The following is a 57,197-nucleotide window of genomic DNA, read 5'->3' on the forward strand; positions in this document are numbered from 1 at the left end:
TAGCGCACGCGTTCCACCCTGTAAGAGCGCCAAGCTATACGACGCGACAACCTACACACAGTTTGCCACCTGGGCGGCGGTGGAATAGCTGGCGTGGCATACAGTACTGCGGGAGCTTGAAGCGGGTGAGGCGCCAATTAAGAGCGCTGGCAACGAGCATGAGTCATGTGGTTGCCGTGTGAAGCGTAAGAACCGTCGGGGGCCCTCAGGCAAGAAGAAGAATTGGCGGTGTTAGCCGCTTTCTTTTGCCTACTTTTCTTTGCGGCGGCAAAGAAAAGTAGGTGCCGCCCCGCACAGGGGCGACGCTTGAAGCAAGCTAACAAACCGCGGATGCCAGCGAAAGAGCAAATCGCGGATGCCAGCGAAAAGCAAACCGGCCATACCAACTCCAGACATCAACCAGGTCGCTTACGCCGACTCCCGCTCCACCAAGCTAAACCCAACATCAACGAACGCGCGTTCCTGCACGCCATCCAGCCGATCGAGCAACGCGCGCGCCGCGCTCACACCGATACGCGTGCCATCGACACGCACCGTCGTCAGTTGCGGCGTCGTTTCCGTCGCGAACTCGAGGTCGCCGAAACCGCAAATCGCGAGACGCCCGGGCACATCAAGGCCCATACCCTTCGCCGCACCGAGCGCACCGATGGCCAGCAGGTCCGAGCCGCAAAACACGGCATCGACATTCGGCGCCTCCTGCAGCAATCGAGGCAACGCGGCCTTCCCTGTGGCAACAGAACTAGGCGGCGCGACGATCACTTCCGCGACATCGATCATGCCCGCTTGAAAAAGCCGCTCGCGAAACCCCGCCCGGCGCGCGAGCGCACGCACATCACTCGCGGAGATCAATGCGGGCCGCTTCACTCCGCGCGACAAGAACCGCTCCGCCACCGCGACGCCGATCTTGTAGTGCGAGAAGCCGACCAGCATGTCAATCGGCGTTTCCGTCATATCCCACGTTTCGACCACAGGAATGCCGACATTGCGCAGACGCTCGCGCAACGAATCGGTGTGCGCGACGCCCGTAAGCAACACGCCTTCAGGACGGCGGCTCAATACCGTGTCGAGCAGGCTTTCCTCATTCGTGTCGCTGTAGCCGCTCAGCGCGAGCAGCACTTCATAGCCCGCGCGCGACATCGTTTCGCTGAAAACCTGAATGGTCTCGGAGAACAGCGAGTGCGCGACAGTCGGCACGATGGCCGCGATCAGCCGCGAGCGCGCCGACGACAAACCGCCCGCGAGACGGTTCGGCACATAGCCGAGCTTCTGTACGACCTGGCGCACGCGTTCGAGCGTTTCCGGCGCGACGGACGCCGGGTTGTTGAACACGCGCGATACGGTGATGGGCGACACGCCCGCCTGTGCCGCGACATCCGTGATGCGCAAGCCCTTCGGGCCGCCGCGCGTGCGACGCGCGGGCGTGGCCTTGAGATCGATCGATGCGTCGGTTGGCTTGGCGGTCGTCATGAGTGAATGAACGGAGACGTTGCGCGGCTATTGTAGCCAATGGCCTATTCAGTGACAGGGGCGCCGTTGACGCTATGCGCTACCCGCCCACTGCGCCGCAGAACGAACATCGTCACGCACGCGAAGATCAGCATGCAGGCGGCGGGAATCAGCATCGGCGCCTGTGTGCTGCCCGTGGTCTGCTTGACGAACGGCACGAGGTTCTGCGCGATAAAGCCGCCGATATTCCCGAGCGAGTTGATCGCCGCGATGCCCGCCGCGGCGCGCGCGCCGAACAGGAACTTCGGCGGCAGCGTCCAGAAACACGGAATCAGCAGATACATGCACGGCGCGCCGAAGCACAGCGCGACGAAGCGCAGCGTGTTGGTCGGCAGGAACACCGACGACAGGAAGAACACCATGCCGAGCAGCGCCGAAGCGAGCATCGCGATGATCGCGCGATTGCCCGCGCGCAGTTTCGACGGCAGCCACGCGAGCACGATCGTCGCCATCAGCCACGGAATGATGTTGAGAAAACCGTTCGTCGTATTGCTGACACCGAAGCCCTTCACGAGCGTCGGCAGCCAGTAGCTGACGCCGTAGACGGAGATCGACAGCATCATGTAGTAGAGCGCCATGCCGATCACGCGCGGCTCAGTGAGCACGCTCAGGAGTGTGCCGTGACGTGCGGCGCTCTTGCGTGCCTGCGTGCTTTCGCTCTCCAGCGTGCGCGCGAGCCAGTTCTTCTCCTCGTCGTTGAGGAACTTCGCTTCTCGCGGCGAGGCGGGCAGGCAGAACAGCACGACCAGCGTCAGCAGCACGGAAGGAATGCCCGTCACGATGAACACGAGTTGCCAGCCTTGCAGTCCGAGCAAACCGCCCTTGTCGAGCAGCCAGCCGCAGATCGGCGCGCCGACCATATTGCCGAGACTGCTGCCCACCGTGAAGTAACCGAGCATCCGCACGCGATGCCGCTGCGGAAACCACAAGGTCAGGTAGTAGATCACGCCGGGATAAAGCCCCGCTTCGGATGCGCCCAGCAGAAAGCGCAGCACATAGAACATCGTCGCGTTCTGCGTGAACGCGAGCAGGATCGTCACGACGCCCCACGTGAACATGATGCGCGCCATCCACTTCGGCGCGCCGTACTTGTGCAGCAGCACGTTGCTCGGCACCTCGAAGATCAGGTAGCCGATGAAGAACAGCGACGCGCCCAACCCATACGCCACTTCCGACAACCCGAGGCTCCCAAGCATCTGCAGCTTCGCGAAGCTGATGTTCGAGCGGTCGATATACGCGACCAGATACAGCAGGCCGAGCAACGGCATGAGCCGCAAGCCGAGGCGATTGATGAGGCGCGATTCGTCGATCGCGGAAGTGACGGTGTTCACGGTGTCTCCCGGGCCCGGCTGCGTGCGCGCGGGCCTCGTTGTGCAGGTTGTCGTCGTGACGTTCGGGGTGACGCTAAAAGCGTTACTGCTTCTGCGCTTCGCGCCACGCCTTATAGGCGGCCAGCGTTTCTTCATTCGGCGGATACGTGCCGCGCAGCGGACTGCCTTCGGCGACGCGCTGCTGGATGAACACTTCGAGCTGCTCCTGCTCGGTCGCATCGCGCGCGACTTCTTCGGCCATTTCGCGCGGCACGATGACCACGCCGTCCACATCCGCGACGACGATATCGCCCGGATACACGGCTACGCCGCCGCAAGCGATCGGCACGTTCATGTCGACGGCGTGATGCTTCGCGAGATTGAGCGGCGCGCTCGCGCCCGCGCACCAGATCGGCAGCCCGAGTTCGGAGATCGTGCCGCTGTCGCGCACGGCGCCGTCGGACACCATGCCCGCGACGCCGCGTTTGGCGAGGCGCAACGTGAGGATCGAGCCCGTCGAAGCCACCGTGCGGTCGCCGCGACAGTCCTGCACCAGAACGCTGCCGGGCGGAGCCGTTTCCACCGCCTTGCGCTGCGGATGGTCGGGGTCCTGAAACACGCCGACATGATCGATGTCCTCGCGCGCGGGGATATTGCGCAGCGTGAACGCGGGACCGACCAGGTTCGGCGCGCCCGGCGCGGGCTTCACGAGCGGCGCGACGCCTTGCAGGAACACGTTGCGCAGGCCGCGCTTGAAGAGTTGGGTGGTGAGCGTCGCGGTGCTCACGTGGCGAAGTAGTTCGAGCGCCTCGGCGCTCACGGTCGTTTCGGATGCGGTCATTTTGTGTCGGCTATGACGATGTTCGTGTTAATGGATTTCCGGCTCATTGCTGTTCGCTTCATGGGCTTCGGGCGAAGGCGTAGTCAGTTTCTCTTCGAGGAAGTCGAAGTCGCAACCCTTGTTTGCCTGGGTCACGTGCAATTGATGCATCACGCCGAAGCCGCGTTCGAACGGACGCTTCGGCGGTTTCCATGCTTCCTTGCGCGTCGCGAGTTCCGCGTCGCTGACCTCGAGATGCAGGCGGCGCGCTGCCACGTCGAGTTCGATCATGTCGCCGTCCTTCACGAGCGCAAGCGGCCCGCCGACGAACGACTCGGGCGCCACGTGCAGCACACACGCGCCGTAGCTGGTGCCGCTCATGCGTGCATCGGAGATCCGCAGCATGTCGCGCACGCCCTGCTTCAGCAGCTTCTGCGGGATCGGCAATTGGCCCCATTCGGGCATGCCCGGCGCGCCGACGGGGCCGGCGTGTTGCAGCACGATCACCGAATCGGCCGTCACGTCGAGGTCTTCGCTGTCGATACGCGCGGCCATGTCGCCGTAGTCCTTGAACACGACGGCCGGTCCACGGTGCTTCTGTAGATGCGATTCCATCGCGGCGGGTTTGATCACCGCGCCATCGGGCGCGAGGTTGCCCGTCAGCACGGCGAGGCCGTCGCGTTCAACAACGGGATTGCCGCGTTTGCGGATCACGTCGTCGTTGAAGATCTCCGCGCCCGCGATGTTCTCGCCGAGCGTCTGACCGTTCACTGTCATCTGCGTGCCGTCGATCAGCTCGCCGAGTTCCGCCAGCAGCGCGCGCAACCCGCCCGCGTAATAGAAGTCTTCCATCAGATACTGGCCCGCCGGACGGATATTGCCGAGCACGGGCGTCACGCGCGCGAGTTCATCGAAGCGTGCCGTGGTCAGATCGATGCCCGCGCGGCGCGCGACGGCCACAAGATGCACGATCGCGTTCGTCGAACCGGACATCGCGAGCACGGTGGTGACGGCGTTATCGAAGGATTTCGCGGTCAGAAGATCCGACGGCTTCTGGTCGGTCCACACCATCTCGACGATGCGCTGGCCCGTCAGCGACGCGAACTGCGCGTGACGCGAATCGGCGGCGGGGATCGACGAGAAGCCCGGCAGCGTGAGGCCGAGCGCTTCCGTCGCGCTCGTCATCGTGGAGGCCGTGCCCATCGTCATGCAGTGGCCCGGCGAGCGCGCGATACCGCTTTCGATGCCCTTCCACTCGTCTTCCGTGATCTTGCCTGCGCGCAGTTCCGCCCAGTATTTCCACGTATCCGAGCCGCTGCCCAGCGTGCGGCCGTTCCAGTTGCCGCGCAGCATCGGGCCGGCGGGCAGATAGATTGCTGGCAAGTCCATGCTGATCGCGCCCATCAGCAAACCGGGCGTGGTCTTGTCGCAGCCGCCCATCAGCACGCAGCCGTCGAACGGATACGACTTCAGCAACTCTTCCGTCTCCATCGCGAGGAAGTTGCGGTAGAGCATCGTGGTCGGCTTCTGGAACGGCTCGGCGAGCGTCATCACGGGCATTTCGACGGGAAAGCCGCCCGCCTGCCAGATGCCGCGCTTCACTTCCTCGACGCGCTGCTTGAAGTGCGTGTGGCACGAGTTGATCTCGCTCCATGTATTGACGACGGCGATCACCGGCTTGCCCATGTAGTCCGACGAGTGATAGCCCATCTGCGCGGTGCGCGAGCGGTGGCCGAACGAACGGAGATCGTTGACGCCATACCAGCGGTAGCTGCGCAACTCTTCAGGCTTCTTGCGATTCGAGGACAAATCAGTCTCCTTGGTAACGCTATCATTCCGGCCGCAAGCGCGCGCGGCGGGACATGAGGGATAGTCTTTCGCCGCGGCGAAACGATGATGGGATGACGGATGGTAGCGTTATCATTACGCTCCGTCCGCCAGGGATAGTACGGAGAAGCGAAGGAAAATCAGACCGGAAAGGACCCGCGCAGGGAACGCCCCTGCCCGCGTCAGACGTCTTTCGAGTCGAACACGAGCAGTTCGACACCCGTCTGCGCGAAGTTCTGCAGATCAGCGGTCGTGGCGGCGGCTTCGGGCGTGCCCAGCGCCTGCTGCAGCGAGTCGAAGCTGTCGAAGCTGAGGATGGCCGCCAGCGCATAAGGCGATTCGCCCTTCGCGACGGCCACCGGCCCGACGCTCACTTCGTAGCGGCGCAGGCCGGGAATCGACTTCGCGAGCGGCACATGTTTGTCGAAGTAATGGGCGTCGAATGCGTTGCGGTCGGCGGGGGTCTTGTAGAGCGCGATGAGCTTTGCCATGTGAGGCCTCCTGAAACGGACGTTCAGTGCAATCCTGCTTGATGCCACATGCTGCCAGTTCAACGGTCCGTGGATTTTACGCTCGACATTTGTAGTTCCCGTGTCGAAGGGACGCGTTTCAAACGCGGCACCCTCGTCACCCCGCCCCTCATCGCCCCATCACGCCGACGGACGCCGGCGCAACGCCCACCACCCCGCCAGCACGGTAAAGCTCACGACCAGCAGCACCATCACCCAGAAACCGTGCTTGTTTTCCGCGAGGGGTACGCCGCCCACGTTCATCCCGAACAGACCCGCGATGATGTTGATAGGCAACGCGAGCACCGTCACGATGGTCAGCGTGAACAGCGTGCGGTTGGTCTGCTCGTTCAGGCGCGCGGCGATCTCTTCCTGCAGCAGCTTGATGCGCTCCGCGAGGCCAGACAGGTCGCCGAGCACCAGCGAGAACTCTTCCGTCGAATCGCGCAGGCTTTGCACATCGGCAGGCGACAGCCACGCGGGCGGCCGCACCAGCAGACGGAAGATCGAGCCCGGCTCCGGCGCGAGCACGCGTTGCAGCCGCACGAGCACGCGCCGCATCGCGCCGAGGTCGCGCCGGCTTTGCCAGGCGCGCTGCGACAGAAAATGATCTTCGATGCGGTCGACTTCGATGCTGGTTCTGCGCACGATTTCCACCAGCAGATCGGCCTGGTCGCGCAGCAGATGGATCAGCAGTTCGGCCGCCGTATCGAAGCTCTCGCCGTTGCGCACCGACGCACGCAACCGGTCGACCGAGCGCAGCTGCTTCAGGCGCGCCGTCACCATGATCCGCTTGTGCGTGTAGACCCACAGCGTCGCGATTTCGGAAGGCGTCTGCTCGAAGTCGTACATCACGTCGTTGACGACGGCGAGCAACGCGCCGTGCTGGTGCTCGATACGCGTCGAATGCGAGCCTTCGCGCAGGGCTTCGAAGAAGGTGTCGGGCAGATCGAGATGCGTGCGCATCCAGCGCTCGCTGGATACGTGCGCGAGATTGAAATGCAGCCAGAGAAACTCGCCCGGATGGGCGCCCGACGCTTTCACGTCGTGTTGACATTCGGCAAGCCATTCGGCCGCCGTGTCGGTATCGACGGCGATGCCGGATTTGTCAGGTGCAAAACGGAATCCGCAAACGAGGCCGGAGCGGTCGGCCCCATAGGTGGCGGGCGCCAGGTTCAAAGTCATGTGCGTTTCGAGGTGGGTTCCGCGAAAGCGCCATTCTGACATGAGCAAACGGCAGAAACGTTACGTGACAGCTGCTTGACGTTTATTTGTCGAAGCTTTGACAGCTTTTTGACAGGTTCTCGCAATGCCCGGCCTGCAAGCATCGCGATGAACCTGTCGGTAAAGCGAGACCTTAAGCGCTGAAGCCGCCATCGATCATCAGGTTCGCGCCCGTCACGAAGCCTGCTTCCGGGCTGGCGACATACGCGACCATGCCGGCAATTTCGTCGGCCTTCCCGTGACGCGGGATCGCCATCAGGCCATGCAGCGACGCCGCGAACTCGCCTTCCTCCGGGTTCATGTCGGTATTGACGGGACCGGGCTGCACGTTGTTGACGGTGATGCCCTTCGGACCCAGATCGCGCGCCAGACCTTGCACGAACCCTTGCAGTGCCGACTTGCTCATTGCATAGACGGCGCCGCCCGCGAACGGCATGCGATCAGCGTTCGTGCTGCCGATGTTGATGATCCGACCACCCTTGCCCATATGCGCGAGCACCGCCTTCGACGCCACGAACACAGCGCGCACGTTGACCTGCACGGTCGCATCGAAGTCTTCGAGCGAGAAGACGTCGAGCGTGCCCAGGCGCAGCACGCCGGCGTTGTTCACGAGAATGTCGATCTTGCCGAGCTGGCGCGCCGTCTCGTTGATCGCGTTGGTCAGCGCCGCCGGGTCGGCAACGTCCGCCTTGACGGCGACGGCACGGCCGCCCGCCTTCTCGACACTCGCCACCAGTTCGTTCGCGCCCGCAGCCGAGCTGTGATACGTGAAAGCGACCGTCGCGCCTTCGCTGGCGAGCCGGCGCACAACCGCCGCACCGATGCCGCGCGCGCCGCCCGTGACGAAAGCTACCTTGCCTTGCAGATTCGAGTTCATGTTGTGCTCCAGTGGGTTTGTTGATCAGGTGAGGCCAGTATGGCGAGCGGATTACATTGCCGGTAGTATCGAATCACGACTAACAGTTTCAACCACAGGTATAAGCTTCAGGAAACCACCAGGAGCACGACGAATACCATATGGAAGCGCTGAACCTCATCGAATCGTTCATACAGTCCGCCGAAACGGGCAGCTTTTCGGCGGCGGCGCGGCGCCTCGGCCTCACGCCTGCCGCCGTCAGCAAGAACGTCGCGCGGCTCGAAACGCATCTGGGCGTGCGGCTTTTTCACCGCAGCACGCGCAAGCTCACCATGACACCGGGCGGCGAGCAGCTCTGGGCTGATGCGGGCAGCCCGTTCGCGAGCTTGCAGGACGCGTTTGCGCGTGCCGCGCAGCATGACGGCAAACCGTCGGGCGTGCTGAAAGTCAGCATGGCCGTCGCGTTCGGGCGCGAGTATCTGGTGCCGTTGCTCGGCGACTTTCTCGAACGCTATCCCGACATCGTGCCCGACTGGCACTTCGACAACCGCGCCGTCGACCTGATCGCGGGCGGCTTCGATGCGGCGATCGGCGGCGGGATCGAGCTGACGCAAGGCGTGGTCGCGCGTGATCTGGCGAGGCCCTGCGTGATCGTCGCGGCGTCGCCCGCCTATATGGCGGGCCGGCCGCTACCCGCGCACCCATCCGATCTCGCGGAACTGGACGGCATCGCGCGCCGCTCCAGCAGCACGGGCCGTCTGCGCGCGTGGACGATGCGCAATCAGGTCGGCGAAGAAGCGCTCGCCGAATGCAAGACGCGGATGATCTTCGACGATCCCGAAGCGATGGCGCACGCGGCGCTGGCCGGTCTCGGCGTCGCGTTCCTGCCGACGCCGCACGCCGCGCCGTGGCTCGAAAACGGCCGGCTGATGCGGCTCTTGCCCGGCTGGTATGCGGAAGTCAGCCCGATCACGATTTACTACCCGAACCGCAAACTGCTGCCTGCGAAAACGCGCGTGTTCATCGACTTCGTCGTCGAAGCGTTCCGTGAGCGGCGGCTCGCCGCACGCTTCGACGCGCGCTGAGATTCGTCTCCGCACAATCCATGACAGGGTTTCCCTGTACGCAAGCCCACGCCACATTGGTCGATATATCAGATGGAGACATGCGTGCCGCATTGCAGCGCGGTGCGTCCACATTTCAATATATCGCCCACGTAGCGAGGCGTCCGGATGCTGAAGCTGAGTTTTACCCAGAAGCTGTGGTTGCCGCTCGTCATTAGCCTGATCGCGTTACTGCTGGTGTCGGTGTCGGCGGCGTATCTGTCGCGCGAAACCCGCATCGAGGAACGCAAGAACGACCTCGTGAACGTCGCCCATGTCGGGCTGTCGCTGGTCGAGGAATACGCGAAGCTCGCGCAGAGCGGCAAGCTGAGCGAAGCGGATGCGCGCACGGAAGCGCTCGCGCGGTTGCGCGAGATCCGCTACGGCGAGGACGGCTACTTCCTCGTGATCGATTCGACGCCGCGCATGATCATGCATCCGATCAAGCCCGCGACCAACGGCAAGGATCTCGCCGGCACCGCCGACGCGGACGGCCGCCATCACTATGTGGCCTTCGCCAAGGTCGCGCAGTCGCCCGATGGCGGCTTCGTCGACTACGTGTTTCCGCATTCGCGCCCGGCGTCGGCAGCGGGGCCGGCATCGGGGCCCGCTGAAGCCGTCGACAAGATCGGCTACGTGGTGCGCTACGCGCCGTGGGACTGGATCATCGCGACGGGCGCGTATGTCGACGATATCGACGCTGCGTTCATGCGCTCGCTGTATCTGATCGGCGGCGTGTTCGCGGGCATTGCGCTGCTGCTGGCCACGCTCGTCGCGCTGACCAACCGCAGCATCCAGCGCACGATCGGCGGCGACCCCGGCTACGCGGCGGATGTTGCGAACGCGATCGCCGTCGGCGATCTCACAGTGTCGATCGACACGCGCACCGACGACGATCACAGCCTGCTGCGCGAAATGCGCCGCATGCGAGACACGCTGACGGACACCATCCGCGCCATCAAACACGCCGCCGATCACGTCGCGACGGGTGCGGGAGAAATTGCGAGCGGCAATGCGGACCTGTCGTCGCGCACCGAGAATCAGGCTGCTTCGTTGCAGGAGACGGCGGCGAGCATGGAGCAGATGACGTCGATGGTGCGGCAGACGGCCGAGAACGCGCGCACCGCCAGCGAACTCGCCGAAAGCGCCGCGCAGATCGCGAACCAGGGCAGCGTGATGGTCGGCGAGGCGGTCACGACGATGCGTGATATCTCGACGGAATCGCAGAAGATGGTCGAGGTGATCGAGGTCATCGAGAGCATCGCTTTCCAGACCAATATCCTCGCGTTGAATGCCGCTGTCGAAGCGGCGCGCGCGGGCGAACAGGGACGTGGCTTCGCCGTCGTCGCGGGCGAGGTGCGTACGCTCGCGCATCGCAGCGCGGGCGCCGCCAAGGAAGTGCGGCAACTGATCAGCCGCGCCGTCGACAGGGTCGGCAACGGCGCGGGCCTCGTCGAACGCACGGGCACGACGATCCAGCAGGCACGAGATGCGATTGCGAGCGTCACGGGCGTGATGCAGGAAATCGCCGCGGCCGCGGCCGAACAGAGCGCGGGTATCGATCAGGTGAATCTCGCCGTCACGCAGATGGACAGCCTCACGCAGGAAAACGCGGCGCTCGTCGAGCAGGCTGCCGCCGCTGCGCATTCGCTGACGGAGCAGGCTGGGCGGCTGAAGACCTCGGTGGACGCTTTCCAGGTTGCCGACGCCGTGGCCTGATGTTTCGTCGCGTGGATCTGGTTGGACCACTTTGGGGCCGCTGACCGCGGCTCAACTAGCCCTGCCGTTCGCGGATGCTGCGCACGAAGTCGATATGCGTGTGCATCGCCGTGCGCGCCTCTTCCGGACGCCGCGAACAGATTGCGTCGGCCACCGCGCGATGCTGGATCAGCAGTTGCCCCGACTCCGCCGGACCTTGCAGGCGCACATCCGTGCCGCTGATCGTGATGTGCTCGCGCAGCATGCCGAGCACGCTCGTGTGCAGATGCAGGAACATCGTGTTGTGCGACGCGAGCGCGATGGCGTCGTGTAGCTGCGCGTCGGCGGTGGCCTCGCTGTCGTGGTCGTCGCAAGCGTGCGAGCGCTCCAGTTCCCGCATCAAAGAACGGATGCGCTTGATATCCGCGTGCGTCGCGCGCATCGCCGCGAAATAGGCCGTCGCGCCTTCCAGCACGCGGCGAAATTCGAGGATGTCGTCGCGTAATACAGGGTGATCCGCAACCAGTTGCCCCCAAGGCGACGCGATGCCCGCACGCAATTGATCCGTCGCGAACACGCCCGCGCCGCGCCGGCTCTGCAACAGCCCGCGCGCCGCCAGCCGCTGGATTGCCTCGCGCACCGTGTTGCGCGACACGTCGTACTGTTCGGCCAGCGCGCGCTCGGCAGGCAGACGCGAACCAGGCGGCCAGGTGCCATCCAGCAGCGACGTTTCCATCTGGCGCATCACGCCCTCTACCCTGCCGCGTTCTCTCGTTCCTGTTGCCATACGCTTCCCCTGCTGCGTCGATCGTGCTTCAGTGGTCCAACCAATTTGTATTGTCGCGCACATTTGGGAATCATGCGTCAACGATTCAAGCGATCCGCGCGAGCCGCATTCGATGCAGGCTGCACATGAAGCGGACGCATTCTGGAGCGAGATATGAAGGAAAGGCACTATCCGGCGGCCCCACGCGATGTCTATCTGTTCGCGACTTGCCTCGTCGATCTGTTCGTCCCCGAAGCCGGGCTCGACGCGGTGAAGCTGCTCGAACGCGAAGGGCTGGTCGTACACTTTCCTCAGGAGCAAAGCTGTTGCGGCCAGCCCGCCTATAGCAGCGGCAATCCCGAACAGGCGCGTGACGTTGCGCGCGCCCAACTCGATATCTTCTCGAAGCCGTGGCCTGTGATCGTGCCGTCCGGTTCGTGCGCGGGCATGATGCTCCACCACTGGCCGAAGCTGTTCGCTGACGATCCCGCGATGGCGCAAAAGGCGCAAGCGCTCAGCGAACGCGTATTCGAACTGAGCGAATTCCTGCTGCGCGTGCTGCACATCGAGTTGCCCGCTTCCATCGACGCACCGAACGAACGCGTCGTGCTGCACACGTCATGCGCCGCGCGGCGCGAAATGGGCACGCGCGTACATGGCGTCGAACTCGTCGATGCATTGCCGGGCGTCACGCGCATCGAGCACGAGCGCGAATCGGAATGCTGCGGTTTTGGTGGCACGTTTTCGCTGAAGCATCCCGACATCTCCGGCGCGATGGTGCGCGACAAGGTCGCATCCGCTTGCGCGACGGGCTGCGAGCGTATCGTTTCCGCCGACTGCGGTTGCCTGCTGAACATCGGACATGCGGCACGTCATCAAGGCGCGCCCGTCGAAGTCGAACATATCGCGAGTTTTCTGTGGCGGCGCACGCAACGCGCCGATGCGAAAAACAAGGGAAGCAAAGCATGAACGCGCGCGAACGCATGCTCGGACGGTTGCGCGCTGCTGCGCCCGCTCAGGTTTCAGGCGACGATCTGAAACGCCTCGACCAACAGATCGATCTGCATTACGACAGCCGCCGCGTCGCGCTGCCGACGCAAGCTTTGGTCGAATCGATGCAGGCGGCGCTCGCCGCCTCGCATGCCGAAGTATTTCGCGCGACGGAGCGCACGTGGCCCGCGTTGATCGCGCAACGTCTACTCGATGCAAACGTGAAGCGCCTGCTGCTCGATACGTCGCGCGCGGAAGGTGCTGCGTTGAAGCAGGCGTTGCCCTCCTCCGTGGCGACGCGCAACTACGATCAGCCGATCGAAAACTGGAAAGCCGAACTGTTCGACACCGTCGACGCCGGCTTCACGGTCGCGCGTTCGGGTCTCGCCTCGACGGGCACGCTGATCGTCGCGCCCGACGCCGGTTCGCCGCGCACGATGTCGCTCGTGCCGCCGCTGCATATCGCGCTCGTGTACGCGCATTCGCTGCACGCGGACCTGCACGCCGCGATGCGCGCGGAGCACTGGCAGGCGGGCATGCCGACCAATCTCGTGATGATCTCCGGCCCGTCGAAGACTTCCGATATCCAGCAGACGCTCGCCTATGGCGCGCATGGCCCGCGCGAACTGTGGGTCGTGATCGTCGAACATCAGACCGACGCAGCCGTCGCTACGGATGGAGACGCAGCATGAACGCCACCCCGATGCACTTCGTGCCGTCTCAGGACTTCAAGGCGCGCGCCCGCGCCGCGCTCGACGACCCGAAACTGCGCAGCAGCTTTCGCGGCGCGATGGACTTTCTGCAAACCAAGCGCCGCACCCAGTTTCCCGACGACGACGAGTTGCAGCATCTGCGCGATCTCGGCGAAGCGGTGCGGCGTCATGCGCTGTCGCGCCTGCCCGATCTGCTCGTACAACTCGAAGCCAATCTGAAGGCGCGCGGCGTCCACGTGCATTGGGCCGAAACGGCCGCCGAAGCGAACGAGATCATCCACGGCATCGTGCAATCGCATGACGCGAAGCGCGTGATCAAGGGCAAGTCGATGGCGAGCGAGGAAATCGAGCTCAACCATTACCTCGAAGCGCGCGGTATCGACTGCATCGAATCGGATATGGGCGAGTACATCGTGCAGCTTGCGCACGAAAAGCCGTCGCATATCGTGATGCCCGCGATCCACAAGACAAAGGCCGATATCGCCGAACTGTTCGAGCAGCACATTCCCGACACGCGCTATACGGAAGACGTCGACGAGTTGATCCAGACGGGACGCCGCGCGCTGCGCCGCGCCTTCGTCGATGCCGACATCGGCCTGTCGGGCGTCAACTTCGCGGCAGCCGATACGGGCACGCTCTGGCTCGTCGAGAACGAAGGCAACGGACGCCTGTCGACCACCGTGCCCGACGTGCATATCGCGATCATGGGCATGGAAAAAGTGGTCGAGAAGCTGTCGCATATCGTGCCGCTGTCGAGCCTCCTGACGCGCTCCGCCACGGGCCAGGCGATCACGACGTACTTCAATCTGATCACCGGGCCGCGCCGCGAAGGCGAGCGCGACGGTCCGCGTGAAATGCATGTGGTGCTGCTCGACAATGGCCGCACGCAGGCCTATGCGGACGAGCAACTGCGCGCGACGTTGCAATGCATCCGCTGCGGCGCGTGCATGAACCATTGCCCTGTGTACACACGCATCGGTGGACACGCGTATGGCACGACGTATCCGGGGCCGATCGGCAAGATCATTTCGCCGCATCTGCTCGGCCTCGAAGAAACGGCCGACCTGCCGACGGCATCGAGCCTCTGCGGCGCGTGCGGCGAAGTGTGCCCGGTGCGTATTCCGATTCCCGAACTGCTGGTGCGCCTGCGCACGGAAGCGAATCGCAATCCGGACGAAGTGGTCGCGCATCCGCTGCGCGGACAAGGCGCGAAGTTCAGCCGCGAGGAACAGTTCGTGTGGCGCTTCTGGAGCGGCGCGTTCGCGCATCCGCGTGCGTACAAGGTGCTGCGCTGGGCGGCGACGCGGCTGCGCGCATTCGCGCCGAAGAACCAGATGGGCTGGACCCGCCATCGCGAGCCGCTGAAGCCCGCGGCGCGCAGCCTGCATGACCTGATGCGCGAGCGCGGCCAGCCCGAGTAACGCGCTTTCAACCCCGTAGATCACACGCGTGCATCGCCTCAATGGCGATGCACCGGGGGCGGCCGCACGCCGCCGACAAGAATTCATTGATCGCATATTCGGAGGAGACCGACATGCACCCCTGGTATCAGACCTACCTGCCCCTCGGCAGCCTCTGGCTATCCGCGCTCGCGGCCAGCATCCCCATCATCTTTTTCTTCGTCGCGCTGGCGGGACTGCGGCTGAAGGGTCATGTCGCGGCGGCGGGTACGCTGGCGTTGTCGCTGGCCGTTGCGATCTTCGCGTACGGCATGCCGGCGCAGCAGGCGTTCGCGGCGGCGGGCTTCGGCTTCGCATACGGCTTGTGGCCGATCGCGTGGATCATCGTCACGGCCGTGTTCCTCTACAAGCTGGTCGTCAAGACAGGACAGTTCGAGATCATCCGCGCATCCGTGCTCGCGCTGACGGACGACCAGCGTCTGCAACTGCTGCTGATCGGCTTTTCGTTCGGCGCGTTTCTCGAAGGCGCGGCCGGCTTCGGCGCGCCCGTCGCGATCACGGCGGCACTGCTCGTCGGACTGGGTTTCGATCCGCTGAAGGCCGCGGGTTTGTGCCTGATCGCGAACACCGCGCCTGTTGCGTTCGGCGCGATGGGCATTCCGATCATCGTCGCGGGCCAGGTCACGGGCATCGATCCGTTTCTGATCGGCGCGACGGCGGGCCGCCAGTTACCCCTGCTTTCGCTCGCCGTGCCGTTCTGGCTCGTGTTCATGATGGACGGCAAGCGTGGCCTCAAGGAAACGTGGCCGGCTGCACTGGTCGCGGGTGGCAGCTTCGCCGTCACGCAATACTTCACGTCGAATCACATCGGGCCTGAACTCCCCGACATCACGTCAGCGCTCGTCAGTCTCGTCGCGCTCGCGTCGTTCCTGAAGGTCTGGCAGCCGCGCCGCGCTCGCGATACGGCACGCGGTGCTGTTAGCGGCGGTGCAGCCGCATTGTCGGGGTTCGGTGGCTTCGGCGGCGGTTCGAATGGCGCTGCGGGTGTCAGCCGTCGCGCTTCGCCTTATACGCTTGCGCAGACCATCCGCGCGTGGGCGCCGTTCGGCATTCTGACTGCCGTCGTCACCGTCTGGAGCCTGCAACCGTTCAAGGCGCTGTTCGCCGCGAAGGGCGCGCTTGCGTGGAGCATCCTCAAGTTCAAGGTGCCCGCGCTGGATCAGCTCGTGATGAAGACGGCGCCCATCGTCGCGACGCCGAAAGCCTACGAAGCCGTGCTCAAGATCGATCTGCTCTCGGCAGTCGGCACGGCCATCCTCGTGACGGCGCTGATCTCGATGGTGCTGCTGCGCGTGAAACCGCGCGACGCACTCGCAACGTTCCGCGAAACGCTGAAGGAACTGCGCCGCCCGGTGCTGTCGATCGGTCTGGTTCTCTCGTTCGCGTTCGTTGCGAACTACTCGGGGATGTCGTCGACGCTCGCGTTGCTGCTCGCCGGAACGGGCGCTGCGTTCCCGTTCTTCTCGCCCGTGCTCGGCTGGCTTGGCGTTTTTCTGACGGGTTCGGATACGTCGTCGAATGCACTCTTCTGCTCGCTTCAGCACGCAACCGCGCATCAGATCGGCGTGTCGGACACCTTGCTCGTGGCTGCGAACACGACGGGCGGCGTGACGGGCAAGATGATCTCGCCGCAGTCGATCGCCGTCGCCTGCGCGGCGACGGGGCTCGTCGGACGCGAGTCGGAGCTGTTCCGCTTCACGGTGCGGCATAGCTTGCTGTTCGCGTTGATCGTCGGTCTGATCACGTTGTTGCAGGCTTATGTGCTGCCGGGCATGTTGCCGGGTTGATCTACCCGCTCGCATTCGCTTGATGAACGCCCGCTTCGAACGCGGGCGTTCTGCTTATGGCTCGCCGATAAACCACGCCTTCAAGGTCGCCGCACCTGGCTTGAGTTCGATCGACTTTGGATGTACGAGGTAGTACGCGGTCTTCAAAGGCAGACTCTGACCGAATGGATCGATCAGCGACTTCGCCGCCGTCTCCGCTTCCGTCAATACCGCGCTCGTCAGCACGACGCCCTGTCCACGTACGGCGGCCTCGATCGCCATCAGCGACTGGTCGAAATGAATGCCCGCCATGCCGTCGATCTGCCGCGCCGACAGCTTGCTGAATTTCTTCAGCCACGTCGTCCAGTGCGGATGCAGCGTGTTGTGCAACAGTGTTGCGTGTTGCAGATCGTCGGGGGTTTTCAGCTTCAGCCGCCTCGCATACGATGGGCCGCAATACACGCGCGCTTCATCGGCATGCAGCAGTTGCACGTGCAGATCGGGCGCATTGCCGTCGAAATAGCGCACGGCCAGATCGATCGACTGCAACTCGAAATCGACCATCGCGGTCGTCGTATTCAACTCCAGCGCGATGTCCGGATGCGCGATCAAAAAGTCCGTCATGCGCGGCGCGAACCATTTGGCCGCGAAGCTGGGCGGCATCGACACGCGCACACCCTTGCTCTGGTTCTCGCGCACGCGGCGGCTTGCATGCATGATCTGTGCGAGCGCCGGCTGAATCTGTGCGTAGTAGGCGCGCGCTTCATCCGTGGGGATGATCTGCCGCACCTGACGCGCGAACAGCGCGACGCCGAGCCACGCCTCGAGCTTCTGGATCTGCTGGCCAACTGCGCCGGGCGTCACGTTCAGTTCATCGGAAGCTGCAGAAAAACTGTTTAGACGCATCGCGGATTCGAAGGCGATCAGCGCTTTCAGGGGCGGCATTGCGGACATAGGATAGTTTTTCTGCAGTATCGACGAGAACAAATCGTTTGTACCGCATCCGTGCGCGCAGCACAATCGGCGCATCGTCCTTCCATCCGATGGTGTTTGCCATGAATCCCGCTTATCTCGCGTTCGCGTTGCTCGGCCTGATCTGGGGCAGCAACTTTCTTTTCATGAAGTGGGCCAGCCTCTGGATCACGCCCGCGCAGATCGTGTTCTTGCGCGTGCTGTTCGGGTTTTTGCCGCTGCTCGTCTATGCGATTGCGACGAAAGCGCTCGCATGGAAACAGCTGCGCCATGCGCATCACTTCGTCGTGATGTCGCTGCTCGCGACAAGCGTTTACTACTACGCGTTTGCCAAAGGCGCGTCGCTGTTGCTGTCGAGCGTGGCGGGCATGTTGAGCGGTGCCATTCCGCTTTTCTCGTTCGTCTGCGCGTGGGCGCTGTTGCGCGCGGAACGACCCAGCCCACGCATGATGGTCGGCGTGGTGTGCGGTTTCGTTGGCGTGTTGATGATCGCGCGGCCGTGGAATGGTGCCGTCGCGAGCGTCGATCTGAGCGGTGTCGCGTATATGGCGGCGGGCTCGCTGAGCGTGGGCTGCTCATTCGTCTACGCGCGGCGCTTTCTGTCGAAGCTCGACATGTCGCCCGTCGCGCTGTCGACGTGGCAAATCGGCTTTGCGCTGTTGACGATTGCCTGCGTGACGCCGTTCGATGGCATCACCCGCATCGTACACGACGCGCGCGCCGCCGCCGGCCTCGTGCTCGGGCTTGGACTGCTCGGCACGGGCGTCGCGTATATCCTGTACTACTTCATCGTGCAGCGGCTCGGCGCGATCGCGGCTTCGAGCGTCACGTATATTCCGCCCGTCATCGCGCTGGGAATCGGCGTGCTGGTCGCGCACGAACCGATTCATCCGCTCGATCTGCTCGCGATGACCTGCATTCTCGGCGGCGTGTTTCTGCTGCAAAGCGGGCGTAGTCCGCAGAAGACGGCGACCGTGGCGCGACGGCCGGCGTAACGCTCAGGTCTCGCTCCACATGCGCAGCAGGTTGTGATAACAGCCCACCAATGTGCGGCGGGCCGCTTCATCGCCGTTCGATGCATTCAGGCGCTGTATCGCGCCATCGAGATCGAACAGCATCGCGCGTTGCGTGTCGTCGCGCACGAGGCTTTGGGCCCAGAAGAAACTCGACACGCGCGCACCGCGCGTCACGGGCCGCACCTGATGCAGGCTCGTGCCCGGATACACAATGGCATGTCCGGCAGGCAGCTTCACTTCCTGCACGCCGAAGGTATCTTCGACCAGCAGTTCGCCGCCGTCGTATTCGTCCGGCGGCGTGAGAAACAGCGTGATCGAAATATCGGTGCGTACGCGCACGCCGCTGCCCGGCACGAGCCGGATCGCGCCGTCGACATGACTGCCGAAGTGCATCCCACCTTCGTAGCGGTTGAAGAGCGGCGGATACACCTTGTTCGGCAGCGCGGCGCTGATGAACAGCGGATGACGCTCCAGCGACGCGACAATCCGGTCGCCCATTTCCAGCGCGATCTGCGAGCCTTCCGCGATCTGCTGGTTACGCTTGACGGGCGCGCCCTGGTAGCCGGCCGTCGCGCGGCCATCCACCCATGCGTCGCTGGCTTCGAGCGCCGAGCGCATCGCGGCGGCTTCGGCGGGACTCAGTACGTCCGGGATCGAGACAATCATCGTTCAACGTTCCTGCATAAGCGGCAGCGCCGCGCGCCTCCGCATGAATCGCTTCATGCGGGCGAGCGCGCGGCGTGCCGTGGGCTATCGCTTCGTGCGATCAGAAGAAGCGATAGTTTAGCGTCGCGAGGAACGTACGGCCGTAACCCGGCACCGCGCGTCCACCGTCGGACGGAATCAGCGCGTCGTAGTAGTTCTTGTCGGTCAGGTTCAACACGTTGATCTGGACGTCGTAACGCTTCGCGTGGTACGCGGCCATCGCATCCCAACGCGTGTAGCCGCCAACTTGCACGAGGTTGTTGTTCGCCGCATAGCGCGACGACATGTACGTCGGACCGCCGCCGATTTCCCAATGCGGCGTGAACGCATACGTGGTCCACAGTGTCAGCGTGTTGCGCGGCGTGTTCGCGGGCGTCTTGCCTTGTGTGCCATCGAACGCCTGCAGAATCACACCGTCCATGTACGTGTAGCCGCCGAACACCTGCCACTTGTCCGTAATGTGACCGGCGAGGCCGAGCTGATAGCCGCGCACGCGGATATCGCCGTCGAGCGTGTAGCTGCCGTCGGGGTTCGCGGTACGCGCATTCGTCTTTTCGATGTTGAAAAGCGATTGCGTGACAGACAGACCGCCGCCGAGCAGATCCAGCTTCGCGCCGACTTCATACGACTTGTTGTGCTCGGGCGGCAGGTTCTGCTGGCCGTTGGTCAGCGTCAGCGCTTCGAGTGACGGATCGAACGACGTGCCGTACGACACGTAGTACGACTGCCAGTCGGCCGGCTGATAAATAATCCCGCCGCGCACGCTGGTGAAGAAATTGGTCTGCGTCGCGTAACCCGGCAAGTTGATCGAATTCTTGATCGACGCTTCGTAGCGATCCCAGCGCACGCCGCCCACCACCTTCCAGTGCTCGCCGAGCGAGATCGTGTCGTTCAAATACAGGCCCACGCCATTCGCGCTCGATTCCGCGAGATTCGTCGCCACTTCCTTCACGTTCGCGGGACGCGGCGTGTACGGCGGATCGATCAGCGGCACCACGCCGATCGTGTTCGAGGTCATCCCCGGCGAAGTCGCCGTGAAGCTCTGGTTGCTATACGTTTCGTGGCTCAGATCGACGCCGGCGAGCAGGTCGTGCTTGACCGGGCCGGTGTTGAACTTCCATTCGACGTCGGTCGAGTTGTAGACCGAGTGGTCGTTAATGTTGCGGTCCTTGCCCTGCAGCTTCACGAAGAGCTTCGACGGATCGATGTTGGTGAAGTTACCGTTGGTGAGCGCCGTCGACGTCGACAGCGGCCCCGTCAGCACCGACGCTGCATTGGTCGCGCGCGCTTCCGTGCTGTAGTGGCTGAACTGCGTCTGGTTGCGCACCGTCACGTCTTCGTTGAAGCGATGCTTGATGCGCGCGCTGAACGTCTGCACGTCCTGAATCGTGCGGTCGTCGGTGTAGCCGTAGAACGTGCCGCGATTTACAGGCGCGGGGTGGCCGTTCAGCGGCGGAACGCCGTAGTCGGGTTGGTCGCGGTTGTGCTGGATCAGCGCGGACAGCGTGATTTCCGTCGGCGTGCCGATGCCGAACTTCACTTCGGGCGCGACGCCATAGTCCTTGTTCTTCATCACGTCGCGCGACGAACCGAGGCTCTGGCCGAATGCGTTGATACGGAACGCGGAGGTGTCGGTGATCGGCGTGTCGAGGTCGACCGTCGTGCGGTAACGGTCATGCGTGCCCGCCTGCACGGAGACGTCGGCGCGCTTTTTCAGTTGCGGTTCCTTGCTGACCTGGTTGATCACGCCGCCCGTCGAACCGCGTCCGAAGTACAGCGACGAAGGACCGTACAGCACGTCGATCGATTCGAGGTTGAACGTGTCGCGATAGTACTGGCCGCGATCGCGGAAACCGTCGAGGTAGATGTCGGTACGCGCCGAGAAGCCGCGCAAGTTGATGTTGTTGCCGATCTGGCCGCCTTCGGCGGCGCCGATCGTGATGCCCGGCACGTTGCGCAGCGCGTCGGAGAACGAGCTCGCAGCCTGCGACTGGAGCACGGCCTTCGGGATGACGGTGACGGCCTGCGGAATGTCGCGCAGCGCGGTCGGCACCTTGGCGCCGACGCTGGAGGTGTCGGGCTGGAAGTCGGTGGCGTTGTCTGCCTGCCCCGTCACCTTGACGGCGGGCAGTGTGTTGCTTTCGGAAGGCTGGCTGGCCGAGGGCTGGCTGGCGGGAGAAGCGGACGTTGCAGCCTGGGCAACCTGTACTGCCGGTGTGGCTGGCGTCGTCGTTTGAGCAAAGAGCGGCGTCGCAAAGACGGCCATGACGGCCGCTGCGAGTGGCGTGGTTCGAAGCATCACGATTCCCTGTCGTTGTAACTGATTTTTTCTTGGCGCAACGGGCGGTGCCTGCCCGTCCGGTTCGCGTCTTCGCGCGAACCGCCCCGCCGGTAGCTGTCTCCCCGGCCGGCTCCATCTAAATGAGAATCGGTATCATTACATGAACGGTAATGGTTCGCAATCATCCGTAAGGCATATGTGGTCTTTCTGCATCAAACGTTTAAATGACAATCTGCTTTCGATTGATGAATGGGTCGCGCCTGTTTAATCGCGCGCTCTTGCGGCATAAAGCCAATAAAAAACGGGCGGCGTCTTTCGACACCGCCCGCTTCAACCTTCCCGCTTTTCTACGTCAAATGCCTAGCGAACCTTGCCCGCCTTCCACGCTGCGAGCAGCTGGTCGTACTTGACCGTTTCGCCCTTCGGCTTTTCGTTCGCGAGCTTCTTCCAGGGCGCATGCTGATCCGAGAGCCATTTCGACGGATCGCTTTCCGGGTTCAATTCCGGCGCGCACACCTTCATGCCGGCGCGCTGCAAACGGCCCAGCACCTGGTCCATTTCCTTCGCGAGGCTGTCCATCGCGGCTTGCGGCGTCTTCTCACCAGCGGCAGCCGTCGCGACGTTCTTCCACCAGAGCTGTGCCATCTTCGGATAGTCCGGCACGTTGTTGCCCGTCGGCGTCCACGCGACACGCGCCGGGCTGCGGTAGAACTCGATCAGGCCGCCGTACTTGTCGGCGTTCTTCGTGAAGTAATCGCTATGAATGTCGGAGTCGCGAATGAACGTGAGACCGACAATCGACTTCTTCAGCGACACCGACTTCGACGTCACGAATTGCGCGTAAAGCCATGCGGCAGCACGCTGGTTCGCGGGCGTCGACTTGAAGAAAGTCCACGAGCCGACGTCCTGATAGCCGTTCTGCATACCGTCCTTCCAGTACGGGCCATGCGGCGACGGCGCCATGCGCCACTTCGGCGTGCCATCCGCATTCGTCACGTTGCCGGGCTTGAGCATCGACGCCGTGAACGCGGTGTACCAGAAGATCTGCTGCGCGATCTTGCCTTGCGCGGGAACCGGGCCCGCCTCGCTGAACGTCATGCCGGACGCTTCAGGCGGCGCATACTTCTTCAGCCAGTCGACGTACTTTGTAGTGGCAAAAACAGCAGCCGGGCTATTCGTGCCGCCGCCGCGCGACACGGATGCACCCACGGGATGACAACCATCCGGCGTCACGCGAATGCCCCATTCGTCGACGGGAATGCCGTTCGGAATGCCTTTATCGGCTTCGCCCGCCATCGAAAGCCATGCGTCTGTGAAGCGCCATCCAAGCGATGGGTCTTTCTTGCCGTAGTCCATGTGGCCGTAGACCTTTTCACCGTCGACGGTCTTCACGTCATTCGTGAAGAAGTCGGCAATATCTTCATACGCGGACCAGTTCACGGGCACGCCGAGATCGTAGCCATACTTCGCCTTGAACTTGTCCTGCAGATCTTTGCGCGCAAACCAGTCCGCACGGAACCAGTACAGATTGGCGAACTGCTGGTCGGGCAACTGATAGAGCTTTTTATCCGGCGCGGTCGTGAAGCTCGTGCCGATGAAGTCCTTCAGATCGAGGCCCGGATTCGTGTATTCCTTGCCCTCGCCCGCCATGTAATCGGACAGCGGCACGATCACGCCATAACGATAGTGCGTGCCGATCAGATCCGAATCCGAAATCCAGCCGTCATAGATGCTTTGACCGGATTGCATCGACGTCTGCAGTTTTTCGACGACATCGCCTTCCTGAATGATGTCGTGCTTGACCTGAATGCCCGTGATTTCCGTGAATGCCTTGGCAAGCGTCTTCGATTCATACATATGCGTGTCGATCGTTTCCGACACCACGTGTACTTCCTTGACGCCTTGCGATTTGAGTTTCGCAGCCGTATCGATGAACCATTTCATTTCGTCCATCTGCTGCTGCTTGCTCAGCGTGCTGGGCTGGAATTCGCTATCGACCCATTTCTGCGCTTCTGGCGTACCCGCCAGTGCAGCGTGATTCGCACAAGCCCCCGCGACCACTCCTGCCACTGCGAGCGCGACGATCCGTCTCCTGTGTTGCATGGTCTTCTCCTGTGTCTCCACACCCCTTTGGATCATCAGCCGGTTGCCGCCCGGGGCATCAACGAAACCGGTTTATTTTTAAAGCTCTATCCCTTCCACATGATCACGAACAGCACGACGACGGACGCCGCAAAGCCCGGCCATGCGCTCGCGCCTTCGCCGCTAATCGCAATCCACGCGAGATTCACATAGGCCGCCGTCAACAGTCCGATAAAGAGCCTGTCGCCACGCGTGGTCGCAATCGGCAAAAAGCCTTTGCGTTCGATAGTCGGCGCGCGAAACTCCCACAGCGTCATGCCCGCGAGCATCGCAACCACGCAGCCAAAGAAGATCCCGACTTCGGGTGTCCAGTACATCCACGTGAACATCACACTCTCCCCATCGCAAAGCCCTTCGCGATGTAGTTGCGCACGAAGTAAATGACGAGCGCGCCGGGAATGATGGTCAGCACACCGGCTGCGGACAGCACGCCCCAATCCATCCCCGCCGCCGATACCGTGCGCGTCATCACGGCGGCAATCGGCTTGGCGTTGACGGTGGTCAGCGTGCGCGCGAGCAGCAGTTCGACCCAGCTAAACATGAAGCAGAAGAATGCCGTCACGCCGACACCCGCCTTGATCAAAGGCAGAAAGATCTTGATGAAGAATGCGGGAAATGAATAACCGTCGATATACGCGGTCTCGTCGATTTCACGCGAAACGCCCGACATGAAGCCTTCGAGTATCCACACCGCGAGCGGCACATTGAACAGCATGTGCGCGAGCGCTACGGCGACATACGTGTCCATCAGCCCGACGCTCGAATAGAGCTGGAAGAACGGCAACAGGAACACGGCGGGCGGCGTCATCCGGTTGGTGAGCAGCCAGAAGAACATGTGCTTGTCGCCGAGAAAGCGATATCGCGAGAACGCGTACGCGGCCGGTAACGCGACGAGCACTGACATCACCGTATTCATCAATACATAAATGATCGAGTTGATGTAGCCCCAGTACCACGACGGGTCAGTGAAGATCACCTTGAAGTTGTCGAATGTCACTTGATGCGGCCAGATCGAAAACGCCGACATCGTTTCTTCGTTCGTGCGCAGCGAAATCGACAGCATCCAGTACAGCGGAATCAACGCGAACGCGATATAGCCGAGCAAGACGAGCCCGCGTATCCAGCGGCGGTTATCACGCATTGTCTTCTCCCGTCGTTGCAGGACCGCCCTTGCCGACGCGCTCCATCCAGTTGTAGAGAATGAAACAGAGCAACAGGATGATCAGGAAGTAGATCAGCGAGAAAGCCGCCGCAGGCCCGAGATCGAATTGACCGACGGCCTTTTGCGTCAGGTACTGGCTCAGGAATGTGGTCGAGTCGCCCGGACCGCCACCCGTCAGCACGAATGGCTCCGTATAAATCATGAAGCTATCCATGAAGCGCAACAGCACCGCGATCATCAGCACGCCGCGCATCTTCGGCAACTGGATATAGCGAAACACCGCAAAACGGCTTGCACCGTCGATTTCCGCGGCCTGATAGAAGGCATCGGGAATCGCGCGCAATCCTGCATAGCAGAGCAATGCAACGAGCGGCGTCCAATGCCAGATATCCATTACGAGCACGGTGACCCATGCGTCGGTCGGACTCGCCGTGTAGTTGTAGTCGACGCCGATGCGATTGAGCACGTAGCCGAGCAAACCGATATCGGGCCGGCCGAAGATCTGCCAGATCGTGCCGACCACGTTCCATGGAATCAGCAGCGGCATCGCGAGCACCACGAGCGCCGCCGATGCGCGCCAGCCGGACGCCGGCATCGCGAGTGCAAGCCCAACGCCGAGCGGAATCTCGAACAGCAATACACACGCCGAGAAAATGATCTGCCGGCCCAAGGCGCCGCGCAGATCGGGATCGGTCATGATGTTGCGAAACCACTCGGTGCCGACGAACACATGCTGCGTCGGACTGATGATGTCCTGCACCGAATAATTGACGACCGTCATCAGCGGCAGGATCGCGGAGAACGCGACGCAAATGAAAACAGGCACGACGAGCAGCCACGCCTTCTGGTTGAGCGGCTTCATTACGCGCCTCCTGCGGCTCGCACCGCAATGCGTTCGTCGTTGCTGAAATAGACGGTTTCGGGCGCCGCGACGCGCAACCACACGGGGCCATCCACGACGCGCAAATTCGGCTCCATCTTTGCGTTGAAGATGTGACCTTCGCAGTTCGCTGTCACTAGCTGATAGTTGCCGAGTTGCTGCGCGCGTGTGACTTGCGCGCGGACTGCGCCCGCTTCGCCGTCGTTGGCGAGACGCACAAACTCGGGCCGGATGCCAAGCTTCAGATCGCCGTTCGTGCTCTTGAGGGTCGCGAGCGTATTCGCGTCGACGGCGACGCGTTGCGAGCCGAGCTTGATCGCGCCTTCATCGAGACTAACGGGGCACAGGTTCATCCCCGGGCTACCGATGAAATAGCCGACAAACGCATGATCGGGGCGAAGAAACAGCGCTTCCGGCCCGCCCTTTTGCACGACGCGCCCATTCGTCATCACGACCACTTCATCCGCGAATGTCAGCGCTTCGACCTGATCGTGCGTCACGTAGATCAGCGTGAGCTTCAATTGCTGGTGGATCTTCTTCAGCTGACGCCGCAGCATCCATTTCATGTGCGGATCGATGACGGTCAGCGGTTCGTCGAAAAGAATCGCCGCCACATCTTTGCGCACGAGTCCGCGTCCAAGCGAAATCTTCTGCTTCGCATCCGCCGACAGATTGCTCGCCTTGCGCGGCAACTCACGCGCCATGTCGAGAATGTCGGCCACTTCATGCACGCGCGTGCGGACTTCGGCGGCAGGCAGCCCTCGATTGCGCAGCGGAAAGGCGAGATTGTCGAACACGGTCATCGTGTCGTAGATCACCGGGAACTGGAACACCTGCGCGATATTGCGTTCGCGCGCGCCTTGCACGGTGACATCGCGTCCATTGAAAAGCACTTTGCCTTCCGATGGTGTCAACAGGCCCGACACGATATTGAGCAAAGTCGATTTTCCGCAACCCGAAGGACCGAGCAGCGCGTAAGCGCCGCCGTCTTCCCACACCATGCTCATCGGTTGCAGCGCGTAGTCGTCGAGCGAGGCGGGATTTGGCCGGTACGCGTGACCGAGATTCTGAAACTCAATGCGCGCCATATGCCACCTCCTGCACCTTGGGACGCGCGACAAGATTGGCGTCCGCGCCGAACACGAACAGTTCGTCGGGGTCGATATAGACGTCGAGCTGCGTGCCGAGCGCGATCTGATGCACGCCTTGCAACTGCGCGACGAGATCGATGCCGCCGTGACGCGTATGCAAGTGAAGGTAGGTTTCCGAGCCGCTCAACTCGGCGAGTTCGAGCAGACAGGGCACGGCAATCGAATGCGCGTTGCGCGGCGCAAGACGCAAATGGCCGGGCCGGATGCCGATCCGGCAGGTGCTCGTTCCGACAGCCGTGGCGGCTGCGCGGCGCACGGGCACGTCGATGCCGATGGGCAGACGCGCGTCGCCGTTTTCCAGCAGTTCGCTCGTCAGCATATTCATGGGCGGATCGTTGAAAACGGCGGCGACATCGACATTCGCAGGCGCGTTGTAGACGTCGAGCGTCGGGCCGAACTGCAGCACGCGGCCCTTGTCGACGACGGCCGTGTAGCCGCCTAGCAGCAGCGCTTCGAGCGGATCCGTCGTCGCATAGACGACCGTGGTCTTGCCGTCGGAAAAGAGTGTCGTGAGTTCGGCGCGCAATTCCTCGCGCAACTTGTAGTCGAGATTCACGAGCGGTTCGTCGAGCAGCACGAGCGACGTGCGCTTGACCAGTGCGCGCGCCAATGCGCAACGCTGCTGCTGGCCGCCCGACAGCTCGCCGGGACGCCGGTCGAGCAGATGCTCGATATGCAGCTTCGACGCGACCTCGTTCACGCGGCGGCGTATCTCGCCCGCTTCCGTCTTTTGCAGCTTGAGCGGCGACGCGATGTTGTCGAACACCGTCATCGCGGGATAGTTGATGAACTGCTGATAGACCATGGCGAGGTTGCGCTGACGCACGCTCACACCCGTCACGTCCTGTCCGTCGGCCAGCACGCGCCCTGTCGTGGGCCTGTCGAGTCCTGCCATCACGCGCATCAACGTGGTCTTGCCTGCCTGAGTGGGACCCAGCAGCACATTGATCGCCCCCGGGACGAGCCGCAGATCGACGCCGTACAGATGCGTCAGCCCGCCCGAAACGACGGTGACCCGCTCGAGTTCCAAAACCAAATTGCTCTCCTTTGTTCGATGCTTCTGATGCAGCTTCGCTTTTCTTCTGCTTGTTCTTTGTTCAACCGCGGCTTCGATGCAAATGCAGATGCTTTGGTACGGCGACAACAGTGATTCGACTACGGCGTTCGCATACGCCGGGCGCCGCAAGGCGCGGCCCGGTTTGCTGACGAGAGGCAGGGCAAGGGATAGCGCCGCGCGGGCGCCGGAGAAGCTGTTATCGATCCATTGTCCCGATGGTTTTTATTCGGGCACTTCAAAAACAGGCCATACGACCCATGTTCAAAAAGGAAATCAAAACAACAGCAACAATGTTCTCTTTTGTTCGTTTACGTTTAAATCGGGGTTAACCATACAAAACGTGAACAAACACCATCTACTGTACTTACGGACAGTAGAACAATCTATTACGCATTGACGCGAGTTTACTTACAGAGAGCAAGTTGGCGGTCAGCGTAACAGAAGAAATGCGGTACACCGGGCGGCTGTGCAATTCGTCTGAGCTGTCGAAACCGGCGGTCCCAAAACCGCAATCCGTGCGCGCGAGTCAATCGCATACGTTCTATTTTCGCGCGATGAAAAAGACAGCAGGCTTATGGTTTCCTATGGTTCGCTTCGCACATTTGCAAAACGTCGCCGCGTGAGCGGGCTCCAGCGGGACTCGCTATTTACGAAGCACTCCATCCGTGAGTCCATCCAGAAAGGGCCTTGTTTTTCAGGCTTTTCACGTGTACCGGCCCGTATTCAAAGGAACCGGGATGAAACGCGAAGGCGTGCGGGTATACGTTAATTTGTGCGCGCCGGTCAGCCTCGTTTACTGGACGAAAGCCAGGTCGTCCGAACTACTTTGATCAGACATGATCGAGGGGTTCGGACGTTGTTTGTCCGTACCGGAGGTGTAGCATGGCGAATCTGTCCAGCAGTGCAATCGACGAATTCAAAGCTCTCACGCGGGGCCAGGTCGTATTGCCCGGCGATCCAACGTTCGATGAAGCACGCAGTATCTGGAATGGGATGATCGACCGTCGACCCGCGATCATCGTTCGCTGCGCGGGCACGGCCGATGTCCGTCGCGCCGTCAATTTCGCGCGCGACAACAAGTTGCTGCTCGCCGTGCGCGGCGGCGGCCACAACATCGCGGGCAGCGCCATGTGCGAAGGCGGCATGGTGCTCGACCTGTCACAGATGAAGTCCGCGCGTATCGATCCCGTCGCGCGCCGCGCCTATGTCGAACCCGGCTGTCTGTTGCGGGACTTCGATCACGAAGCGCAAGCCTTCGGGCTCGCCACGCCGCTCGGCATCAATTCGACGACGGGCGTCGCGGGCCTCACGCTCGGCGGCGGCTTCGGCTGGATCAGCCGGCGCTTCGGGATGACGGTGGACAACCTGATTTCAGCCGATGTCGTCACTGCCAATGGCGAATCGATCCGCTGCAGCGCCGATTCGCATGAAGATCTGTTCTGGGCAATTCGCGGCGGCGGCGGCAATTTCGGCGTCGTCACGATGTTCGAGTTCAAGTTGCACGAAGTGGGACCCGAGGTCTATGGCGGCCTCGTCGTGCTGCCGATGGACCAGGCGCGCGACGCGCTAGTCAAATATCGCGCCGCGCTGGAAACCTGGCCCGACGAGCTGACTGTCTGGGCCGTCGCGCGCTTCGCGCCGCCGCTGCCCTTCCTGTCCGCCGACGTACACGGCAAGCCGATCATCGCGTTTGCGGTCTGCTACACGGGGCCTGTCGCGAACGGTCCGGCCGTGGTCGAAGAAGTGCGCAAATTCGGTACGCCCTACGGCGAACATCTCGGACCGATGCCGTTCACCGCGTGGCAACAGGCATTCGATCCGCTACTGACGCCGGGCGAGCGCAATTACTGGAAGTCGCACAATCTCGCAACGCTCGACGACGGCCTGATCGACGCATTCGTCGATGCCATCGCCAATCTGCCGTCGCCGCAGTGCGAGATCTTTTTCGGCGCAATCGGCGGCCAGACGATGCGTGTGGCGCCCGATGCAATGGCCTACTCGAATCGCGACGCGAAGTATGTGATGAACGTACATGGCCGCTGGACGGAAGCCGCCGACGACGAGCGCTGCATTGCATGGTCGCGCGCGTTCTTCAATGCATCGGCGCCGTTCGCGCTCGGCAGCGTGTACGTGAACTTCATGACGGAAGAAGAATCCGCGCGCGTGGGCGACGCATACGGTCCGAACTACGCGCGGCTCGTCGCGGTGAAAGACCGATACGATCCGCAGAACCTGTTCCGCCATAACCAGAACATCAAGCCATCCTCAATGGCCTGAACACAGCGCCTCCGGCATGCCGGATAGCAATCGTTGTCTCGTTGCTATCCGGCATCGTTTTTCAGCGCCCCGCTTCCATCGATTCACGCTGCACCGCGCGATGCGTGGATGCATCGCCTCACGCTAAAGTATCGTGTACGCCCACGACGCTGCCCCTTCTGCCCAACGCACCATGCCGCGCATGCACATCGCCTTGCTGACGATCGTCGCCATGTTCGCCTTCGCCGGCAATTCGCTGCTATGCCGCATTGCGTTGAAGGGCACGTCGATCGATCCCGCAACGTTTACGTCTGTGCGCATCGTCTCGGCTGCCATCGTGTTGTGGATCATTCTGCGCAGCCGCGGCCAGTCGCAACCCATCGCCGGCAACTGGCTTTCCGCTTTTGCGCTTTTCGCGTACGCAGCAGCGTTCTCGTTTGCCTATGTATCGCTGGCGGCGGGAACGGGCGCGCTGCTGCTGTTCGGCGCGGTGCAGGCGACGATGATCGGCTACGCGCTCTGGCGCGGAGAACGTCTACGGATGCTGCAATGGACGGGCCTCGCATGCGCGCTCGCCGGCCTCGTCGCGCTCGTGCTGCCCGGCGTGAGCGCGCCGCCTCCGCTCGCGTCGCTGCTGATGCTGTGCGCGGGCATCGCGTGGGGCGCGTATTCGCTGCGCGGCAAACGCGCCGCCGATCCGACGGCCACCACGGCAGGCAACTTCATTCGCGCCATCCCGTTCGCGGCGGCGATCAGCATCGCGATGTTTGCGCGTGCATCGATCGATAGAACGGGCCTGCTTTTCGCGGCGATATCCGGCGCGTTGACGTCGGGCGTCGGCTACGTGATCTGGTACGCCGCGTTGAAGGAACTCAAGGCCGCCACGGCCGCGACCGTGCAATTGAGCGTGCCGCTGATCGCCGCCATGGGCGGCATCGTGCTGCTCGGCGAACCGCTGACCGCGCGTCTCGCGTTGAGCGCGGCCGCGATATTGGGCGGCATCGCGCTCGTGGTCGGCCGCCGTTGACTATCGTACCAACGAATGAATGAACGAACGATCGGATCGCGACGTGACAAGCGCACCGATATATACGGTAGAATATATCGATCGTTCTAGTCTCGGGAGAGTCGGGGTGGGCAGCACTCGTCGCGATGCGCCAACGGATGCACTATCCGGGAAAATCAGCACGCTCAAGCCGATGTCGGCTGACGTGCGCGCGCAGCAGATCCGTGACGTGGTCGATGCGTTCAGGCGTCTGCGCAGCAGCGTCACGCGCTTCGTCCAGATGTTCGCGGCCGCGCGGAACGCGGCGTCGATGGCCGAAGGACTGTCTTCCGCGTCGTTGCGCGAATTGCTGTCGATGCTCGCCAGCGAAGCGCAAGCCGCCCGTTTTGCGCGGCTGCGCGAGTTGAAAATCGCGATCCGCCAGGCGCGCGTGCTCGAACGTACACGCGACGCGGTGTTTTCCGAGTCCTTCAGCACGAACCCGACGGCGATGCGCGAAACGGTGACGGCGCTGGAGCGAGTCGATGCGATCCTCGTCGGACTGTGCGTCGAGCACGTGCTGGAGCGGCACAAGCCCACGCCACCGCGCACGGTGGCGCTCAAGCCCGCGCCGCTGCCAACGCGCAGGCGTCAACCCGAACCGGTGCACTGATTCTCGCCCCGACGCGCACTCGCTATATTCGATGGTATATTTCGATAACCCGTTCGCGCATCCACCCCGGTCCGCCGTCATGTCCGGATAGAGGTCTTCATGCACGCTCCGCCCTTTCGTCTCGCCCGCCCGGGCATCGATACGTCCATCGGTTCCGCACAACGCGCCGATCCCTGCTGCGCGCCGTCGAAGGCGCAACTCGCCGATCTGAAACGACGCACCCGGCTCGCGGAACTCGATGCGCATCTGCACTGCTCGATCATCGGCACGTGTCTGAGCACGCATGAATTGCGCAAGCTCGTGCCGAAGTTCACCGACCTCGACCGTCAACGCGCCACCGACCTCGAAATTCACCACACGGCTGTAGAGCTTGCGATCGAAGGCGGCGCGGGCGGCAAGGCGCTGCAAAAGGCACTGGACGAGCGCTATGCCGGCGCGCTCCGGCTGTTCGACAAGGCGAAAGACCCCGACGCGGTGCTCGCGCTATGGAAAGAAGCGCTTAAGAGCGGCGACATTCCGCCCGCCTACTGGGCCCTGATGACGCATCCGCAAACCACCATGAGCGTGCGGCAATCGGCGTTCGGCGACCTGCACATGCTGTCGCATCTGGTCGGCGCCGCGAATCGCGCGGATATCCGGCGGCTCGTCGCGTTGGAAGAAGACAATGCCACGTTGCGCACGAAGATCGATCGCCAGCAAAGCCGCCTGCAGGAGATGAGCTTGCAGCGCGACGCCGCCGCGCAGGAACTGGAAACGCGCGCGGCGCACGCCAAGGCACAGGATGCCGGCACCGACGACGCACTACGCGCCGAAGTCCAAGTGCTGCGCGAAGCATTGACAGCGCGTGACGAGCGACTCGCGCTGCATACGAACCGCCGTGAAGCCGCCGAACAGCGTGTCGCCGCCGAACAGGAAAGCGCCCGTGCGTTGCGCGCGCGGCTCGATGAAATGGATGCGCTCGTGAAAACGCTGCAAGCCGAAGCGAGCGCGCTGGAACGCACGCTTCAGGCCACGGCGGGCGACGACCCGTCCGGGCGTTCGGCCTCGCTGGCGATTCTGGAACGCATGCGCATCGTGTATGTCGGGGGAAGGCCGGGTTCGAATGCGGCGATCAGGCGGATCGTCGAATCGGCGGGCGGCGAGATGACCGTGCATGACGGCGGCATCGAGGATCGCAAGGGCTTGCTGGCGGCTGCATTGCCAGGCGCGGATATGGTGGTGTTTCCCGTCGACTGCATCGATCACGACTCGATGAACATGCTCAAGCGTATCTGCGAACGCGGCCACATTGCGTGGTATCCGCTGCGCACCGCGAGCGTCGCGAGTTTTGTCGAACTGATCGGGCGGCTCAATGCCGACGCGCAGACGAACACGCAGTCCGGTGGAGCGCCGCGCTTCTGTCTGCGTCACGGCTAGGCGTCACGCGCAAACCGTTCAAGATCTACCGCCGCACCATCTTCGTAAGCGCGGCGATATCGTCGGCGCATGCGGCATATGCCTGCGCTTCGATGCCCCGATAGAGCCGGATGATCTCCTCGCCGACGGGCGTCAGCGCGCTGCCGCCGCCGCTCTGCCCGCCATGCTCGGACACCGTCGCCGGCGATTTCAGCGAACGGTTCAGTTCATCCATCAACAGCCACGCGCGCCGATACGACATGTTCAGGCTGCGTGCCGCCGCCGAAATCGAACCGTGCTCGCGCACCGCTTCGAGCAGCGCGACCTTTCCCGGTCCCAGCGCGATCGTGCCTTCCTGCTGAATGCGCATTCTGAAGCGCACCTCGGGCTTCGGATGTGCCGATGTCTTCATGTTGTTTGCCGGTTGACTCATGCGCGCAAGCATACACGATGCCATACGCACGACTTCAATCGGCACTTGCACCAGTACGCGGCCAGCTCACGCCAGCAAAGACGACGACCACGTTGACGGCATCAAAGCTCAAGCACGCGCGCAACCACACCCGCGAGCCGTTTCACATGACGCGGCGCGGGCAGAATATCAGCGGCCGAAAACAGAATGGGCGCGCCTTCGTCGACGGAAAGCGGCTGGTCGCCGCGTTCGAACGCGACGAGCACGCGTTCGCCGATCGGCGTGTTGAACAGTTCATGCCATGAGAACGTCACCGCGTAACCGTCGTGAGCATGCGCGATGAAAATGGTCCGCTTGAAATCGCCGGGCCGGTCGTTGCGCAGGCCCGCCATGTCGATCAGATCCTTCAGCAGCACGCCGCGATACTGATCGACCTTGCGGATGAAGCGGTTCGTCGTGTAGCAGCGCAGGTCGAAGGGATCGGCCGTCACGCTTGCGTGCTGCCGCAGATCGTCGATCGTCACCTGCATCGGACGCAGAAAATCGCCCGCCAGCATGACGGCGCCTGCCGTCGTCTCCTGCAGCGGCAGCGCCGCCGAGCCAGTCATTCCCATCGTCCATCTCCATTGCGTCGCGACGCTGTCATGCCCACGATGTATCGGTGGATATATTACGCTGCTCGCGAACTGGCTGCCGAAGGGAAACGCGACATAGGCGGCATATCGCACGGCTTATGACGTGCGGGGCGCGGGGCCGCCGCCCGCGCCCGGCGTCGACGCTCAATCGACGCCGACGATCACGCTCGAAGCCTTGAAGATCGCCGCAGCCGCCTTGCCGCTGGTGAGGCCGAGACGGTCGACGCTGTCGTTCGTGACGATCGCGGCGACCTGCGCGCCGCCCGCCGCCGAAATGATGACCTCGCTATTGACCGCGCCCTTCGTGACCGACGCGACCGTGCCCGCGATGCAGTTGCGCGCCGACACCTTGCTGCTGTCGGCATCGACCATCACGATCACCGACGAAGCCTTGACGAGCGCGAACGCCGGCTTTCCCGCCGCGAGCCCGAGCGACGACGCGCTGCCGTGGGTGATTACCGCGACGATCTCGAGTCCGTCCTGGGTGCGGAGCGTGATCTCGTCGTTGACGGCGCCGGCCTTGACGGCCGTGACCTGACCGGCGAAATGATTACGTGCGCTGGTACGCATGCGACTCTCCTTCGGGTTGCCCCTGTGTGTTGTTCAGTGTGGACGAACGGCAAGTCCGCAGTGTATCGCGCGGCCTGTGACAGGCCGTCATCGGCTCGGTCGGCCCCTCACGGCACGCTATGTGACGCGGACGTGACAAGACAGTGGCATCCCGGTTGCTCATACCTATCCAGACGAAAACAGATAAAAGGAGCAGCCATGGACACGATTGGATTGTCGCAGCGCATCGAGGAAATCGAACTGGCCCTCATCGGGACCTTCGAATCGCCGAAAGCGCCCACTGTCAGCGCCTATCAGGAAGGCCCGACGACCTGGCTGATGCTCTCGTGGGTCGTCGAAACGGGCCGCGACACGACGCTCGATGCGCGCTGCGTCGTAACGCTCAAGCTCGGCGATGCGCAGATCGACCGCTATGCCGCGCTCGATACGGCCAAGCGGCGCGTCGCGCAGGATCGTCTGAGGGATCTCGTGCGGCAGCATGTCGAAGTGTCGAGGGCGCAGCCGGCTTCGACGGACAGCTGTTCGATCGAACTCGACGTGGACGACACCATCTTCGACGTGCCCGACGAACCCTACGACATGCTGTAACGCCCGCAGCGCAGCAACGGCCGGAACGCTTCCAGTCCCGCCGCCAACGGCAATAGACTATGCTAACGCGCGAGCCTGTGCGCTCGCGCCGTCGCACACGCGGCTTTCCATTCGAGTCTATTGCCCATGAATTCCACCACCGACGATACCCCGCGCCCCGCCATGCGGGCGCTCACGCCGCTCGAAGCCCGCGTGCTGGGCGTGCTGTTCGAGAAGCAGCATACCGTGCCCGACACCTACCCGCTGTCGCTCAACTCCCTCGCGTCGGGCTGCAATCAGAAGACCTCGCGCTCGCCCGTGATGAACGTCAGCGAATCCGAGATTCTCGACGCGATCAACTCCATGAAGCGCCTTTCGCTGGTGCTCGAAGGCAGCAGCAGCCGCGTGCCGCGCTTCGAGCACAACATGGAGCGCGTGCTCGGTCTGCCGCGCCAGTCGGCGGCGCTGCTGACGGCGCTACTGCTGCGCGGCCCGCAGACGGCAGCCGAGTTGCGGCTCGCCACCGCGCGCCTGCACGGCTTCGCCGATACGTCGTCCGTCGAGGCGTTTCTCGAAGAGCTTGCCGCCAATGATCCGCCGCGCGTCGTCAAGCTGGGCCGCACGCCGGGCGAGCGCGAGAGCCGCTGGATGCATTTGCTGTGCGGCGAGCCCACGCCCGAGCAGATCGGCGCCGCGGCACTCTCCGACGAGCCGCTGCCGCCCGGCGAACTCGAAGCGCTGCGCGCCCAGCAGCGCGAGTTGAGCGAGCGCGTCGAGCGGCTCGAAGCGCTCGTGAAGCACCTCGCGGGCGAGCTTGGCGTGTCGCTCGATGAACTGAAGGGAAACCTGTAGCCGCTGCCACCGGACAGGTTTGCCGCGCGCGGGTCGCGGCAAACCGTCAGCGCTCCACCACCATGTGACTACGCCGCCGCATGACCGGGCCAAGCCAGATCAACAAACGATCCAAAACGCAACCGCCTTGCCAGGCAGGGCACCAGACAGGGCACAAAACAGGCCGCCAAACGGGTTGCTAACCGCCCTTGACGAATGCGACGATGCGGTTGGCGCGCGGCCGACGCCAAGGCGCGCCGCCTTTCGCCCTGCCCCGCTGTGCCTCTTTTGCGATTCACTGTGCCAGGAGACTGACCGATGAACGAGCACGACGACCCCAATCTGCCCACCGCTTCCGACCTCCCCGCCGACGACCGCCCCGACGATCCCGACCGCCGCCGCGTCCTCACTGGCCTTGCCGCAGCGGGCCTCGGCCTCGCGCTGGCGGGCTGCCAGTCGGTGGACAGCGCCTCGACGGGCGCGCCGCGCAGCGCGGCCGACGCGCGACTCGACAACGCGTTGCGCGATCAGGTCAAGCGCATCGTCGTGATCTACGCGGAGAACCGCAGCTTCGCGAACCTGTACGGCAACTTCCCCGGCGTACAGTATCCGCTGTCCGCCGTCACGCCCGATCGTTACGTGCAACTGGACCGCGATGGCAACACGCCGCTCGCCACGCTGCCGAAGATCTGGGGCGGCCTCGTGCCGCAAGCGCAGGAAGTCGACGGCAAGCGCTACATGATTGCCGAGCGCGATATCGCTGGATTGCGCAACCAGCCGTTTCATCTGACCGACGCGCACGGCGCGCCGCTGCCGAACAGCGTGATCACCCGCGACCTCGTGCATCGCTTCTATCAGAACCAGATGCAGATCAACGCGGGCCGCAACAACCAGTTCGCCGCATGGGGCGATTCGGGCGGCCTCGTGATGGGGCATTACCGCAGTTCCGGCGAATCGCTGAAGCTGTGGGCGCTCGCGCAGCAGTACACGCTGTGCGACAACTTCTTTATGGCCGCGTTCGGCGGCTCGTGGCTGAACCACATCTTTCTGATTTCGGCGCAGGCGCCGCTCGTGCCCGATATCGGCAGCGGGCCGGGGAAGAAGCTCGTGTCCGTCGTCGAAGGCGACGACCCGACGGGCACGCGTCTGAAACAGGCGCCCAGTTCGCCGAAGACGGCGCTCGAAGGCCCGCCGGTGTTCGTCAGCGACGGCCTGTTCACGCCCGACGGCTACGCGGTCAACACGATGGCGCCGCCCTATCAGCCGAGCATGGTGCGGCCCGCCGAGGGCGGCGACCCCGCGCTCGCGAACCCAGGCGACCCGAAGGTGCTGCCGCCGCAGCGCTACGCGACGATCGGCGACCGGCTGAGCGACAAGGGCATCGACTGGGCGTGGTATAGCGGCGCCTGGCAATACGCGCTCGATCATCGCGACACGGGCGCCGTGCCCGACTTCCAGTATCACCATCAGCCGTTCAACTACTTCGCGAACTTCGCGCCCGGCACGGCGGCGCGCGCGCGGCATCTGCGCGACGGAGGTGTAGGCGACGACGCATCGACCAACCGCTTCATCGCCGATATCGACGCGGGACGTCTGCCCGCCGTGACGTTCTACAAGCCGCAGGGGAATCTGAACATGCATGCGGGCTACGCGGACGTCGAGTCCGGCGACCGGCATATCGCGAACGTCATCGAACATATCCAGCGCGGCCCGCAATGGCAGAACACCGTGATCGTCATCACACACGACGAGAACGGCGGCTGGTGGGATCATGTCGCGCCGCCCAAAGGCGACCGCTGGGGACCGGGCTCGCGCATTCCGGCGCTGGTCATTTCGCCGCTCGCGAAGAAAGGCTATGTCGATCACAGCGTGTACGACACCAACTCGATCCTGCGTCTGATCAGCCGCGTGCATGGGCTCGCGCCACTCGATGGCGTCGCGCTGCGTGACCGTGCGCTGGTGCAGAACGGGCTGACGCCCATCGGCGATCTGACGGGGGCGCTCGATCTCGCGTGATGCCGTTATCGAAGTTGCATTAAAGGAAACACATGTTCGTCGTGTATTGGCTGGAAGAAGGCACGTCGATGGGAACCGCTCGCTTCGAGCGGTTCGCCGCCGACGAAATGACCAAAGCGCTCGCGTTCACCGAAACGCTGCGCAAGCAGCAGGCTGCCGGCGATGACGTGAGCTTCGTCACGCTCTGCAGCGAGAACCCGCGTTCCGTCGGCAAGGCCGGCGCGTCCGATCCGCCCGCCGATTACGCGTGGAAAAAGCGCCGCCCATGAGCGCGGCTGTGGCATACATGCCACGCGTCCCTCGACGCTTCGCAACACAATTGCGCGCATAAAAAGCAAAAACGCGAAGGGCTGTAAAACATTCAGGATTCCAGAAACATCCGTCACGGCTGTCTGTCAGATTCCCGTTCTGCGCCGCCCAGTCCGCGCCGCGCCGTTCGCCCGGCACGCGCGAACCGATGCCGCGGCATCGCAGAACGACAAGAGGAAGACCGACATGACATCTACGCAACCGAATCGTCGAACGCATGCGCGCGCGTGCGCGGGCCTCGCCCTGCTATCGCTCATCGGCGGTTGCACGACGCTGCCCTGGCAGATGACGCCCGAAGATCGGTCGCTTCAGCAGCCTCCGCAGACGGCAGCGTCGCCCGCTTCGACCGACCGTCCGGCACGGCGCCCGCCCGTCAATACCGACAAGCCGCTGTCCGACGGCTATTACCGCGTGAAGCCCGGCGACACGCTCTATCGCATCGCCGCGAGCCACGGGCAACGCAGCGAAGACATCATCAAGTGGAATAACCTCACGGACCCGGGCCACATCGAGACAGGCGGCGTGCTGCGTGTCACGCCGCCGCCCGATGCAGCCAGCGGCAGCGATGCGTCCGCGCCGTCTGCACAGGCAAAGCAACAGCGCACGACCACGCCCGCAAAGCCCGACGATGCAGCGAAAGCCAATCCAAAAGCCGACAAGGCCGACAAGAGCGCGGACACCGGCAAGCCGAGCTTCGTCTGGCCTGCGCGCGGCACGCTGAGCGCGACGTATGGACAGGGCAAATCGAAGGGCATCGTGATCGCGGCCAAAGCCGGCGATCCGGTGAAAGCGGCGACGTCGGGCCGCGTCGTGTTCGCGGGCGACGGCGGCAAGCCGTACGGCAAGCTGATCGTCATCAAGCACGACGACACGCTCGTGACAGCCTACGGACATAACCGCAAGCTGCTCGTGAAAGAAGGCACGAGCGTCAAACGCGGCGAAACGATCGCCGAGATGGCGGCGACGGACCACGGCAACGGCAACGGCTCGATGCAATTCGAAGTCCGCAAGGACGGCAAGCCCGTCAATCCCGCGACCTATCTGCCGCCAGTCGGTTCGTAACGCACGAGCACAAACTAAAAAGCCGCGAACGGCGCGCTGCCGTTCGCGGCTGGGTCTTCCCAGCTTGGCGCTTTGCGCTCAACGCACCGCGTTGGCCTCGACCAGCGGATCGAGATTCCCCGCGGTTTCCAGCGCGTTGAGATCGTCGAATCCGCCCACATGCGTTTCGCCGACGAAAATCTGCGGCACCGTGCGGCGCCCCGTGCGTTCCATCAACGCGAGCGCCGTGGCGCGGTCGCCCTGAACGTTGATTTCCTCGTACGACAGACCCTTCTTCTTGAGCAGCGCCTTCGCGGCGAGACAGTAGGGGCACGTCGGTGTCGTGTAGATCGTGATTGAGGACATGATTATCTCCGTGAGCGTAGTGAATGCGGCGCGTTACTGGCCGCGATAGATGTCGTCGAATGCGGACGATGCGCCCGCCAGCGAGCGGGCACGCGCCGCACGGAAACCCGAGCCGGCGCTGCCGCTTACCGACGGACCGTATGAAGTCGCGATCAGATCATGAGAGAGATGGAACACGTGCGGCGCAGCGGCCGAGTAATTTGCCGGTTCCGGATAGTTCGTGTCGCTTTGCGGGTACTGGCCGGACTGCTGCGCAGCGATCAGTTCGGCGCGAACCTGAGCGCGCGTCGCCGTCGATTGAGATTCAGCCTGGCTTGCGAGCGGCAGACCCAATGCAGCCGCGAGAACGAGAGCTTGATAGACGCGTTTCATGTTGAGCACCTTTGAGAAGCATTGCCGTCGGCGACGGGATGGCTCAACTGTAGGTGCGCATCGGATGGCCGTTAATGTCGGCGCGTCTCATGAAGATGCTTGATCGGCTCACCGCTTTTGCGCACAGGCGTCGTGAAGCGTCACGCGCGGCTTGTGCGTGATAGCTCGATGCCTTGTGCGGTAAGGGTTTCCGGGCAATGCACACGGCCGGTCGCAGAGGCCCCGGCGCGTGCTGTTCGGTTTATGAAATTCTCTATTGCTCTGCGTCGGCCGCAGTTTCATCCGCCGCGGCATCCTGCGACTGCATATGCCCGCCCGATCCGCGCCAGCGCGCGGGTGTCACGCCGATCTGCTTCTTGAACACGCGCTGGAACGCCGCTTCCGACTGATAGCCGACCGTCTCGCCGATATCGCCGACGGGCGTCGTCGATTCGAGCAGCAAGCGGCCCGCGATCGTCATGCGGACTTCGGTGAGCACATCGGTCGCCGAGCGACCAATCGCTTCCTGGAACTGCCGCACGAAGGTTGCGCGCGACATGTTGCACAGTGCGGCGAACTGGTCGAGCGTCCACGGCTTGCCGGGCGATTCGAACATTGCCGAGACGGCCGCCTGCAGGCGCGGACGCCCCGCCAGCGCCAGCAGCCCGTGCGGCGGATGCGCGGCTTCGCTCGCGAAGCGCAGCGTCAACGCGAACAGTGCCGCCGACAGATGATTGACGAGCGTTTCGCTGCCGGGGCATTCGTCCGTGGCCTCTTCGCGCATCAGTTGAATGAGCCGCGCGAGCCGCGAGCCCGCGACGCCGCCCGGCTGCTCGCCATTCGCCGCTGGATCGCCATTGAGCGTCGTATGCGCACCGCTGCGCACCACCAGCCGCGACGGCAGGTGATCGCGTAGCAGCCGGTCCGGCACGGCGCCGAGCAGAAAGCGGCCGCACAGGATGTCGGCCGTGTCGCCCGTGCCGCTATTCTCCGCGACCGTCAGCATGATGTTGCGCCGCTCCGTGACGGGGACGGGCTGCGCGCCGCTGCCGTCGTGGATACGGTGCGGGCTGCCCGTTGGAAACACGATGATGTCGCCCGCGGCCAGATGCTCGGGCGGCCCGTTGCCGTCTTCGAGCACCGCGCACCCCGACAGCAGCACGTGATACGGAATCTCTCGCACGCCCGCGGGGCCTTCTTCGATTGCCCATGGCGCGCCGAAGTGGCAGCGGACATCGACACGCCCGCTCACGGGCATCAGCGACAGGAAGCGGCTTAAGAGATCCATTTGAGCCGATTAAGCATGTTTTTGAATCGTTCGAGGATTAGCAACGCGCACGCAGGACCGTACAGTGGAACCGTGCAATGCAAACCGATTCTACTGGACGGCAGCGACGCGCGCGGCACAGCACACTGATTCCGCCACCGCCCGTCTGAGCGAGGAACATCATGAAGACGCTTCATATCGATGTCGCAGTGATTGGCGCGGGCAGCGCGGGCTTGTCCGCCTTCCGCGCCGCGAAGGCGGCCGGCGCGAGTGCCGTGCTGATCGAAGGCGGCGCGTACGGGACGACCTGTGCGCGTGTCGGCTGTATGCCGTCGAAGCTGCTGATCGCCGCCGCCGAAGCCGCGCATGCGGCGCGCAGCATGGCGCCTTTCGGCGTGCATGTCGATGGCGCCGTGCGGGTCGACGGACGCGAAGTGATGGCGCGCGTCAGGCGCGAGCGCGACCGCTTTGTTGGGTTCGTCGTCGAATCGACGGAAAGTATTCCCGATGAAGAGCGGCTGATCGGCTACGCGCAGTTCATCGACGACAACGTGCTGCAGGTCGGCGAGCACACCCGCGTACACGCGAAGCGCGTGGTGATCGCGACGGGCTCGTCGCCGTATGTGCCCGCAATGTACCAGGCACTCGGCGACCGCGCGATTGTCAACGACGACGTGTTTGCGTGGGACGATCTGCCGCGCAAGGTTGCTGTGGTCGGCGCTGGCGTGATCGGGCTGGAACTGGGTCAGGCGCTCGCGTGGCTTGGCGTCGACGTGACGATGCTCGGCGCGCGTGGGCGCGTTGGGCCGTTGAGCGATCCGGCGATCAAGGATTATGCGCGTGATGTGTTCAAGGATTCATTTCACTTTGAGACGCATGCGCAGGTGGAAGCGGCCACGCGCGAAGGTGACAGCGTGCGTTTACGGTATCGCGATGGCGCGGGCGAATTGCACGAAGACACGTTCGATTATGTGCTGGTGACGGCGGGCCGTCGGCCGAATATGGACAAGCTCGCGTTGCATAACACGACGATCGAGGTCGATGCGCGCGGTGTGCCTGTGTTTGATCCGCTGACGTTGCAGGCGGGCAAGCATCCTGTGTTTATCGCGGGCGATGCGAATGATGTGCTGCCGCTATTGCACGAAGCCGCCGATGAAGGTCGCGCTGCGGGCGACAATGCCGCGCGGTATCCCGATGTGAAGCCGCTTGTGCGGCGGGCGGCGATTTCAGTTGTGTTTTCTGAGCCTGGGATCGCGATGGTTGGGGCGCGGTTTGTGGATCTTGCTGATGGGTCGTTTGTGACGGGTGAGGTTAGCTTTGAGGATCAGGGTCGTAGCCGCGTGATGTTGCGCAATCGCGGGTTGATGCATGTGTATGTTGATCGCGCGACGCGCCGGTTTGTGGGGGCTGAGTGGATCGGGCCGGATGCTGAGCATATCGCGCATTTGCTGTCGTGGGCGTTGCAGATGGGGCTTACCGTTGATGCGATGCTCGCGATGCCTTTTTATCATCCCGTTGTTGAGGAGGGTTTGCGGAGCGCGTTGAGGAGTGCTGCTGCGCAGCTGGCCGTTTAAGTGATTTTTGGGGTTGGTTTTTGGGTTCGGCGCGGGCTGTGAATTGGCTTTGCGGTGCTGGTGCGGTGGTTTGGTTTTTGCGCCGGCAGCTCGGTGTGTTTGTCTTTGCGCTGGCATCCGCGAATTGTTAGCGTGCTTCAAGCGTCGCCCCTGTGCGGGGCGGCACCTACTTTTCTTTGCCGCCGCAAAGAAAAGTAGGCAAAAGAAAGCGGCTAACACCGCCAACACTTCTGCTTGCCTGAGGGCCCCCAAAGGGTCTTACGCTTCACACGGCAATCACGTGACCCATGTTCGTTGCCAACGCTCTTGCGCTGCGCCTCACCCGCTTCACGCGCCCGCATTACAGCACGTCGTGCCAGACAGTCCACCGCCGCCCAGGTGGCAAACTGTGTGTAGGCCGTAGTGCCACACGCGCCTCACTCCGGACCGATAGCGCATGCGTGCCACCGTGTACGAGCGCTACCCTGTACGACGCGACAACCTACACACAGTATGCCACCTGGGCGGCACATACCATTTGCTGCCGCTTGCCCGAGTACGGGTATTCGAAGCGGGTGAGGCGCATATTCAAAGCGTTGGCAACGCACGCAAACAGAAATGCTGCCGTGTGAAGCGTAAGACCGGTTGGGGGCCCTCAGGCACGCAGAAATGTTGGCGGTGTTAGCCGCTTTCTTTTGCCTACTTTTCTTTGCGGCGGCAAAGAAAAGTAGGTGCCGCCCCGCACAGGGGCGACGCGTGAAGCTAGATAACAAATCGCGGATGCCAGCGCCAAGGCAAACACGCCCTAGGATCCTCGTGGCGAATGCGCAGCGATCAGGGCTGACGTCTCCAACGCAAATCAACATGCGAAAAAAAACGCGGCACGAGGCCGCGTCCAAGCGTGTTGTCCGCTGCGTGCAGACAGGATGAAACACAACGAGTCTAAAGCATTGCGCGAAACGATAAACCCCGCAATCGACAATTCATTATCGTTGTTCCCGCAATATTCCCAGATGCATCATGATGCCGCGAAATATTTGCGGCAATACGCGTTAATTCTCGTTTGCCAAAAAACAATCCGCTAACGCGTGCCTAAAGAAAGATGATCACGGAAATACTGTTTGTATGAAGCCGCAATAATCACGTCATTGCGTGTTGTGAATTTCACTAATGCGTTTTTTTGGATTTTTTACATTTGTTGTGTGCGCCTTTAGTCTCTCGCTCATTCAATGCTTTACCACACGCAGGAGAAGAGAAGAATGAAGCGCACTGCCCTCTCGATGATCTCACTGGCCGCACTGGCCACGGCCACCAGCGCCGCTCACGCACAAACCAGCGTCACGCTGTATGGCACGATCGACACGGGGATCACCTACGTTCACAACGCGTCGGGCAACAACAGCCTGTGGTCGCTCGGCAATACCAGCGCAGGCAATCTGTCAGGCACGCGTTGGGGCCTCAAAGGCAGCGAAGATCTGGGCGCAGGCCTGAAGGCGATCTTCCAGCTCGAAAGCGGCTTCGATCCGAGCACGGGCAAGATGGGCCAGGGCAGCCGCCTGTTCGGCCGTCAGGCATTCGTCGGCCTTTCGCAGGATCAATACGGTTCCATTACGCTCGGCCGTCAATACGATCCGCTGATCGACCTCGTGCAAGGCATCACCGCCGACAACTACTTCGGCAGCGCATTCGCCACGGCAGGCGACGTCGACAACTACGACAACAGCTTCCGCGTAAACAACGCGGTGAAGTACACGTCGCCCGTTTTCGCAGGACTGCAGTTCGAAGCGATGTACTCGTTAGGCGGCGTCGCGGGCAGCACGGGTTCCGAGCAGTCGTATTCGGGCGCAGTCGCGTATAACAACGGGCCGATCGGCCTCGCGGCAGGCTACTACTACGCGTCCAACAGCCCGGCATCGGAAGGCATTCGCACGACCTGGAACAGCACCTCCGACGGCACGTTCGACGGCCCCGTCAATCTCGGCTATCAGACAGCGCACTCGATCGGCATTGCACGCGTGGCAGGCCAGTACACAGCCGGTTCGTTCACGTTCGGACTCGGCTACAGCAACGCGCAGTATCGCCGCGACGACAGCTCGGTGTTCGGCACGAACGAACGCTATAACACGGGCCAGGGCTTCGTGAACTATCAGGCCACGCCCGCGATGCTGGTCGGTGTCGGCTACAGCTACACGCATTCGAACGGCGACACGTCGGCGACGTACCATCAGGTGTCGCTAGGCGCGGACTACAACCTCTCCAAGCGCACCGACCTCTACATGACGGCTGCGTATCAGCATGCGAGCGGCCAGACGCGCGACGCGAACACCAACACCATCACCGACGCGCAGGCATCGATCGGCTCGTATGGCTATGCGGGCACGAGCCATCAGGAGATGGTGAATCTCGGCATTCGTCACAAGTTCTAACGCGCTTCGCTGATCGTCATAGACGGCGGTTTCGTTCCGGCACGCAGATGCGGCCGGTTCGAAGCCGCCGTTTTTCATTTCCGGCACCCGTTGATAATGGCCTAATCATTCTGTCGATAATGGATCTTTGTATGGACCATTATCAGCCTTAGTCTCCGTACTTGGGCTCCAGGGCCCTGGCATACACGGAGATCATCGGATGGAAACGAAAGTCTTTCTGGCAGGCGCGGCGGGTGCGATCGGCAGCGCGCTGGTGCCGATGTTGGTCGATGCGGGATACACCGTCTACGGCAGCACGCGCCGCGCCGAGCGCGCATCGCAAATCGAACAGGCGGGCGCGACGCCCGTGATCGTCGACGTGTTCGACGCGCGCGCGTTGACCGAAGCGCTGCGGCGCATCGAACCCGCCTGCGTGATCCATCAGTTGACCGACCTGCCGCCCGCGCTCGATCCCGCGAAAATGCAGCAGGCGATCGCGGACAACGCGCGCATTCGCGACGAAGGCACGCGCAACCTGATCGCAGCGGCGCGCTCGGCGGGCACGAAGCGCTTCGTCGCGCAAAGCATCGCGTGGGCGTATCGCGACGGCGCGCAACCCTACGACGAAACGCAGCCGCTCGATACGGAAGCCGAAGGTAATCGCCTCGTGACGGTGCGTGGCGTCGTATCGCTCGAAACACAGGTTCTGAGGGCGCCGCTGATCGGCACGGTGCTGCGTTATGGGCAACTGTACGGTCCCGGCACAGGCAGCGACCACGCGAAAGGCGCAAGCCCCGTCCATGTCGACGCGGCCGCGCACGCCGCCGCGCTCGCGTTGCGGCATGCGCGAGCCGGCGCGTTCAACATCGCCGAGGACAATCCCGTCGTATCGACGGAAAAGGCGAAGCGCCAGCTTGGTTGGTCGGCGGACTGGCGGCGCAGCACGACGAACGCACTGCGCGCGGCGCAATGAATCCCGCTCACCTGTTCGCGGGTGCGAACGCGCGGCATGCGCGCACGGTCGCCACGGTCGCCGCCCTTGCGCTCGCCCCACTTGCCATGCTGCCGACGCGCCCCGCCATTCAATGGCTCGACGCGATGTGCAGTACGCCACTGCTCACCGACGCATCGTCGTCCTCCGATGCCGCCGCCCAGCGCCCAACGACGATCTCGCGCGTACTGTCGTGCGAGCCACTCGCGAACGTGCCGGGCAAATCCGTGACGACGGTCGTGGTCGACTTTCCGCCGCGCGCCTACACGGGCGCGCACCGGCATCCCGGCTCGGTGACGGCCTACGTCATCTCCGGCACGCTGCGTTCGCGGCTGGACAGCGGCCCGGCCGTCGACTATCGCAGCGGCCAGACATGGTTTGAACCGCCCGGCACACTGCACGACTTCGCCGAGAATCCGGACCCCGCGCAACCCGCGAAACTGCTCGCCGTGTTCGTCACCGATTCGAACTGCGGTCCGCTCGTGCTGCCGCCGTGATCGACGGGTATCAGGTCTTGTAGAGCATCTTCTGCAGAACACGCGCGAGCGTCCGGGCGCCCGCGTCGATCTCGTCCGCGCCGACGCCCGCAAAGCCCAGCACCAGGCCGGCGGGCGCCGCGCGCTGCACCGCGTACGACGACAACGGCCGTGTTTCGATGCCGGCTTCGGCGGCAAGGCGCGCAGCCAGCGCATCATCGGCGCCTGCGGGCAAAAACGCGGGCGCATCCAGCCCGGCGACGATCGGCGGCAACGCGAGCAGCCCGGCCCAATGGCGGCGCGCCGCTTCGCGCAGCGCTTCGGCGCGCTCGCCATACAGCTCGCGCATGCGCCGCACGTGACGACCCGCATGCCCTTCCGCGATGAACGCGTGAAGCGTCGCTTGCTGATCGAGCGGCACGTGCCGGCCCGTCAGCGACCATGCAGCGACGAACGGATCGACGAGCCGCTCCGGCAGCACCGCATACGCGATGCGCAGCGCGGGAAACAGCAGCTTGCTGAACGTGCCGCAATAGATCACGTTGCCCGCGCTGTCGAGACTCTTCAGCGCGGCCAGCGGCCTTCCTTCAAAGCGGTACTCGCTGTCGTAGTCGTCCTCGATCACCAACGCGCCGCGCGCGTGCGCCCAGTCGAGCAACGCGAGCCGCCGTTCGAGCGACAGCGCGGGACCGAGTGGCGCCTGCCGCCCGGCCGTCACATAGGCAAGCCGCGCATCGGGCGCGAGCGCGCGGCCCGCTGACACGTCGATGCCGTTCGTATCGACGGGCACGGCGGCGATGCGCGCGCCCGCCGCTTCGAGCACGAGCCGCGCGCCCTGATAACCGGGGTCTTCCATCCACGCGGCGTCGCCGGGGTCGAGCCACAGACGCGCGGCCAGATCGATCACCTGCTGCGCGCTGCCGACGATCGCAACGTGATCCGCCGTGCAGGCGATGCCGCGTGTCACACGCACGTGCTCCGCGATCACTTCACGCAACGGACGGTAGCCTTGCGCTTCGCCGTCGGCGAGCATCGAGCGGTTCGACAGCCGCGAGCGGCGCGCTGCGACACGCGCCCACAACGCGAACGGAAAGAACTGCAAATCGGGCTGGCTCGGACGAAATGCGCGCGTCGGAAACGAGCGGCCTTCGACGGCGAACGCGCTGCGCGCCAGCAAGCGGCCGCGCGCGGACAGCGCGATGCCTTCATTGCGGCCCGCGTCCGCTTGCTTGCGTGCATGCCGCGCGGTATCGGACACGGGTGCGGATTCGAAGCGCCCGTCCGGCAATTCGCTCGCAACGAAACTGCCACGCCCGACCGCGCCGGACAGATAGCCTTCCGCCGCGAGTTGCGCGAACACGCCCAGCACCGTGCCCCGCGACACGCCATGACGCGCTGCGAGGTCGCGCGTCGCGGGCAGGCGCGCGCCCGGGCCGAGCCGCCCTTCGAGAATGGCCGCACGCAGTTCGCCATAGAGCCAGCGCTGTAACGGCACACCGTCAGGCCGTGCGTTCAATGCCAGGTCGATTTCCGTTGCGCGGCGCATGCCGTTACCCCGTAATTGGATCAGCGCCCGGAATAATAACTACAATTTCGACCAGGCCAATTTCACGATTATGCCTGTCGCCCCGCTTTGCCGTCTTCATACAAATGCGCGCGACGCAGTTGATACACTGATCTGAACGGGCTGACACGCACCCGCTCGTTCTGCGCCCGGGTCTGTGTCTTGCTTACAATAGCTGCCCTCGTATCAATCGCACGGCCACCACCGGCACACGCCATGAAAGTTCCGCTCACCCCGCACCGCGCTTCGCCCAACCGTGTCTACCCGCCGGGAACACCGGGGCTGCACGGCCTGACGTCGGTGATTACATTCGTCGTTGTAGTCAGCGGGTTGTACTTTGCGCGTGAGGTGCTGATTCCGATCACGCTCGCCGTGCTGCTGAGTTTCCTGCTCGCGCCGCTCGTCGGCCTGTTGCGGCGTCTTCATTTCGGCCAGCTGCCGTCGATCTTCGTCGCCGTGCTCCTTGCCGTCGTCACGCTGCTCGCCGTCAGCACGCTGATCGGCGCGCAGATCGCGCAGCTTGCGAGCTCGCTGCCGCAGTACCAGGCGGCCATTGAGCGCAAGGTCGAGACCGTGCAGGAGAAAACGGTGGGACGCGCCGATGCGCTGCTGTCGCGCGCCGCGACTGCGCTTGCGCGCGTCACACCCGACCGGCCCAACACGCCGCACGAAGCGGGCCGCTCGCAGAAACCGACCGTCTCCGCACCGTTGCCCGTCGAAGTACACGAGCCCATACCGTCGCCGCTGCAACTCGCTCAACGCGTGTTCTCGCCCGTTGTCGGACCGCTCGAGACGATGTTCATCGTGCTCGTTGTGACGATCTTCATCCTGCTGCAGCGAGAAGACCTGCGCGACCGCCTGATACGCCTGTTCGGCGCGCGCGACCTGCATCGCACGACCACCGCGATCAACGACGCGGCGAGCCGCCTGTCGCGCTACTTCGTCGCGCAGCTCGGCGTGAACCTCGGCGCGGGCGCGACGATCGCTATCGGCCTGGCGATCATCGGCGTGCCGGGCGCGCTGCTGTTCGGCGTGCTGACCGCGCTGCTGCGCTTCGTGCCTTATATCGGCACGTGGATCGCGGCGCTGCTCGCCGTGATTCTCGCCGCTGCGATCCAGCCGCAATGGACGATGGCCGTGTGGACGATCGTGCTGTTCGTGACTATCGACGTTGTCGCGGGCCAGGTGGTCGAGCCGCTGTTGTATGGGCATAGTTCAGGGCTGTCGCCGCTCGCCGTGGTCGTCGCGGCAATTTTCTGGAGCTGGCTGTGGGGGCCGATCGGCCTCGTGCTGTCGACGCCGCTCACGCTATGCCTCGTCACGCTGGGCCGTTACGCGGAGCGCCTGAAGTTCCTGACGGTGCTGCTCGGTGATCAGCCTGCGCTCACCCCCGCGCAGAACTTCTATCAGCGCCTGCTCGCCGACGATCCACACGAGGCCATCGTGCAGGCCGACCGGTTCCTCAAGGAAATGGCGCTCACCCGCTATTACGACGACGTCGCGCGCGAAGGCCTGCGGCTCGCGCGGAACGACACGCTGCGCGGCGTGTTCGCGCCCGAGCAACTCGCGCGCATGAACGAGACGTTGCTCGATATCATCGAGAACCTCGAGCAATTCGACGGCATGCCCGAAGAGAAGCCCGATCCGAACGGGCCCGATGCGGCGTCTGCCGTGTTGCCGGAAGACGCCGCACAGTTGCGCGTCGTGTGCGTCGCGGGCCGTGGCGCCTTCGACGAAGTGACGACGGCGATTGCTGTGCAGTTGCTGACGCGCCGCGGCTTCGCGCCCGTCACGGCGAACTACGCGCAGTTCCGGCGCGGCCACATGGAAACGCTCGGCATCGACGGCGCGGCGATCGTCTGCGTGGTCACGCTCGACGCCCCCGAAGCGCCACCCTATCTGCGCAATCTGCTGCGACGCATCCGTGAGCGCGCGCCCGGTGTGCAACTGATCGTCGGCATTGGCGGGCAATCGGAGCGCGTCGATGAAGTCGGCGCATTGAGCGACACGCAAAACGCCAACGCGTTCAGCGACCTCGTCAATCAGTGCGTGCAGGCGGCGAACGCGGTGTCCGCGCCGCTGGTCGAGAAGGCGCCACGCAGCGTCGGCGCGTGAATGCGCGTGAATGCATAGGCTCTGGCTTTAGGCGCGAATACACCATGCGCTTCATACGTTCGACCTACATAAGCGGCTGACGCGTAGTTTGTCCGCACCTTCGTGCTGCAAAGCGCTCCCGCGGTGATAAGCTGAATGAAAGCGCGCGTCATGCGACCCGCAAGCTGACGCGTGCCTCTTCCATCGCCGCCGGGAGGCTCATGTCCGCGACCGCCCCGAAGTGGAGACAGCAAATCCGGCTGTGTACCGCGCACGACGGCGCGCGCATCGCGTACGCGACCTGCGGCAGCGGGCCGCCCATCGTCAAGGCCGCGAACTGGCTGAGCCATCTGGAGTTCGATCTCGCGAGCCCGGTATGGAGCCACATGATTGCCGAGATGTGCCGCGACCATACGCTGATCCGCTACGATCAGCGCGGCTGCGGCCTGTCGGATCACGACGTTGCCGATATTTCATTCGATGCATGGAAGCAGGACCTGATCGCCGTCATCGATGCGAGCGGCGTTGACCGCTTTGCGCTGCTCGGCATTTCGCAGGGGGCATCAATTGCCATCAGCTATGCCGTCGCGTTTCCGGAACGCGTCTCGCATCTGATCCTGCATGGCGGCTACGCGCGCGGACGGCTGGTCCGCTCGCGCACCGAGCAGGCGCGCGATGAAGCCGAAACGCTCGCCAAGCTCGCCGAGATCGGCTGGGGCCAGCACAATCCTGCCTTTCGCCAGTTCTTTACGACCCAGTTCATCCCGGGCGGCACGGCCGACCAGCACCGCTGGTTCAACGAACTCGAACGCATTTCGACCACACCGCAAAACGCCGCGCGCATCATGCGCGTCTTCAACTGCATCGACGTGGTCGATCTGCTGCCGCACGTGCAATGTCCGACACTCGTGCTGCACGCAGTGCGCGACGCACGCGTGCCATTCGAAGAAAGCCGCCTGTTGGCTAGCCTGATTCCCAACGCGCGCTTCGTGCCGCTCGAAAGCGAGAATCATCTGACGCTCGAATCCGAGAACGCGTGGCAGCGCTGGCGCGACGAAGTGCGCGGCTTCCTGCCGCCGGCTAAGCACGCCAACCCCGTGTTCTCGTCACTCACGCGGCGCGAGCGCGAGATCGTCGAACTGATCGCGGGTGGCCGCGACAACGCGCAGATCGCTGCGCGGCTCGGTCTATCGGAGAAGACCGTGCGCAATCACATCACGAGCATCTTCGCGAAGCTCGAAGTGGAAAGCCGCGCGCAGGCCATCGTGATGGCGCGCAAGGCGGGCTTCGACGCGCCCGCTGCCTGATCGTCGCCTTGACGCACTGCATGACGGGGCGCATGTCCCGGCTTTTCGCGACTTTGCTGCAGTGCTCACAGCGAGTACCGGGACTCGCGTCTCATGTCCGATCAAATGCCGATCCGCACAATGCGCATCAGCGTTTCGCTACGGCACGCAACACACCACGGCGCAGCGCTTTGAGTCGGCGCCCTCTCTCTTCGTTCTTCTTTCGGCGCCACCCCACTGCAATCCCGCCGAAATGGAGTTCTCAGATGCAAGCTGTAGAGTATCAACTGCCTTCCCATCGCTACGCCAAATGCGTCGAAGTGTCCAAGCGAATCCGCTGGGATATCGACAACGACGTGATCCGCGGGCGCACGCTCGATATCGATCAGAAGTTTCTGCCGGACGGGCTGTCCCAGGTGTATCGCCTGCCGTTTCTGAATGACGCTGAGCGCCGCTTCTATTCGCAGGTGCAGGGTCGCACGTACGCGAACATGTTCAAACTCGTTGAACGCTTCATCGGCGCAAAGATGCTCGAACTAGGACGCGATCATGCGCTTGGCGACCAGATCGCACTGGAAGCCGTCGTGCGTCTGACGGACGAAGAACTGAAGCACCAGGAACTGTTCCGCCGCATCGAGTTGCTCGCGGGCGCGGACATGCCCGCAGGTTATCGCTTCCTGCCCGATCCAGACGATATCGCCATGTTCGTGCTGGGCAAATCGACGTGGGGGATTCTCGCGCTGACTTGTTTCATCGAAATCTTCTCTCAGGTGCATTACCGTCAGAGCATCGAAGCGGACGACACGCTCTCGCCACTGTTCAAGGACGTGTTCATGTACCACTGGAAAGAAGAATCGCAGCACGCGATCATCGACGAACTCGAATGGATGCGCGAGGATGCGAAGCTCGACAAGCCCGCGCGCGATGCTGCCGTCGACGATCTGATCGCGCTGGTGGCGGGCGTCGACGGCGTGGTGCAGATGCAGGCGACGGAAGATGCCGCGTACTTCTGCCAACATATGGGCCGTACGCTGTTGCCCGCTGAAATTGCGGAGGTGCAGGCGGCGATGCTCGACGCGTATCGCTGGCAGTACATCGTTTCTGGTGTCGAAGAGCCGCGCTTCCGCTCGCTGCTCACGAGCGTGATCGACGAGGAGCAGGGTCAGCGCATTTTCGCGGCGCTGGCGCCGATCATGAAACCGACGCTTGATCGGCAGACGTTGCCGCTTGTCTGAGCGGGTATCGGCTGCACTACGCGTGACATGCAAACGGCGGGCGCCTCAGGGCGCCCGCCGTTTTTCATGCGATGCTCTCGCGAACGCCAATGCCGATTTTCCCGCCCTCGCCGATATGCGACACTACGCACGCAAACCCATGGCACCGCTAGCGCAGAGGGCGTATGAAGGTTCCGTACCGATACCTGTCCGCGATGGTCATCAATGTCGCGCTGCCGTGGCTCGCGTACCGGCTTGCGCTGCCGCATTGGGGCACGACGGGCGCGCTCGCCGCATCGGCCGCGCCGTTGATTGCGTGGATTGCATGGGACCTGTATCACTCGCGGCATTTCGATTCATTGAGCGCCATCGTGCTGGCGGGCATCCTGCCGCTGCTCGCGTGGGCGCTGATCGACCGGGGCGAGCACCGGCGCGCGCTCGAAGACCCGATGGTGGCGGGCGTCATCGGCATCACGTTTCTGCTGTCACTGCTGCTGCGCAAGCCGATGGTCTACTACCTCGCGCGTTCGACGGCGTCGCGTGAATCGCTTGAAGGTGTCGAAGAGTTCGAGCGCCACTATCGCGAGCGTCCCAAACTCGTCGCGCAGATCCGCCGGATGACAGTGGTGTGGGGCATCGGCTTGACGGCCGAGAATGCCGCGCGTTACTGGGTCGTGACGAACTTGAGCGACGCGCAACTGGCGTTGCATATTTCGATGGCGCTGCGCTGGGGTGTCTATGGCTCGCTCACGCTATGGACCCTCTGGACGCGGCGCCGCCTCAAACGCATTGACGCTGAGAGAAAAATGGAGTCTGCATGAAAGAGCCGCTATTGATCGCCGATGCACGTTTGCCCGATGGCACGCACGTCGACGTGTCGATCGTCAATGGCCGCATCGACGCGATCAGTCCTGATTTACGGGTCGAAAACGACGTCGTGCGCGAAGATGCCAATGGTGCGCTACTGTTGCCTGGCTTCGTCGAAGGCCACACGCATCTCGACAAGACGATGTGGGGCATGCGCTGGTATCGCAACGACGTGGGACCGAAGCTCACCGATCGCATCGAAAACGAGCGCCGCTTTCGCGCGCAAAGCGGACACGACGCGGCCACTGCTTCGCTCGCATTGGCCCGCGCCTTCTTGCAGGCGGGCACGACGCGCTTGCGCACGCATGTCGATATCGATACCGACGCCGGCCTGAAGCACCTCGAGGGCGTACTGAAGACGCGAGACACACTACGCGACGTGCTCGACATGCAGACGGTTGCGTTTCCGCAATCGGGCATGCTCAAACGCAAGGGTACCGTCACCTTGCTCGACGAGGCGCTGCGCGCGGGCGCCGACGTGCTCGGCGCGCTGGACCCGGCCTTGATCGACGGCGATCCCGTTGCATCCCTGAACGCGACTTTCGATCTCGCCACACGCCATCAGAAGCCAATCGACATCCATCTGCACGAGCCCGCCGAGATCGGCGCATTCACCCTGAAGCTGCTGCTCGATCGCGTCGAGGCGCTCGGCATGCAGGGCCGCGTCGTGATCAGCCACGCGTTCTGTCTCGGCGCACTCGCGCCGCGCGAGCGCGATCCGCTGCTCGAACGGCTCGCGTTGCTGAACGTCGCGCTGCTCACGACAGCGCCCGCTTCCGTGCCCGTGCCGCCGCTTGCCGCATGCATCGAGAAAGGCGTCACGCTGTTCGGCGGCAACGACGGCATCCGCGATACATGGAATCCGTTCGGCTCGCCGGACATGCTGGAGCGCGCGATGCTGATCGGCATGCGCTACGACTTGCGTCGCGACGATACGCTCGCCATCGCGTTCGACTGCGTGAGCCACACGGCTGCACGCGGCTGCGGTTTCGTTGACTACGGCCTGCACGTGGGCGCGCGCGCGGACCTCGTGCTCGTCGACGCGGAAACCGTCGCGCATGCCGTTGCTGCGCGTCCTGTGCGCAAGCTGGTCGTGGCGAATGGGCGGATCGTTGCGCGCGACGGCGTGCTGGTCGAAGGCGTGTGAACCGCCCTTGCTGATGAACAAACAAAAAAGGCCCCAGCATGTGAACCATGCAGGGGCCAAGCTTTGCGCTGTTTTATACGTTAACGCTCAGGCCACTTACGACGCCGTCATGACGGGCACCACAGCCGCCGGATCGCTGATGCTCGTCTTACCCGTTTCGACGTGACCGGCAAGGCGACGCTGGAACGACGCGTCATCGTTGTCGCTCACCGTCAGGTCGTACCAGTGGTGGCTCGCCGACAGCACCCAGGCCTCTTCGATCGACCCGTTCGGCGGCACGATCACCGGACGCGGATGCGCGCCATACGCGTTATCGACCACCGAGAGCCGCGCGATGCTGTCGCCATGATTCGTGAACTTCAGATACACGTTGCCATTGCCGACGTCGTAATGCGTCTTCACTTCCGGCAACGCGGGCTTGCGGTTGTGGCCGAACAGGCCCTGCACATTGGCCTGGTTCGACTGCGGCTGCGCGTTGCCCGCGAAGCGGCGCACGAAACCATTCGGGCCGTACACGGTGAACGCGTACACGCCATTCGTCGACGACAGGTTGAAGACGTCCTTCAGCGTCTTGCCCGCTTCCACCGTATAGCGCCACGGACCATCCGTGCGGTTGGTCGAGTACACATAGAAGTGCGCGCCCTGATCGCCCGTGTTGCCGATTTCGATCGTCAGCGAGTTCGCCTTCTCGTCGACCTTGCCGTTCACATGCAATTCGTACGGCAATGCACGCGCGAAACGGATACCCGCTTCCTGCGGATCGATCGCACCCGGCACGGCAGGCACCGTCGGCGCGGGCTGCGTCGCGCACTGGTTGTCGGCCATACTCTTGTAGTTGCTCGTGTCCGGCAGCGGCGGCATCTTCGCATCCGGCGTGCGGAAATCGAATGCCGTCGTGAGGTCGCCGCACACCGCGCGGCGCCATGCCGTGATGTTCGGCTCATGCACGCCGAAGCGCGTTTCGATGAAGCGGATCACCGACGTGTGATCGAACACCTGCGAGCACACGAAGCCGCCCTTCGTCCACGGCGAGACGATCGTCATCGGCACGCGCGGTCCGAGACCGTACGGCAGGTTGTCGGCCGTATAGCTGCCGCCGCGGCCCGGATTCACTACGTCATGAATCTCGCCGTCCGCCGTCACCGTCGAAAGCCCTTGCGCGCGCGACGTCGCCACTTGCGGCGGCACGACGTGATCGAAGAAACCGTCGTTCTCGTCATACATGATGAAGAGCACCGTCTTGCTCCACACCTCGGGGTTCGACGTCAATGCATCGAGAATCTGCGACGTGTACTCCGCGCCGTACGCGGGCGTGTACTTCGGGTGCTCCGAGTACGCGGCGGGCGGGCACAGCCACGACACTTGCGGCAGGCGGTTGGCCTGCACGTCGGCCTTCAGGTCGTCGATCGTGCGCACCGTCTGCGCGCGCTGGAACAGCGACGAGCCCGGTTGCGCGTTGATGAAGTTCTCGAAGTTCTGCAGGATGTTCGTGCCGTAGTTGCCGTTCAGCGGGTCCGAGCCGTCCGTGCCCTGCTGATAGATCTGCCACGAGATGCCGGCCGCTTCCAGACGCTCCGGATAGGTCGTCCACGACAGCAGTTGATACTTCGGCGGCACGTCGCCATCCACGAAATCATTGTTGTCGAGCAGCGGGCCGCCCTTCGTGCCCGTCGGATCGACCATGCCCGTCATCAGGTACGAGCGGTTCGGGTGCGTCGGTCCCGGCAGCGAGCAGAAGTACGCGTCGCAGATCGTGAACGCATCGGCCAGCGCGTAGTGGAACGGAATGTCCGAGCGCAGGTGATAGCCCATCGTCATGTCCGTCTTGTTCGCGGGCCACTGGTCGTAGCGGCCGCCGTCAATCGCGCCGTGCGTCTTGTACCACGAGTGATCCAGATCGCCGACGCATTGTGCGCTCGTGGTCTGCGTGTTCAGGTGGAACGGCAGCACGGGCTTGGTCGGATCGGCTTTCGACGGCTGATACCAGACGGGCTTGCCATTGGGCAGCGGGA

At 63.5% G+C, this 57,197-nt stretch carries 51 protein-coding genes (1 of these 51 running past the window's edge); 25 read left to right on the top strand and 26 right to left on the bottom strand.

Annotated features, from left to right (window positions below):
* Window positions 1-408: 408 nt before the first annotated feature.
* From BLT65_RS38310 to BLT65_RS38340, 7 genes are all read right to left on the bottom strand, one after another.
* Entirely contained in the window at window positions 409-1,467 is a 1,059-nt protein-coding gene (locus tag BLT65_RS38310; RefSeq protein WP_091788300.1) for a LacI family DNA-binding transcriptional regulator, read from the bottom strand.
* 44 nt (window positions 1,468-1,511) lie between these two features.
* Window positions 1,512-2,837 (bottom strand): MFS transporter, encoded by a 1,326-nt coding sequence (locus tag BLT65_RS38315; protein WP_091788303.1) that lies wholly within the window; start codon window positions 2,835-2,837, stop codon window positions 1,512-1,514.
* An 82-nt stretch (window positions 2,838-2,919) separates the two neighbouring features.
* Window positions 2,920-3,657: a ribonuclease activity regulator RraA gene (locus BLT65_RS38320; RefSeq protein WP_091788306.1), complete on the bottom strand. Its 738-nt coding sequence runs from the start codon at window positions 3,655-3,657 to the stop codon at window positions 2,920-2,922.
* A 27-nt stretch (window positions 3,658-3,684) separates the two neighbouring features.
* Window positions 3,685-5,445 carry an L-arabinonate dehydratase gene (araD, locus tag BLT65_RS38325; protein WP_091788309.1) on the bottom strand — a complete coding sequence of 587 codons (1,761 nt, stop codon included), beginning with the start codon at window positions 5,443-5,445 and terminating at the stop codon, window positions 3,685-3,687.
* A 200-nt stretch (window positions 5,446-5,645) separates the two neighbouring features.
* Complete coding sequence (locus tag BLT65_RS38330; RefSeq protein WP_091788312.1) at window positions 5,646-5,954, bottom strand: EthD family reductase; 309 nt, start codon at window positions 5,952-5,954, stop codon at window positions 5,646-5,648.
* A gap of 159 nt (window positions 5,955-6,113) precedes the next feature.
* Window positions 6,114-7,199: a transporter gene (locus BLT65_RS38335; protein WP_425273199.1), complete on the bottom strand. Its 1,086-nt coding sequence runs from the start codon at window positions 7,197-7,199 to the stop codon at window positions 6,114-6,116.
* A gap of 130 nt (window positions 7,200-7,329) precedes the next feature.
* Complete coding sequence (locus BLT65_RS38340) at window positions 7,330-8,073, bottom strand: SDR family oxidoreductase (protein ID WP_042308106.1); 744 nt, start codon at window positions 8,071-8,073, stop codon at window positions 7,330-7,332.
* Window positions 8,074-8,213: 140 nt separating this feature from the next.
* Between BLT65_RS38340 and BLT65_RS38345 the strand changes: the two genes are divergently transcribed.
* Both BLT65_RS38345 and BLT65_RS38350 read left to right on the top strand, forming a co-directional pair.
* Window positions 8,214-9,137 (top strand): LysR family transcriptional regulator, encoded by a 924-nt coding sequence (locus BLT65_RS38345; RefSeq protein ID WP_091788318.1) that lies wholly within the window; start codon window positions 8,214-8,216, stop codon window positions 9,135-9,137.
* A gap of 147 nt (window positions 9,138-9,284) precedes the next feature.
* On the top strand, window positions 9,285-10,874 hold the full coding sequence (locus tag BLT65_RS38350) for a methyl-accepting chemotaxis protein (RefSeq protein ID WP_091788321.1): 1,590 nt from the start codon (window positions 9,285-9,287) through the stop codon (window positions 10,872-10,874).
* A gap of 55 nt (window positions 10,875-10,929) precedes the next feature.
* Here the strand turns inward: BLT65_RS38350 and BLT65_RS38355 are convergent, their stop codons facing one another.
* Window positions 10,930-11,640 carry a FadR/GntR family transcriptional regulator gene (locus BLT65_RS38355; RefSeq protein WP_208545867.1) on the bottom strand — a complete coding sequence of 237 codons (711 nt, stop codon included), beginning with the start codon at window positions 11,638-11,640 and terminating at the stop codon, window positions 10,930-10,932.
* 153 nt (window positions 11,641-11,793) lie between these two features.
* Here BLT65_RS38355 and BLT65_RS38360 point away from each other — a divergent pair, with 153 nt between their 5' ends.
* The 4 genes from BLT65_RS38360 (at window position 11,794) to BLT65_RS38375 (ending at window position 16,569) form a co-directional block, all read left to right on the top strand.
* Window positions 11,794-12,588: a (Fe-S)-binding protein gene (locus tag BLT65_RS38360; protein WP_091788327.1), complete on the top strand. Its 795-nt coding sequence runs from the start codon at window positions 11,794-11,796 to the stop codon at window positions 12,586-12,588.
* The gene (locus tag BLT65_RS38365; protein ID WP_091788330.1) at window positions 12,585-13,301 is read left to right on the top strand and encodes a LutC/YkgG family protein; all 717 of its coding nucleotides are present in this window, start codon (window positions 12,585-12,587) and stop codon (window positions 13,299-13,301) included. The genes BLT65_RS38360 and BLT65_RS38365 overlap by 4 nt, the downstream gene beginning before the upstream one ends.
* Window positions 13,298-14,743, top strand: a complete 1,446-nt coding sequence (locus BLT65_RS38370; protein WP_091788332.1) for a LutB/LldF family L-lactate oxidation iron-sulfur protein — start codon at window positions 13,298-13,300, stop codon at window positions 14,741-14,743. Before BLT65_RS38365 ends, BLT65_RS38370 begins: the two co-directional genes overlap by 4 nt.
* 113 nt (window positions 14,744-14,856) lie before the next feature.
* Window positions 14,857-16,569, top strand: a complete 1,713-nt coding sequence (locus tag BLT65_RS38375; RefSeq protein ID WP_091788484.1) for a lactate permease LctP family transporter — start codon at window positions 14,857-14,859, stop codon at window positions 16,567-16,569.
* A gap of 54 nt (window positions 16,570-16,623) precedes the next feature.
* Here BLT65_RS38375 and BLT65_RS38380 read toward each other — a convergent pair whose 3' ends face one another.
* Together BLT65_RS38380 and BLT65_RS47450 are read right to left on the bottom strand one after the other, a co-directional pair.
* Entirely contained in the window at window positions 16,624-17,502 is an 879-nt protein-coding gene (locus tag BLT65_RS38380) for a LysR substrate-binding domain-containing protein (RefSeq protein ID WP_091788336.1), read from the bottom strand.
* Entirely contained in the window at window positions 17,420-17,605 is a 186-nt protein-coding gene (locus BLT65_RS47450) for a hypothetical protein (protein ID WP_167306615.1), read from the bottom strand. Before BLT65_RS47450 ends, BLT65_RS38380 begins: the two co-directional genes overlap by 83 nt.
* Here BLT65_RS47450 and BLT65_RS38385 point away from each other — a divergent pair.
* Complete coding sequence (locus BLT65_RS38385) at window positions 17,604-18,515, top strand: DMT family transporter (protein WP_091788487.1); 912 nt, start codon at window positions 17,604-17,606, stop codon at window positions 18,513-18,515. The two genes, BLT65_RS47450 and BLT65_RS38385, sit on opposite strands and share 2 nt — an antisense overlap.
* A gap of 3 nt (window positions 18,516-18,518) precedes the next feature.
* Here the strand turns inward: BLT65_RS38385 and BLT65_RS38390 are convergent, their stop codons facing one another.
* The 8 genes from BLT65_RS38390 to BLT65_RS38425 all read right to left on the bottom strand — a co-directional run bounded on the left by BLT65_RS38390 (window position 18,519) and on the right by BLT65_RS38425 (window position 27,893).
* Entirely contained in the window at window positions 18,519-19,202 is a 684-nt protein-coding gene (locus BLT65_RS38390) for a Fe2+-dependent dioxygenase (protein ID WP_091788339.1), read from the bottom strand.
* Window positions 19,203-19,302: 100 nt separating this feature from the next.
* Complete coding sequence (locus tag BLT65_RS38395) at window positions 19,303-21,540, bottom strand: TonB-dependent receptor (RefSeq protein WP_091788342.1); 2,238 nt, start codon at window positions 21,538-21,540, stop codon at window positions 19,303-19,305.
* Window positions 21,541-21,882: 342 nt separating this feature from the next.
* Window positions 21,883-23,625 carry an ABC transporter substrate-binding protein gene (locus tag BLT65_RS38400; RefSeq protein WP_007587603.1) on the bottom strand — a complete coding sequence of 581 codons (1,743 nt, stop codon included), beginning with the start codon at window positions 23,623-23,625 and terminating at the stop codon, window positions 21,883-21,885.
* 86 nt (window positions 23,626-23,711) lie between these two features.
* Window positions 23,712-23,993, bottom strand: a complete 282-nt coding sequence (locus tag BLT65_RS38405; protein WP_091788344.1) for a DUF2160 domain-containing protein — start codon at window positions 23,991-23,993, stop codon at window positions 23,712-23,714.
* Window positions 23,993-24,805 (bottom strand): carbohydrate ABC transporter permease, encoded by an 813-nt coding sequence (locus tag BLT65_RS38410; RefSeq protein WP_079488416.1) that lies wholly within the window; start codon window positions 24,803-24,805, stop codon window positions 23,993-23,995. Before BLT65_RS38410 ends, BLT65_RS38405 begins: the two co-directional genes overlap by 1 nt.
* Window positions 24,798-25,688: a carbohydrate ABC transporter permease gene (locus BLT65_RS38415; RefSeq protein ID WP_007587590.1), complete on the bottom strand. Its 891-nt coding sequence runs from the start codon at window positions 25,686-25,688 to the stop codon at window positions 24,798-24,800. The genes BLT65_RS38410 and BLT65_RS38415 overlap by 8 nt, the downstream gene beginning before the upstream one ends.
* A complete protein-coding gene (locus BLT65_RS38420; RefSeq protein WP_091788347.1) occupies window positions 25,688-26,794 on the bottom strand; it encodes an ABC transporter ATP-binding protein in 1,107 nt (368 codons plus the stop codon). The genes BLT65_RS38415 and BLT65_RS38420 overlap by 1 nt, the downstream gene beginning before the upstream one ends.
* Window positions 26,781-27,893 carry an ABC transporter ATP-binding protein gene (locus tag BLT65_RS38425; RefSeq protein ID WP_091788351.1) on the bottom strand — a complete coding sequence of 371 codons (1,113 nt, stop codon included), beginning with the start codon at window positions 27,891-27,893 and terminating at the stop codon, window positions 26,781-26,783. Before BLT65_RS38425 ends, BLT65_RS38420 begins: the two co-directional genes overlap by 14 nt.
* 903 nt (window positions 27,894-28,796) lie before the next feature.
* On the opposite strand from BLT65_RS38425, the gene BLT65_RS38430 reads away from it, so the two are divergent.
* The 4 genes from BLT65_RS38430 (at window position 28,797) to BLT65_RS38445 (ending at window position 33,244) form a co-directional block, all read left to right on the top strand.
* Complete coding sequence (locus BLT65_RS38430) at window positions 28,797-30,191, top strand: FAD-binding oxidoreductase (RefSeq protein ID WP_042308126.1); 1,395 nt, start codon at window positions 28,797-28,799, stop codon at window positions 30,189-30,191.
* Window positions 30,192-30,363: 172 nt separating this feature from the next.
* Window positions 30,364-31,197: a DMT family transporter gene (locus BLT65_RS38435; protein ID WP_091788354.1), complete on the top strand. Its 834-nt coding sequence runs from the start codon at window positions 30,364-30,366 to the stop codon at window positions 31,195-31,197.
* 106 nt (window positions 31,198-31,303) lie between these two features.
* Window positions 31,304-31,828: a hypothetical protein gene (locus tag BLT65_RS38440; RefSeq protein WP_091788357.1), complete on the top strand. Its 525-nt coding sequence runs from the start codon at window positions 31,304-31,306 to the stop codon at window positions 31,826-31,828.
* A gap of 99 nt (window positions 31,829-31,927) precedes the next feature.
* Window positions 31,928-33,244 carry a DUF2325 domain-containing protein gene (locus BLT65_RS38445; protein WP_091788360.1) on the top strand — a complete coding sequence of 439 codons (1,317 nt, stop codon included), beginning with the start codon at window positions 31,928-31,930 and terminating at the stop codon, window positions 33,242-33,244.
* Window positions 33,245-33,269: 25 nt separating this feature from the next.
* Here the strand turns inward: BLT65_RS38445 and BLT65_RS38450 are convergent, their stop codons facing one another.
* The 3 genes from BLT65_RS38450 to BLT65_RS38460 form a co-directional block, all read right to left on the bottom strand.
* Window positions 33,270-33,593 carry a winged helix-turn-helix domain-containing protein gene (locus tag BLT65_RS38450; RefSeq protein ID WP_042308297.1) on the bottom strand — a complete coding sequence of 108 codons (324 nt, stop codon included), beginning with the start codon at window positions 33,591-33,593 and terminating at the stop codon, window positions 33,270-33,272.
* Between the two features lie 164 nt (window positions 33,594-33,757).
* Window positions 33,758-34,249, bottom strand: a complete 492-nt coding sequence (locus BLT65_RS38455) for a molybdopterin-dependent oxidoreductase (protein ID WP_007744073.1) — start codon at window positions 34,247-34,249, stop codon at window positions 33,758-33,760.
* Window positions 34,250-34,414: 165 nt separating this feature from the next.
* Window positions 34,415-34,840 carry a TOBE domain-containing protein gene (locus BLT65_RS38460; protein ID WP_091788363.1) on the bottom strand — a complete coding sequence of 142 codons (426 nt, stop codon included), beginning with the start codon at window positions 34,838-34,840 and terminating at the stop codon, window positions 34,415-34,417.
* Between the two features lie 198 nt (window positions 34,841-35,038).
* Here BLT65_RS38460 and BLT65_RS38465 point away from each other — a divergent pair, with 198 nt between their 5' ends.
* From BLT65_RS38465 to BLT65_RS38485, 5 genes are all read left to right on the top strand, one after another.
* Window positions 35,039-35,428: a DUF3022 domain-containing protein gene (locus tag BLT65_RS38465; RefSeq protein WP_091788367.1), complete on the top strand. Its 390-nt coding sequence runs from the start codon at window positions 35,039-35,041 to the stop codon at window positions 35,426-35,428.
* Window positions 35,429-35,554: 126 nt separating this feature from the next.
* Window positions 35,555-36,259, top strand: a complete 705-nt coding sequence (locus tag BLT65_RS38470) for a YceH family protein (RefSeq protein WP_091788370.1) — start codon at window positions 35,555-35,557, stop codon at window positions 36,257-36,259.
* A gap of 297 nt (window positions 36,260-36,556) precedes the next feature.
* A complete protein-coding gene (locus BLT65_RS38475; RefSeq protein WP_091788373.1) occupies window positions 36,557-38,254 on the top strand; it encodes an acid phosphatase in 1,698 nt (565 codons plus the stop codon).
* A 32-nt stretch (window positions 38,255-38,286) separates the two neighbouring features.
* The gene (locus tag BLT65_RS38480) at window positions 38,287-38,523 is read left to right on the top strand and encodes a hypothetical protein (RefSeq protein ID WP_042308143.1); all 237 of its coding nucleotides are present in this window, start codon (window positions 38,287-38,289) and stop codon (window positions 38,521-38,523) included.
* Window positions 38,524-38,749: 226 nt separating this feature from the next.
* The gene (locus BLT65_RS38485) at window positions 38,750-39,625 is read left to right on the top strand and encodes a M23 family metallopeptidase (RefSeq protein ID WP_091788377.1); all 876 of its coding nucleotides are present in this window, start codon (window positions 38,750-38,752) and stop codon (window positions 39,623-39,625) included.
* Window positions 39,626-39,703: 78 nt separating this feature from the next.
* Here the strand turns inward: BLT65_RS38485 and grxC are convergent, their stop codons facing one another.
* The 3 genes from grxC to BLT65_RS38500 form a co-directional block, all read right to left on the bottom strand.
* Window positions 39,704-39,970 carry a glutaredoxin 3 gene (grxC, locus tag BLT65_RS38490; protein WP_091788380.1) on the bottom strand — a complete coding sequence of 89 codons (267 nt, stop codon included), beginning with the start codon at window positions 39,968-39,970 and terminating at the stop codon, window positions 39,704-39,706.
* A 33-nt stretch (window positions 39,971-40,003) separates the two neighbouring features.
* On the bottom strand, window positions 40,004-40,342 hold the full coding sequence (locus tag BLT65_RS38495; RefSeq protein ID WP_091788490.1) for a DUF4148 domain-containing protein: 339 nt from the start codon (window positions 40,340-40,342) through the stop codon (window positions 40,004-40,006).
* A 253-nt stretch (window positions 40,343-40,595) separates the two neighbouring features.
* Window positions 40,596-41,609, bottom strand: a complete 1,014-nt coding sequence (locus BLT65_RS38500; RefSeq protein WP_091788384.1) for an AraC family transcriptional regulator — start codon at window positions 41,607-41,609, stop codon at window positions 40,596-40,598.
* A 161-nt stretch (window positions 41,610-41,770) separates the two neighbouring features.
* Here BLT65_RS38500 and BLT65_RS38505 point away from each other — a divergent pair, with 161 nt between their 5' ends.
* The 4 genes from BLT65_RS38505 (at window position 41,771) to BLT65_RS38520 (ending at window position 47,034) form a co-directional block, all read left to right on the top strand.
* Window positions 41,771-43,162 carry a dihydrolipoyl dehydrogenase gene (locus BLT65_RS38505; protein WP_091788387.1) on the top strand — a complete coding sequence of 464 codons (1,392 nt, stop codon included), beginning with the start codon at window positions 41,771-41,773 and terminating at the stop codon, window positions 43,160-43,162.
* Between the two features lie 1,238 nt (window positions 43,163-44,400).
* On the top strand, window positions 44,401-45,567 hold the full coding sequence (locus BLT65_RS38510) for a porin (RefSeq protein WP_042308154.1): 1,167 nt from the start codon (window positions 44,401-44,403) through the stop codon (window positions 45,565-45,567).
* A gap of 199 nt (window positions 45,568-45,766) precedes the next feature.
* Window positions 45,767-46,519, top strand: a complete 753-nt coding sequence (locus tag BLT65_RS38515) for an NAD-dependent epimerase/dehydratase family protein (RefSeq protein WP_091788390.1) — start codon at window positions 45,767-45,769, stop codon at window positions 46,517-46,519.
* Entirely contained in the window at window positions 46,516-47,034 is a 519-nt protein-coding gene (locus BLT65_RS38520) for a cupin domain-containing protein (RefSeq protein ID WP_091788493.1), read from the top strand. The genes BLT65_RS38515 and BLT65_RS38520 overlap by 4 nt, the downstream gene beginning before the upstream one ends.
* Window positions 47,035-47,044: 10 nt before the next feature.
* Here the strand turns inward: BLT65_RS38520 and pdxR are convergent, their stop codons facing one another.
* Window positions 47,045-48,559 (bottom strand): MocR-like pyridoxine biosynthesis transcription factor PdxR, encoded by a 1,515-nt coding sequence (pdxR, locus tag BLT65_RS38525; protein WP_091788393.1) that lies wholly within the window; start codon window positions 48,557-48,559, stop codon window positions 47,045-47,047.
* Between the two features lie 234 nt (window positions 48,560-48,793).
* On the opposite strand from pdxR, the gene BLT65_RS38530 reads away from it, so the two are divergent.
* The 5 genes from BLT65_RS38530 to BLT65_RS38550 all read left to right on the top strand — a co-directional run bounded on the left by BLT65_RS38530 (window position 48,794) and on the right by BLT65_RS38550 (window position 55,185).
* On the top strand, window positions 48,794-50,692 hold the full coding sequence (locus BLT65_RS38530) for an AI-2E family transporter (protein ID WP_091788396.1): 1,899 nt from the start codon (window positions 48,794-48,796) through the stop codon (window positions 50,690-50,692).
* A gap of 200 nt (window positions 50,693-50,892) precedes the next feature.
* Entirely contained in the window at window positions 50,893-51,978 is a 1,086-nt protein-coding gene (locus BLT65_RS38535) for an alpha/beta fold hydrolase (protein ID WP_042308162.1), read from the top strand.
* A gap of 245 nt (window positions 51,979-52,223) precedes the next feature.
* On the top strand, window positions 52,224-53,192 hold the full coding sequence (locus tag BLT65_RS38540) for a hypothetical protein (RefSeq protein WP_091788399.1): 969 nt from the start codon (window positions 52,224-52,226) through the stop codon (window positions 53,190-53,192).
* A 164-nt stretch (window positions 53,193-53,356) separates the two neighbouring features.
* Window positions 53,357-53,992, top strand: coding sequence for a VC0807 family protein (locus BLT65_RS38545; protein WP_091788401.1), 636 nt, complete (start codon window positions 53,357-53,359; stop codon window positions 53,990-53,992).
* Entirely contained in the window at window positions 53,989-55,185 is a 1,197-nt protein-coding gene (locus BLT65_RS38550; protein ID WP_091788404.1) for an amidohydrolase family protein, read from the top strand. The genes BLT65_RS38545 and BLT65_RS38550 overlap by 4 nt, the downstream gene beginning before the upstream one ends.
* Window positions 55,186-55,281: 96 nt before the next feature.
* Here the strand turns inward: BLT65_RS38550 and BLT65_RS38555 are convergent, their stop codons facing one another.
* On the bottom strand, window positions 55,282-57,197 hold the 3' portion of the coding sequence (locus BLT65_RS38555; protein ID WP_091788407.1) for a phosphocholine-specific phospholipase C. 238 nt of this gene lie beyond the right edge of the window; 1,916 of the gene's 2,154 nt are visible here — the last part of the coding sequence; its start codon lies off the right edge, out of view; it ends in the stop codon at window positions 55,282-55,284.

Origin of the sequence: Paraburkholderia steynii, from assembly GCF_900100565.1 — a bacterium.
GTDB classification, from domain to species: domain Bacteria; phylum Pseudomonadota; class Gammaproteobacteria; order Burkholderiales; family Burkholderiaceae; genus Paraburkholderia; species Paraburkholderia terrae.

Bases quoted from the DNA above. Each gene is read 5' to 3' on its own strand.
- BLT65_RS38310 (WP_091788300.1), bottom strand. From the start codon at position 1,467: ATGACGACCGCCAAGCCAACCGACGCATCGATCGATCTCAAGGCCACG.
- BLT65_RS38320 (WP_091788306.1), bottom strand. From the start codon at position 3,657: ATGACCGCATCCGAAACGACCGTGAGCGCCGAGGCGCTCGAACTACTT.
- BLT65_RS38330 (WP_091788312.1), bottom strand. From the start codon at position 5,954: ATGGCAAAGCTCATCGCGCTCTACAAGACCCCCGCCGACCGCAACGCA.
- BLT65_RS38335 (WP_425273199.1), bottom strand. From the start codon at position 7,199: ATGTCAGAATGGCGCTTTCGCGGAACCCACCTCGAAACGCACATGACT.
- BLT65_RS38340 (WP_042308106.1), bottom strand. From the start codon at position 8,073: ATGAACTCGAATCTGCAAGGCAAGGTAGCTTTCGTCACGGGCGGCGCG.
- BLT65_RS38345 (WP_091788318.1), top strand. From the start codon at position 8,214: ATGGAAGCGCTGAACCTCATCGAATCGTTCATACAGTCCGCCGAAACG.
- BLT65_RS38350 (WP_091788321.1), top strand. From the start codon at position 9,285: ATGCTGAAGCTGAGTTTTACCCAGAAGCTGTGGTTGCCGCTCGTCATT.
- BLT65_RS38355 (WP_208545867.1), bottom strand. From the start codon at position 11,640: ATGGCAACAGGAACGAGAGAACGCGGCAGGGTAGAGGGCGTGATGCGC.
- BLT65_RS38360 (WP_091788327.1), top strand. From the start codon at position 11,794: ATGAAGGAAAGGCACTATCCGGCGGCCCCACGCGATGTCTATCTGTTC.
- BLT65_RS38365 (WP_091788330.1), top strand. From the start codon at position 12,585: ATGAACGCGCGCGAACGCATGCTCGGACGGTTGCGCGCTGCTGCGCCC.
- BLT65_RS38370 (WP_091788332.1), top strand. From the start codon at position 13,298: ATGAACGCCACCCCGATGCACTTCGTGCCGTCTCAGGACTTCAAGGCG.
- BLT65_RS38375 (WP_091788484.1), top strand. From the start codon at position 14,857: ATGCACCCCTGGTATCAGACCTACCTGCCCCTCGGCAGCCTCTGGCTA.
- BLT65_RS38380 (WP_091788336.1), bottom strand. From the start codon at position 17,502: ATGTCCGCAATGCCGCCCCTGAAAGCGCTGATCGCCTTCGAATCCGCG.
- BLT65_RS38385 (WP_091788487.1), top strand. From the start codon at position 17,604: ATGAATCCCGCTTATCTCGCGTTCGCGTTGCTCGGCCTGATCTGGGGC.
- BLT65_RS47450 (WP_167306615.1), bottom strand. From the start codon at position 17,605: ATGGCAAACACCATCGGATGGAAGGACGATGCGCCGATTGTGCTGCGC.
- BLT65_RS38390 (WP_091788339.1), bottom strand. From the start codon at position 19,202: ATGATTGTCTCGATCCCGGACGTACTGAGTCCCGCCGAAGCCGCCGCG.
- BLT65_RS38395 (WP_091788342.1), bottom strand. From the start codon at position 21,540: ATGCTTCGAACCACGCCACTCGCAGCGGCCGTCATGGCCGTCTTTGCG.
- BLT65_RS38400 (WP_007587603.1), bottom strand. From the start codon at position 23,625: ATGCAACACAGGAGACGGATCGTCGCGCTCGCAGTGGCAGGAGTGGTC.
- BLT65_RS38405 (WP_091788344.1), bottom strand. From the start codon at position 23,993: ATGTTCACGTGGATGTACTGGACACCCGAAGTCGGGATCTTCTTTGGC.
- BLT65_RS38410 (WP_079488416.1), bottom strand. From the start codon at position 24,805: ATGCGTGATAACCGCCGCTGGATACGCGGGCTCGTCTTGCTCGGCTAT.
- BLT65_RS38415 (WP_007587590.1), bottom strand. From the start codon at position 25,688: ATGAAGCCGCTCAACCAGAAGGCGTGGCTGCTCGTCGTGCCTGTTTTC.
- BLT65_RS38420 (WP_091788347.1), bottom strand. From the start codon at position 26,794: ATGGCGCGCATTGAGTTTCAGAATCTCGGTCACGCGTACCGGCCAAAT.
- BLT65_RS38430 (WP_042308126.1), top strand. From the start codon at position 28,797: ATGGCGAATCTGTCCAGCAGTGCAATCGACGAATTCAAAGCTCTCACG.
- BLT65_RS38435 (WP_091788354.1), top strand. From the start codon at position 30,364: ATGCCGCGCATGCACATCGCCTTGCTGACGATCGTCGCCATGTTCGCC.
- BLT65_RS38445 (WP_091788360.1), top strand. From the start codon at position 31,928: ATGCACGCTCCGCCCTTTCGTCTCGCCCGCCCGGGCATCGATACGTCC.
- BLT65_RS38450 (WP_042308297.1), bottom strand. From the start codon at position 33,593: ATGCGCATTCAGCAGGAAGGCACGATCGCGCTGGGACCGGGAAAGGTC.
- BLT65_RS38455 (WP_007744073.1), bottom strand. From the start codon at position 34,249: ATGGGAATGACTGGCTCGGCGGCGCTGCCGCTGCAGGAGACGACGGCA.
- BLT65_RS38460 (WP_091788363.1), bottom strand. From the start codon at position 34,840: ATGCGTACCAGCGCACGTAATCATTTCGCCGGTCAGGTCACGGCCGTC.
- BLT65_RS38465 (WP_091788367.1), top strand. From the start codon at position 35,039: ATGGACACGATTGGATTGTCGCAGCGCATCGAGGAAATCGAACTGGCC.
- BLT65_RS38470 (WP_091788370.1), top strand. From the start codon at position 35,555: ATGAATTCCACCACCGACGATACCCCGCGCCCCGCCATGCGGGCGCTC.
- BLT65_RS38475 (WP_091788373.1), top strand. From the start codon at position 36,557: ATGAACGAGCACGACGACCCCAATCTGCCCACCGCTTCCGACCTCCCC.
- BLT65_RS38480 (WP_042308143.1), top strand. From the start codon at position 38,287: ATGTTCGTCGTGTATTGGCTGGAAGAAGGCACGTCGATGGGAACCGCT.
- BLT65_RS38485 (WP_091788377.1), top strand. From the start codon at position 38,750: ATGACATCTACGCAACCGAATCGTCGAACGCATGCGCGCGCGTGCGCG.
- grxC (WP_091788380.1), bottom strand. From the start codon at position 39,970: ATGTCCTCAATCACGATCTACACGACACCGACGTGCCCCTACTGTCTC.
- BLT65_RS38495 (WP_091788490.1), bottom strand. From the start codon at position 40,342: ATGAAACGCGTCTATCAAGCTCTCGTTCTCGCGGCTGCATTGGGTCTG.
- BLT65_RS38500 (WP_091788384.1), bottom strand. From the start codon at position 41,609: ATGGATCTCTTAAGCCGCTTCCTGTCGCTGATGCCCGTGAGCGGGCGT.
- BLT65_RS38505 (WP_091788387.1), top strand. From the start codon at position 41,771: ATGAAGACGCTTCATATCGATGTCGCAGTGATTGGCGCGGGCAGCGCG.
- BLT65_RS38510 (WP_042308154.1), top strand. From the start codon at position 44,401: ATGAAGCGCACTGCCCTCTCGATGATCTCACTGGCCGCACTGGCCACG.
- BLT65_RS38515 (WP_091788390.1), top strand. From the start codon at position 45,767: ATGGAAACGAAAGTCTTTCTGGCAGGCGCGGCGGGTGCGATCGGCAGC.
- BLT65_RS38520 (WP_091788493.1), top strand. From the start codon at position 46,516: ATGAATCCCGCTCACCTGTTCGCGGGTGCGAACGCGCGGCATGCGCGC.
- pdxR (WP_091788393.1), bottom strand. From the start codon at position 48,559: ATGCGCCGCGCAACGGAAATCGACCTGGCATTGAACGCACGGCCTGAC.
- BLT65_RS38530 (WP_091788396.1), top strand. From the start codon at position 48,794: ATGAAAGTTCCGCTCACCCCGCACCGCGCTTCGCCCAACCGTGTCTAC.
- BLT65_RS38535 (WP_042308162.1), top strand. From the start codon at position 50,893: ATGTCCGCGACCGCCCCGAAGTGGAGACAGCAAATCCGGCTGTGTACC.
- BLT65_RS38540 (WP_091788399.1), top strand. From the start codon at position 52,224: ATGCAAGCTGTAGAGTATCAACTGCCTTCCCATCGCTACGCCAAATGC.
- BLT65_RS38545 (WP_091788401.1), top strand. From the start codon at position 53,357: ATGAAGGTTCCGTACCGATACCTGTCCGCGATGGTCATCAATGTCGCG.
- BLT65_RS38550 (WP_091788404.1), top strand. From the start codon at position 53,989: ATGAAAGAGCCGCTATTGATCGCCGATGCACGTTTGCCCGATGGCACG.